Origin of the sequence: Faecalibacterium sp. HTF-F (assembly GCF_023347535.1) — a bacterium.
Classification (GTDB): Bacteria; Bacillota; Clostridia; order Oscillospirales; family Ruminococcaceae; genus Faecalibacterium; species Faecalibacterium wellingii.
Map to the genome: position 1 here is coordinate 2,178,718 of NZ_CP094473.1, position 57,671 is coordinate 2,236,388.

Here is a 57,671-nt window from a genome sequence, read left to right on the forward strand (position 1 = left end):
ATACTGGTTGGAGCCGGTCAGATTGTTGAACAGGGTCGTTTTACCGCAGTTCGGGTTGCCGGCAAGTGCAATTTTAATGCTCATTGCTTAATCCTTCCTCCCTTTGGGATCAGACTACTTCGATCATTTCAGCATCGGCCTTGCGCACGCTCAGCTCGTAGTTGCGCACGGTCAGCTCCATGGGGTCGCCCAGAGGTGCCACCTTGCGGACATAGATCTCGACACCCTTGGTGATGCCCATGTCCATGATGCGGCGCTTGACCGGGCCTTCACCGTGCAGCTTTGCCACAGTAGCGGTCTCGCCGACCTTTACGTCTTTCAGAGTTTTCATTCTTAACCATCCTCCTCTGCTTGTCTTTATAGAGAGACTATTCCAGTTTCGGAGCAGCTCCCAAACAGCGCCGGGGCACTGTTCAGCCAATCATGATACGGTTTGCCATCGTCTTGTCCAGCGCGATGCGGCTCTCCTTGACCTGCAGGATCAGGTTGCCTGCGATCTCGTTGACGACCGTTACCTCACTGTCCACCACAAAACCCAGCTCTGCCAGATGCAGCCGGATCTCGTCCTTGCCGGTGATCTTTTTGATGGTGACGGTCTCTCCTGCTTTTGCCATTGTCAAAGGCATCATACTTCCGCTTCCCTTCTTGTTTGAATCTGGGATATCGCTGCGGTTAGTCAGCCGCAACTACCAACGTGGATAGTTTACGCTTACTAACCTTTTATGTCAATAGTTTTTTCATATTTAAAAGTTAGTTCATATGAACAAACAATTTTTCTGCCCGAGTTTTTCCGTTTTTTCACCACAATCAACAATAACTAACTCAAATTATTGAATCAAAGTTAGCCATTGTTTACATTTTCTCGTTCTTTTTTGGCGGCATCTTGTAAACTATCACAAGGCTTTTCCCTACTCCTGCTGTGCTCTTTTGCAGCAAATGACACAGCCGCACGGTACAGTGGTCATTCTGCACCGCGCGGCCGCGTGTCAAAAGGAGGATTTCTTTCCTGCCGGTGCGTGGACACCGGCAGGCGCCAGGATAAAAAGAGAGTATTTGAAAAGAGAATGACAACATCAAGCCGCCACGGCAAGGCGGAGAATGGGCGTTCCGCTGTGGAACAGCCGCAGATAGACAGCTGTGCATTTGCTCAGCTGGTCAAAGTGCTTCTGCGCTGCATCCGGGTCGCCGTAGGACTTCCAGCAGCCGCAGCAGGTAAAGTTCTTGCCGCGGTTCTCGATAAAGCCCACCACATCCCCCAGCGGATAGCCAAGGAACACCCCGATCTCATGGGGAAAATCCTCCGAGCAGCACAGCCGGCGGGAGAGCTGGGTGAGCATGCCGCCCACATCCAGCGGTTCCCCCGCTTCCGGCAGACGGTATCCCTCCTGCCGCAGGAAGCTCTGCACCTTTTCGTCTGCCAGTACAGCAGACAGCCTGCTTTCGCGGTAGACGTACACAAGATACCGGTGGTTGCGCACGCAGCCCTTGAGCACCCGCACCCGCAGGCCCTTGGGCTGAAGCTGGACATTCCAGTTTTTCACGCGGCGTGCAAGGTCGGCGCAGTCGCGGGTCTCGTAGCGGAACAGGCCCGCCGGTTTCAGGCTGGCCAGCACCGGGGCACACTGTTCGATCATGACCGTTTCAAAATTGCGTTCCATGTCTGTGCCCTCCCGCCTTGTTTCTCCGGGCTATTGTTTCCCGGATGCACCGTGTTTATAAGTTAGATGTTTCTAACCCAGATTTCAAAAAAGAAGCGGCTTTGCGCGGAGCAATCAAGGCTTCGGCCTGCCGATTGGTTTCTTGCGGTTAGTTATTTCTAACGTGACTGTATCTTACCACAGCCCGGGGGCATTGTCAACACTTTTTTCCAAAAAAGTTATTTATAGCAAACCATTATTTGCTTCGGCCTGTTTTTTGCGCATCCTACCGTTTTGAGGTACGGTATGGTATAATGAAAAAAAACTTTTTTCAAAGGAGCATGTTTCCCATGGCGCAGAACATCACACCGGAAAGCCTGATCTCGATCCTCGCCGCCGCACTGGCCCAGAAGCCCACAAAGCCGTTGGTGCTGGCGCTGGATGGCCGCTGCGGCAGCGGCAAGACCACCCTTGCCGACGGGCTGACCCGGCAGTTTCCGGCCAGCATCGTCCTGCACACGGACGATTTCTATCTGCCGCCCGCCCAGCGTGTACGCGGCTGGGAAAAAACACCCTGCGCCAACATGGACCTTATCCGTCTGCGGGACGAAGCCCTGCGCCCGGCCTATGAAGGCCAGCCGGTGCTCTACCGCGCCTACTCCTGCCGGGCAGGCGCATACCAGCCTGTGCAGGAGCTTGCCGCACAGCCGCTGGTCATTCTGGAGGGCAGCTACAGCCACCACCCGCTGTTGGCCGGGTATGAGACCCTGCGGGTCTTTGTCACCTGCTCAAGAGAAGAGCAGACCCGCCGCCTGCAGGCACGGGAGGGTGAGCGGTACGCCAATTTTGCCGCCCGGTGGATCCCGCTGGAGGAGGGCTACTTTGCCCAGTACCGCATTGAGGAAACGGCAGATCTTGCGGTGGACACGACCGCAGCCAATGCCTGCGCAGGAATGATGTGCCGGTGAAAAAAGGCACAGTTGTGAACTGCGCCCCTGTGGCATCGCTATCCAGCAAATCAGCAAACAAAAAAGACGGATATTCCGCAACATCTCAGATGCTGTAAGAATATCCGTCATGGTCGGAGCAGCGGGATTTGAACCCACGGCCTCCTCGTCCCGAACGAGGCGCGCTACCAACTGCGCTATGCCCCGAAAATACCGCAGCCAGTTGAGACTGCGGTTTTCTGGTTGGGGATGAGAGAATCGAACTCCCACAAGTAGAGTCAGAGTCTACCGCACTACCACTATGCAAATCCCCATTATTCTGTTTGTCTGCCACGCTGTGCGCTGCTGACAGGGAATATTATACTCGAAAGGGTCTTGCTTGTCAACCATTTTTTTATTTTTTCCGTAAAACTTTTCTCCCATCTGCTCTGCCCGCAAAAACAGTCCGTGGGACCGTGTAAATTTTTTGCACTTCTCTTGACACGGTGCCCCATCCGGAATAATCTTATACTATAAATAAGCGGGTTCCCGGGCAGACTGACTTTCGGAGCCGGAATGCACGGTGCTGAACAGCAAATGAAAGAGGGCTTTTGAATGAAAAAACGTGTTGGAATCCTGACCTCCGGCGGTGATTGTCCGGGTCTGAACGCCACCATCCGCGGCGTAGCCAAAGCGCTGTATGCCCGCATGGGCGAGAATGTGGAGATCGTGGGCATTCTGAACGGCTACAGCGGTCTCATCAACGGCGATTACAAAGAGATGTGTGAGGACGACTTCCGCGGCATCCTGACGCTGGGCGGCACCATTCTGGGCACCAAACGCACCCCCTTTAAAATGATGCGTGTGGTGGAGGACGACAACATTGATAAAGTCGCCGCCATGAAAAAGACCTACAAGGAAGCCAAGCTGGACTGCCTGCTGTGTCTGGGCGGCAATGGCACCCACAAAACCGCAAACCTGCTCTCGCAGGAGGGCCTGAACATCATCGGCCTGCCCAAGACCATTGATAACGATATCTACGGCACCGACGTGACCTTCGGTTTCCACACCGCCGTGGACATTGCCACCGATGTCATCGACCGCATCCACACCACCGCCGGCAGCCACAGCCGCGTAATGTGCATCGAGATCATGGGCAACAAGGCCGGTTGGCTGACGCTGTACTCCGGCATTGCTGGCGGTGCAGACATCATCCTGCTGCCGGAACAGCCCTATGATATCGACCGTGTGTGCTCTGCCGTGGAGCGCCGCGCCAAAAAGGGTTCCAACTTCTCCATCATCGCTGTAGCCGAGGGTGCCATCAACTGCGAGGAAGCCGGCATGAAGCGCAAGGAGTGGATGGCAAAGCGCGCCGAGGCAGGCTTTGGCACCACCGCCACCAACCGCATTGCACAGGCCGTGCAGAAAAAGACCGGCATGGAGACCCGTGTGTGCATCCCGGGCCACATGCAGCGCGGCGGCAGCCCCAGCGCCTACGACCGTGTTCTGGCCACCCAGTTCGGCAGCTATGCGGCAAAGCTGGTAGAGATCGAGCGCTACGGCGTAACAGTCGCCATGGTGAACGGTCACGTCACCCAGAACCGTCTGGCCGACATTGCAGGCAAGACCCGTAACGTGCCGGAGGGCTGCGAGCTGCTCACCGTCGCCCGCCGCATGGGCATCAGTCTGGGTTGATCACCATTTGAATGCTCTCCGCTTTGCTCTGAGCATTTTTAGCGGAATAATTATTTTTTATTGGGGATTCCTGAAAATCTGCGGATTTTTCAGGAATCCCTTTTTCACCGGAAGGGTCCCAACCGGCAGATGCTTCAAACACACTGAATGCCGTTTTCCGCTGCGCCCTCTCCCGTGAAAATGCAGATCCCGGCAGGCCGCAGCCTGCCGGGATCTGCTCTATTTAGGAATCATATTTCCGCTGAATATGGCCAGAGTGCAACAGCGGCCATTCAAAATCGTCTGCCTGACAAATCAAAGATCCGTCACATCATGCCGGGTAGGCTGGTTCTGTTCAAAGGCCACGGCGCTTTCCAGCACACCGCGCACCATGCTCTCCACATCCTCGTGGGTGTAGAAAGCCGTGTGGTCGGTCAGGATCACATTGGGCATGCTGCGCAGAACCGCCAGCTCCGGGTTCGGGATCACATCGCCCATGCGATTATAATAATACAGGCCGTTCTCGTTTTCCAGCACGTCCAGGCCCGCCGCGCCGATCTTGCCGCTTTCCAGCCCGGCGATCAGTGCATCACTGTCGATCAGCTTGCCGCGTGCGGTGTTGATGATGGTCACGCCCGGCTTCATGGTCTCAATGGCCTTGGCGTCGATGAGATGGTGGTTCTCCTCGGTGGCATTGGTGTGCAGGGTGATGACATCGCTTTCGGCCAGCAGTGTCTCCAGCGGCACATACTCCGCGATCTTCTTCACCTCTGCATTGGGGTACAGATCGTAGGCCAGCAGACGGCAGCCAAAGCCAGACAGATGCTGCAATACCGTGCGGCCAATGCGGCCGGTACCGATCACGCCCACCGTGCAGGTGGAGATGTCACGGCCGATCTTTCCCTGCAGCGAGTAGTCCTGCGCTTCCCCGCGCTTGAGGATGTGTCCCGCCTTGCGCAGGCTCATCAGCATGAGCATAATGGCAAAGTTCGCAACGCCGTTTGGGGGATAATCCACATTGGCCACCTTCATCCCCAGCGTCCGGGCAGTCTCGCGGTCCACATGGTCGTAGCCGATGGAGCGGCAGCAGATGGACTTTACGCCCAGTTCATGGAAGCGCTTTACCATGGGCGCGCTCATATCGCAGGGCGTTACCGATACAGCGTCATAGCCCTTTGCCAGCTCTGCATTTTCCAGTGTGGGATATTCCTGCGTATAGCCGAACTCGATATCCAGCTGCGGTGCCAGCCGCTGTGCAATGCTCAGCTCATCGTACGGACGCAGCGTGTAAAAAAAGACTTTTGTTGCCATAGAACTTCCCTCCCGGCTGATTTTGTCTTTATTTTAACACGTTCTGCGCGGACTGACGCATTTTTAGTGGTGAATTATATTCATCTTTTGCATGAGGACGCATATTTCCATGCAGATGCTGCAAAAAGAGTTGTAAAAAATCGGAAAAGAGGGTATGATAGAAGGAGCAAGTCGTAGTATACATCACTGAAACATAAAAGGAGTGTGCCTTATGCGCGCTTATGAACGGCTTTTGAATTATGTCCGGGTGCACACCACCTCGGATGAGACCTCCGGCACTCACCCCTCCGCCGAGCGGGAGTTCGACCTTTCCCGCCAGCTGGTGGAGGAGATGAAGGCTCTTGGCATGGAGGATGCCCATGTGGACGAGCACTGCTACGTCTACGGCACCCTGCCCGCCACCCCGGGCTGCGAGGACAAGCACGCACTGGGGCTCATTGCCCACATGGACACCGCCGATGATGCCAGCGGCGAGAACGTGCAGCCCATCGTCTGGGAGAACTACAACGGCGGTGACGTGACCCTGCCTGCCACCGGCATGGTGATGAAGCCCTCCATGTTCCCCTTCCTCCCCTCCATGAAGGGGGAGACTCTTATCACCTCGGACGGCACCACTCTGCTGGGCGCCGACGACAAGGCCGGCATTGCGGAGATCCTCACCGCCGTGGAGACCCTGCAGCAAAAGGGCCTGCCCCACGGCAGACTGTGCGTAGCCTTTACGCCGGACGAGGAGATCGGCGAGGGCGCAGAGCTGTTTGACATCCCCGGCTTCGGCGCAGACTTTGCCTACACTGTGGACGGCGGCGATGCCGGTTCCATTGAGTACGAGAACTTCAACGCCGCTTCTGCCACCGTGACCATCCACGGTTTCTCTGTCCACCCGGGCACTGCCAAGGACACCATGATCAACGCTTCCAATGTAGCCATGGAGTTCCATCAGGCGCTGCCCATCACCGCCCGCCCCGAAACGACCGAGGGCCGGCAGGGCTTCTATCATCTGTGCCAGATGTACGGCGATGTGACCACCGCAAAACTGGGCTATATCCTGCGCGACCACAGCGCTGACAAGCTGCAGTTCAAAAAGGACAACATGCTGGACATTGCCGAGTTTTTGAACGGCAAGTACGGCGAAGGCACCGTTGAGGTGGAGATCAAGGACAGCTACCGCAACATGCTGGAAAAGATCAAGCCGCATTTCCATTTAGTAGAAACCGCACGCAAGGCCACCCGCATGGCCGGGCTGGAACCGGAAGAGATTCCGGTGCGCGGCGGCACCGATGGCGCTATGCTGAGCTGGAAGGGCCTGCCCTGCCCGAACCTTGGCACCGGCGGCTTCAACTTCCACGGCGTGTGTGAGTGCATCACCGCCGAACGCATGGACCGCTGCACCGAGATCCTGCTGAACATCATTTCTCTGTACGCAGAGTGATTTTTTATTCTTAATATACAAAAAGTGAGTGCTGTTTTGGGATAGCATCCACTTTTATTATACTCTGACGTTTGCCTTTACGACTCTTCACGTGAAAACGCAAATCAGGGCAGACCGCAGTCTGCCCTGATTTGCTCTATTCATGCCCAACACGCCAGCGGAGGGCATTCAAATCATTTAACCCACATTGATATGTCCCACCGGCATGATCTTCCGCTTGTTATCGTCGGGCTTTGCCGTCAGGCTCATGGCCAGCGACACCGGGCCCACACGGCCCATGAACATGACCGCCATATACAAAGCTTTCGCGCCCCGGTTCAGCTGGCTGGTAACGCCCACCGAAAGGCCCACCGTACCAAAGGCCGAGCAGGATTCAAAGATCGCGTCAATGATCGATACCGCCTCCGAAGTGTTGTAGTACACCACCACAGCCGAGCCAACCGCCGCCAGCCCGCCGAGCACGATAATGGTCAAAGCACGATAAACCGTCTTGGACTCGATGTGGTGCTCTGCGATCACACAGTCGTCGCGGCCCTGAGCCACGCTGCGGATGGTCAGGATGATGACGGCAAAGGTGGTCACCTTCACACCGCCGCCGGTGGAGCCGGGTGCCGCACCGATGAATTGCAGCACACTCATCAGCAGCTTGGTAATGGGCCCGCAGGCGGCAAGGTCGATGGTATTCATGCCCGCCGTACGGGTAGACACCGACTGGAACAGCGCCGCCATCAGCTTACCGGGCACAGAGAGCCCGCCCATGCTGGCAGGATTGTTCCACTCCATCAGCGCGATGAGCGCCGCACCGCCGAGCCACAGGATCACCGAGAAGCTCAGCACCACCTTAGCCTGCAGAGACAGGCGGTGTTTTTTGTGGTACTCGCCGATCTCCACCCAGACCATAAAGCCCAGACCGCCGGAAATGATCATGAACATCACAACGGCCTGTACATAGTAGTTGTTCACATAGGGCACCAGCGAGGAATACTGCCCGAACCGGCCAAACAGGTCAAAGCCCGCGTTGCAGAAGGCCGAAATTGCCGTAAACACACTGACCCAGATACCCTCCAGCCCAAACTGCGGCACAAAGACAAACAGCAGCAGCAGGATACCGATGCCCTCAAACAGCCCGGCCAGACCCACCACGATCTTCAGCACGTCCTTTGCCTGCGCGTATCCGTCTGCCGAGACGCTCTCGCCCAGCAGCCGCAGGTCACGGAAGCCCATGCGCCGCCGCATGGCCAGCGCAAAAAAGCTGGTGAGCGTGACCAGACCAAGTCCGCCTACCTGAATGAGCAGCAGGATCACGGCCTGCCCGAAGAAGGTGAACTGCGTCCAGGTGTCCCGCACGATCAGGCCGGTAACGCAGGTGGCACTGGTGGCCGTGAACATGGCATCCAGCACATCCAGCTGCCCATGCCTGCTGGCAATGGGCAGGCTGAGCAGGAAAGTCCCCAGCGCGATCACGATGACAAAGCTCCCGCAGATGATCTGCGTAGGCGTATACCCTCCCTTGCGCTTGCCCGCCGGGCGGTAAAACAGCTTTTTCCTCTTTATCTTTTCCATAAGATCCTCCGCACGCGGCAAGACCTGCCGCGGCTATTTCATTTCTCCTATAGCATACACCATTTTGCTTTACGGTTCAACTTGATTTTATCCGCAAAATGCTGTATTATAATAGGGTATCTGTCTCCGTAGCTCAGCTGGATAGAGCGTCCGCCTCCTAAGCGGAAGGCCGTGTGTTCGAATCACATCGGGGACGCCATTTCAAGAAAATGCGAAGGTCATTTTTCCATGGGAAAGACGATCTTCGCATTTTTCATTTTGAACCGATCGCCAAAATCAGCCAGCGAATGCCATTAGCAGAATTTTCGGTCCCTGCTAATAAAATCGGCTTTCCAGCTAATTGAGGCCAAAATCGCCGTTTTCTATGCTTTCTGCTAAAATTGGCAGACGCTCCCCTATAAACCGGTGTCAATCTATCTGGACGGGATGCTGTTCAAGTACACCCAGCCCCGGCATCAGCCGGGCCATTTCTGTTTTCAGGACATTGCCACCCGAAAGAAAAGCCGGCAGAGAAAGTTCCTGAACTCTCTGCAAACGAAAGGGGTCTGCTGCACAAAATAATGTACAGCGGCCCTTATTTTTATAAAATACCGCTGCAAATGAATTGAAATCCTACTAAATAAATGGTATATTGATAGTATAACAAACTGCAACAAATCCGCGTGGCACTTTTGTGACGATGCAGTGCCGCACATAGAAAGAAATAAGAAAGGCCGTGCAGGGATTATGACGATTCAGGAGTGTTATAAAGAAATGGGCGCAGACTATGAAGAGGTATTTCATCGGCTGCCCCGTGAGAGTATGGTCCGTAAATTTGCGCTGATGTTTTTGAACGACGACAGCTATCCAAAGCTGGAGCAGTCACTGAAGGAAGGAAACGCACAGGAAGCATTCCGTGCGGCACACACGCTCAAGGGTGTATGCCAGAACCTTGGCTTTACCAATCTCTATCAGCCCGCCTATGAGCTGACCGAGGTGCTGCGTGCGGGCACACTGGAAGGCTCCGGGGAATGGTTTGCCCGTGTGACGGAACAGTACAAGATCACGACGGATGCCATCCGTGGGGTGCAGTAACGCAGGCTGCCCCCCACAGTTTTCCGCCCGCCATGTACGCCGATGCAAAGAAATCGGACACGCGTATTTTTTATGTATAAATACGTGAAAATTCATTAAAAATCCTTCATGGCAGTAGTAAAATATTTTTATGTTTCTGTCATTCTCTGCCCTTTCGCGGTAGAGGGAGAGTACAAAACAGGACACACGCAAAATATTTGCGGCATCCTTTCCGTGGGCGGGTTTTACAGCGCACACTCTTGCGGGCAGTGATGTACGACAAGTAGGCCAAAGCAGCTTTGCCGGAAAATGGCTGCTGCCCAAGAGTTGTGAGGAGAACGATTTAGTGAACAAAAGAACATTGCACCGCCTTATTTTACTGCTTGCGGCATTGGTGATGGCGGTTTCCCTGCTGACCGGCTGCGGCACAAAAACCGCAGAACAGGTACAGCAGGAGGAGGACGCCCTAACCATTCAGGTGTACCGCCACCCGGCAGATCCGCGCACTGGATGACCCCGCACTGGCAAAGATTCCGATCCTTGCCATGACCGCCAACGCATTCGACGAAGACCGCCGCAATGCCTTGGAAAGTGGCATGAATGGCTTTTTGTCCAAACCCATCGTGATCGGCGACCTTGTGCAGGAGCTGCGCAAGATCCTGTGACCAACTGCCGTTCAGGCATAAAAATAAAGCACCCACAGCAATTTGCTCACCGGAGGTCAAACCTCTGTGGCGCTTGCTGTGGGTGCTTTTGCTTTTGGGCGCTGTTTATTTCAATACCTCTGCAAGGACCTGCAGCAGGTGCGGAATATCCAGCGGCTTTGCAATATGGCCGTTCATACCGGCTTTCAACGCATTCTGACGGTCTTCCTCAAAGGCATTTGCCGTCATTGCAAAGATGGGGATGCCCGCCTTTGCGGCATCCGGCAGGGCACGGATCTGCCGCGTTGCCTCGTAGCCGTCCATGTTGGGCATCTGGATGTCCATGAGGATCAGGTCATACTGTCCGTCTGCCGCCTGCTTCATCTTCCGGACGGCGATCTCACCATCCTCGGCCGATTCCACCTCAAAGCCTGCTTCCTTCAGGATCTCCTGCGCGATCTCGCGGTTCAGCTCGTTGTCCTCCACCAGCAGGATCTTTTTCCCTTTGAAGGCCTCCGCATTCAGCTGCACCGGCCTGCGGGCAGGCTCTGCACCGAACGGCTCTGCCAGCACCCTGCGCAGCTCCGAGAGGAACAGCGGCTTTTCGCAGAAGGCGGTAACACCGGCAGCGCGGGCTTCCTCTTCAATATCGGCCCAGTCGTAGGCCGTCAGGATGATGATGGGGCAACTTTTTCCGATCACCTTGCGGATCTGCCGCACGATCTCGATGCCGTTCATATCGGGGATCAGCCAGTCGATGATGTAAACGCTGAATTCATCTCCCTGTTCCATGGCGTACCGGGTGCGGATCACCGCTTCCCTGCCGGAGATCGTCCACTCCGGCCGCATCCCGATCTTGGAGAGCATGGTGCTGACGCTCAGGCAGGTGTCGGTATCGTCGTCCGCCACCAGTGCCCGCAGCCCTTCCAGCTGCGGGAGCTGCCTGAGCTCCACCTTTTGTCCGCTGAGCGCAAAGCAGAGGTTCACGATGAACTCGCTGCCCTTGCCCGGCTCGCTCTCAATGGCGATGGTGCCGCCCATCAGATCCACAATGTTCTTGGTGATGGACATGCCGAGGCCGGTGCCCTGAATGCCGCTGACGGTGGAGTTTTCCTCACGGGTGAACTCCTCAAAGATGTGCTTCTGGAACTCCTCGCTCATGCCGATGCCGTTGTCCTTGATGCGGAACTCATAGCAGGCCCGGCCCGCAGGCGCACCGTTTTTCTCGGCAATGCGGATGCTGATCATGCCGCCTGTGGGGGTAAACTTGATGGCATTGGACAAAATGTTCAGCAGGATCTGGTTCAGCCGCAGCGGGTCGGTGATGATATCCTCGTTCTCCACATCCATGGTATCGATGAAAAGCGACAGCCGCTTTGCCGAAATATTGGGCTGGATGATGGAGCGCACATCGTGGACGAGATCCGGCAGATGCACCGCTTTTTCCTCGATCTTTACCTTTCCGCTCTCGATGCGGCTCATATCCAGCACATCATTGATGAGGGAGAGCAGATGCTGGCTGGAAGTGGAGATCTTTTTCAGGTAGTCCAGCACCTGTTCCCTATTGTCGATATGGGTCGCAGCCAGCGAGGTGAAGCCGATGATGGCGTTCATGGGGGTGCGGATATCGTGGCTCATATTGAACAGGAACTCCCGCTTGGCGCGGTTTGCCGCCCCCTCGTGCTGGAGCGCGATCTCCAGCTTGCGGTTCTGCTCTTCCAGCTGGGTCTGATACTTCCTCTCCTGCTCTTTTTTCTGCTGTTCCATCTCCTGCACGGAGCGGCGGCGCAGCAGCTGAAGGACCATTACAAGCAGGCTGTAGCCGACCAGCGCAATCAGGACCAGCGAAAGCGACTCCCGGAAGATCATTTTTTCATCCGTGTACGCATAGAGATCGAAGGATCTGCCATGGCAGAACATCCCGAAATAGCAGCCGGAGCCGTTCCAATCCCGGGTATGGGTCAGCTTTTCTGCGGCACTGGCTTTGCGGATTCCCTGCACCAGCGGGCTGTCCGCAGTATCCTGCCCCATCAGCTCCGGGCGGTTTGCGGCAATGACCTGATTGTTCTGCACAATGAACAGCGTGCCGCTGGTTTCTGCCGGGTAGCCATCCAGTACGCTCTGGATGGACAGCGCCGTTTCCTCCACAAATTCCGCCGGGGTATACCGGTAGGCAAGCAGGAGCAGCTCTGTGCTTTCTGCCCGGTGTGCCGCAACATCCACAGCAGAGCCATCTTCCAGCAGGACGCGCTTCACATAGGTCTTTCGCGGGTAAGATAAAACATCCAGAATGGCGTCATTTTTCAGCTGGCCGCCAAACCGGGCATAGCCGATGCCATTGGTCGTGGACTCGCACCGGAGCGTGCCGTCCGGCCCCAGAACCGAAATGCCGGTGAGCCAGAGCTTTTCTGCCTGCCTGTTCAGGCACTGCGGGTCGGAGAGGTCGAGGGCAGGGTCCTCTGCCAGCTGATTGACCGCGACCGCCGTGCGGCGCAGTGCCTTTGCCGTGATGGTATCATTGTACTTTTCAAAGCTGGTGGACTGGGATTTGACAAACTCAAGGGTCTGGCAAAAGCGTTCCTCCGCTGTACGCATTGCCCGCCAGCCGGAAAGAAATGTCACACCGATCATCAGGAGCACGCCGACGATCAGATAGCCCGCCCATCTCCTTTTATCCGGGGTGGTTCTGTTTTTACGCGCCAATGGTGTCCACCTCCAGATACTGCGCAGCATTTTCAAGGTATCGGCCAATGATCCGCTCCAGCGTGCCGTCCGCGCGCATCTGCGCAAGGGTATCGGTCAGCTGGCTGTCCAGCCCGCGGGTGTCGTTTCTGGCAAAGGCGATGCCCAGCCCGGTGACCAGCAGCGGTTCCTCCAAAATGCGGAAGTCTACGGCATTGTCCTTCATATATTGCAGGATTCCTGTCTCGTGGGCGGCGATGCCGTCCACATAGCCGCAGGCCAGCATTGCGTACTGCACACTGCGGTTTTCGATGCTGAGCACCTCCACCGTCTGCGGGATGCGCGGGTCGGAGCCGCTGAGAAAGATCTCCTCCGGCTTGCCGGTGCTCTGCACGGCGATGGTCTTGCCGGCAAGGTCGCTGAGGGATCGGATGCTGCTGTCGGCATCCACCGCAACCACCTGACGGCTCACCATGTAAGGCCCCGCCCAGCGGTATACCTCTTCGCGGCCATCCATGGAAAAGCAGCCCCAGATGCAGTCGATGGCACCGCTTTCCACAAGATTTGTTTTCTGCTCCCAGTCGATCGTTTCAAACCGGGCAGCATACCCCATGCGGCGGAACGCCTCGGTGGCGATCTCCACATCGATCCCGGTGGGGACACCGTCATTGTTCAGATAAATATAAGGCGGGTAGGTGTCGCTTCCCACAACGAGTTGTGCAAGACCGCTGTCTTTTGCTTCCTTTCCTCCGCAGGAAGTCAGACTGCCTACGGCAGCAGCTGCCGCCAGCAGCGTGCATCCGTTCAAGAATGCACGGCGTGAGATTCTGTGTTTCATTCGGGCTTTTTTATACTCCTGTTTTGATCGCATCCGCAGCTCAGTTTGGATGCCCCTGTAGCTCTTCTTTCAGGTCGGTCTGGATATCCGTCAGGCATTGCAGCAGCAACGGATTGAACGCCCCGCACTCGCCGTTCAGGATCATCTGCACGGCTTTTTCGTGGGGGTAGGCTTTTTTGTAGCAGCGGTCGCTGGTCAGTGCATCGTACACATCGGCCAGCGAGACCAGCTGTGCGCTGATGGGGATCTCATCGCCCTTCAGCCCATCCGGGTAGCCGCGGCCATCCCAGCGTTCGTGGTGCCAGCGGGCGATCTCGTAGGCGGTCTGCAGCAGCGGCTGCTCGGCAAAATCTTCCAGACCGTGCAGCATTTCGGCGCCCCGCATACTGTGGGTCTTGACCAGCTCAAATTCCTCCGGTGTCAGCCTGCCGGGCTTGTTGAGGATCTTTTCGTCAATGGCGATCTTGCCGATGTCGTGCAGGGCAGAGGCCAGCGGGATATGATCCTGCTGCTCCGCCGTGAGCGGATATCTGCTGCTGATGTCCAGCAGATGGTGGAGCAGCAGTTCGGTGATGGTGCGGATGTGCCGCACATGGGGCCCGCTTTCGCCGTTGCGGAACTCCACGATGTGGCTCAGCACGCCCACCAGAATATCCGTATCGTTTTCGCGGGCGCGGATCTGATCCGACACCATCTGTACCAGCCGCCGCTGCTTGGCGTACAGCTTGATGATGTTGGTCACCCGGCGGTATACGATGCGTGCATCAAAAGGACGGTTGACATAGTCGCTCGCACCCAGCTCATAGGACCGCCGGATCGCATCTTCGGAGTCCTCGCTGGAGATCATGATGACCGGGGTGTCCTCGATGGTATGGTTGGCATTCATGGCCCTCAGCACCTCAAAACCGTCCATTCCCGGCATATTGATATCCAGCAGCACCAGTGCAATGTTTCCGGCTTCCTCCTGCAGTTTTTCCATGCATTCCTGTCCGTCCTTCGCTTCCAGAATGCGGTACTCCTGCCCCAGGATCTCCGACAGCATCACACGGTTCATTTCGGAGTCGTCCACCAGCAGGATCTGTGATTTTTCCTGCAAAAATCTTTCCAGCGCAGCCAGATCCTGCCCCGGGACCTCCACCGTGACGGTATTCTTGCGGCGCTTTGCCTGATACATCAGCCGGTCTGCACGGCGGACCACATTTTCCATCGGGTCGGTGATGGACTGCATGGTTCCGCCGATGCTCAGCGAGATGCGGAAATGCGAGTAGCCGGGTACGGATGCCATCTGCACGGCGGTGCAGATCTGTTCCAGCTTGGTGCGCAGAAAATCTCCCGGAATGCCGGGCAGCACCAGCAGAAACTCGTCCCCGCCGCAGCGGATGAGCAGGTCCGACTTCCGGATGCGGGATTGAATGGCGTTTGCCGCCGTTTTCAGCGCCATATCTCCGGCATGATGCCCATAGGTATCGTTGCAGATCTTGAAATCGTCCACATCCAGCAGTGCGACACCCGCCGGGCCGATGATCTTGCGGACGACCTCTTCGTAATAGCGGCGGTTGTAGGCTCCTGTCAGCGGGTCCCGATAAAGCTCTTCCTTGAGCTTCTGCTCCCGTGCAGCATGCTGCTCGGCGGTTTCGTCCACCGGTGCTCTCTGATTTTCGGTCAATTGTTTCAGCTTCTGATTCGCTGCGGCAAGGGCTGCTTCCTGTTTGTGGAGCTTTTCGATCAGCCGCCGCTCGCGCTTTTTGTAATAGACCTCGATCTCGGAAAGTGTATTCACGTTCTAACCTTCTCCTGCATCATTTACATCATTTGTGTGCTTTCTCTGCGGAAACGCGCTTGTCCGCTATTTATTTTCGGGGGGGGGTAACACGAAAGCGTTTTACCGTCTGTTCCAGCGCAGCGATATCCACGGGTTTGGACAGATGCTCGTCCATACCGGCTTCCCTGCTCTTCTGCATATCCTCAAGGAAGGCGTTGGCGGTCATGGCAAGGATGGGGATGATCCTGCCCAGCGGATTCTCGCCGCTGCGGATGCGGCGGGTGGCTTCCAAGCCGTCCATCACCGGCATCTGCACATCCATCAAAATCATGTCGTAATCGCCGGGCTTTACGCTGGCAAAGGCATCCACGATCTCCTGACCGTTGGAGCAGATGGTGCAGCTTGCACCCTTGGCTTCCAGCAGCATTTCCAGAATTTCGGCGTTGATAGCGTTATCCTCGGCGCAGAGGAACTTCATGCCGGACAGGGGCGAAGTTTCTTCCGCTTCCTCCGGCAGGGCCTGCACCTGTTGCGCATGGTCTGCCTCGGCATCAATGGGAAATTCCAGCACCACCTCAAAGCGGGTGCCCTTGCCGGTGGCGCTCTCCACACCGATGGAGCCGCCCATCAGGTCCACAATGCTCTTTGTGATGGCCATGCCAAGGCCGGTGCCCTGCACCTTGTTGGTGCCGGAGCGCTCCTCGCGGGTAAAGGGATCAAAAAGAGTCTTCTGGTAGGCCTCGCTCATGCCAATGCCGTCATCCTGCACCACAAAGCGGTATCGGGCGTAGTGCTCGTTCCGGGGCAGCTCGTCCACCTCAAACCGGATATGTCCGCCGGTGGGTGTGTATTTGACTGCGTTGGAGAGAATATTCATCAGCACCCGATTCAGACGGTTGGGGTCTGCCAGCACATTTTCGTGCTGCAGATGGGTGTTTACCGTAAAGGTCTGGCGGCGCTGACCTGCCTGCTGGCGGATGATGCTGTCCAGCTGGCTGATCTGCTGGGGCAGATTCATTTTTTCCTCATTCAGGGTGGTCTTGCCGCTCTCGATGCGGCTCATATCCAGAATATCGTTGATGATGCCCAGCAGCAGCTGGCCGGAGTTTTCCAGCTTGCCCAGATGTTCGGCCAGCTTTTCCGGCTGGTGCAGCTCGTTTTTCATCAGGGTGGTAATGCCGATGATGGCGTTCATGGGGGTGCGGATATCGTGGCTCATGTTGGCAAGGAAGTCCGTCTTAGCCTTGCTGGCGCGCTCGGCGGACTGCAGTGCCTCCGCGGCAATGTCCTGTGCCTGCCGCAGCTCATCGTTTGCCTGCGTCAGATGGATGTTGTATTGCTCAAGACGGAGGTTCGCTTCTTTTTCTGCCTGCAGCTCCTGCTGCTGCTTTTGCCGCAGGAGAGACCAGCCGACAAAAACTGTTATGACCGAGAACACCATCGCAATGACGATGATGATGACCATGACGATGTTGACCAGCTTTTGGGTATTCACGGCCACATATTCTGCCGGAACAAGGAATGCCAGCGTCCACCAGGCGTTTTCCATCTGCTTCAGGGCGTAGAAATACTCGGTGCCGTCCAGCACGGCGTTGGAATAACAGGAACCTGTGCAGTCAAGCCGCTCCTTTGCCTCCGCAAAGGAAGAGCCGTGCAGATAGGACATCCGGGAGAGCACAGTGTATACGTTGTGTCCCTTCAGCAGTTCGGTATCGTTGGCGTTGAACAGCTTGAAACCATCGTCATCCAGCACATAGACGCTGTTGTTATTTTCGTAGGCATCACAGCGGAAATAATCGTTCAGCTGGGTCATGCTCTGCGAAATGCCAAAGTAGCGCAGGGTGATTCCTTTTTCTCCGCTTTGCAGTGTGATGGGGGTGGAGAGCTGTTCCAGGAACACCATCCGGGAATCGTCCACGGTCAGCGAGTTGGAAACATAGCTGACCCACTGCGGAGAGTCTGCCAGATAGTTCATTCCTCGCAGCAGCCCCATGCGGCCATTCTGAGTATAGTAATGTCCGGCAGAGTCCACGGCAATCAGTTCGATCTGTCTTTCATGGTAATTGGAAAGCTCCGACAGCTTTTTCAGATAGCGATAGAACTCGGTATCGGTCTTTAACGGAGTGCAGTACAAATAATTGCATTGTACTTTCACCTCGCTCCAATGGTTGTCGATCACATCCTCCAGACTGCGGAACATCTGATGGGTGACCTCTTCCATCTGGTTCAGCCGCTCATGGTAGACAAGGTTCTGGATGTAGGTCCGGCTCACGATAAAAAGGGTCAGGATGACCGCAACGATGACAACGCCGATGCCCCAAAGCAGCTTTTTATATAGTTTGTTGTTCACATCTGGTATCTCCTGTCTGTTCTGTTTCAGATGCACCCTAGCTCCATGCGGTATCTGCCCGGCTGATGGTGGTGTATGCACCAAAGAAGGCTTTTGCAGCATCCATGCCCACCACGCCGCTGTCTGTGACCGTGGTCTCCGCAGCCAGCTGGTCGCTCACACCGCAGATGGCAACCTGATAGGTCTTGCCCGCATCCGGCTGCACCGGGCTTACCAGCACATAGGGATAGCCCTTGCCGTTGCCGTAGGCATCATAACCAGAAGCAAGCAGGTCGTTGATTTGCTGCCCGGTCAGGGCAACGGTCTGGATGGTGCGGTTCCAGCCGGTAGGTAAAATCACCGAAAGGTCGTAATCCGTAATGCCCTTGGCATACAGCTTGGCAGCTACGCCGTGATGGTTCTGTTCGGACGGGTTGCCGGGGATCCATGTGCTCAGCGACACCAGTGCAAGGTCGCTGCCGGTAGCCTGTGCAAAGCAACGGCCCACCAGCATGGCGCAGTCCTCCTGCGAAAGCTCCTCCGTAACGGTAGTGATGACATCCGGGGTGTTGTTCACCACACTATCCTGATCCTCGTCCAGCTGACGGATCACATCCTCCATGGTGGCGTTGCCCTTGATAAAGTCCAGCATTTTAAGGCCGGTGGTCACGATGGTGTTTTCCCAGCCGGAGTAGATAAAGGGCGCGGTGTTGCCTGCATTCAGGGCATCGGCGATGTCGGCATAGTAGGTGCCGTCCGCTTTTGCGTCCTTAAAGGGCAGCAGGCTGCTTTTCAGCGCCGTTGCGGGCTGCAGAGCGCTGGTGCCTGCAACGGTGGATAGCACACGCATCACCTTGAGCGCATCTTCCAGCTTCTGGGGGTCCTGCTCCAGCTTTTTATTCAGACCGTAGAAGCGGTTCACATTCAGCACAAAAACGTTCTGGGTGCCGTCCTCCGAGAGAAACGGCATCAGCCCGTATTTATCGGCGTTGCCGTCTGCCTCCACGATGCCGTTGGTGCCGCCCATCAGAAACAGGGTGTTGCCCTCGGTCATCCTCTGCCGGGTCACATTGTCGTCAAGAGCGTCGCCGGTGTCGTTCAGCATCCCGATGTCCTTCCACTTCTGGACATAGGCCATCGCCTGCATCATGCCGGGGGTATTGCTGACATTCGCCTTACCGGACAGATAATCCCGCTGCCACAGCCTGCCGTCCAGTGTGCCGAGGAAATCGGCGTCCGCAATGTTGCACAGGTACTGGAAACCGTAGCCCGGATACTGGATCTGCGGCAGACAGAGATCAACCCCTGCTTCCTTTGCCTTTGCCGCCAGTTCTTCCAGCTCCGCGAAAGAATTGGGCAGCTCCCAGCCGTATTTCTTCAGCAGGGTCTTGTTGTAGGTGATGCCGTAGCAGTTGTAGGTCGAGGGCAGCAGGTAGATGGCACCGTTATCGAACACGTCCTGAAGACGGGACTCCACATAGTTATCCGTAAAATCGTAGCCGGAAAGGTCCAGCAGTTTGTCGGAGACCAGATCGATCCGGGGGTCGTAGTAGGTCAAGGTGCAGACGTCCGGCAGGTCGCCCGCCGCAAACATATTCTGCAAACAGGTGGTGGTGTTATCGCCGCTGTAGGGAACGACCTCGATGTTCACTTCCGGGTAAACGCTGTGTACCTGCTCAATAAAGGCTTCTATCTCCTTATAAGGTGCCATAAAGGTGATGGCTTCGTGCGCATCGTCTTTTTTCGTCGTTTCGGTCTTACCGCCGCCGCAGGCGGTCAGCGCTGCCGTTGCCGCCGTAATGCCGCAAACCTGCAAAAACGAGCGGCGGGAGATCTTCTTCATCATACGAATATTTTCCTCACATTTTCGGAGGCAGTACCACGCAAGTGCAGTAGCGCAGTGCTGCTTTAGCGATTCTTACACATCCCACAGGAACCCCGACGCTTGCGAGCAGACCGCACTGAGTTTTGCATCGATTACCCCATAAAAGCAGTGTTATTATTTTAACACTGCAACAAAAGCGTTTCAAGCTATTTGGGAATTTTTCGCACTTAAAAAGGTAAATTCCGGGCTTTTTATCGTTATTTTCCTTCCGGTGCGGCAAAAAAACGCAAAAAGCTGAGCACCTGTTCTTTCACAGATGCTCAGCTTTGCACGACTCTTCTGTTATTTACCGCTGCGTTTTCAGCATTCTTCCCGATGGTAACGGTTGCTTACATAGCGATCCAGCCAAGGGCATTTGCCACCGAGCTGACCAGAATGATGGCCGCAAAGATGGGGCACAGATACTGGATCATGAAGTTGAAGATCTTTTTACGGCGGAAGGGCTTGCCGCCCAGCGTCACCTCTTCTTCGATCTTCTGCACGCCGATCACGCGGGACACCAGCAGGCAGATAGCAATGGCTGCAATGGGCATCATGACAGAGTTGGTAAGGAAATCGAAGAAATCCAGAAACTGCATCCCGAACACCGTCACGCCCGCCAGCGGGCCGTAGCCCAGTGCGGACAGGCTGCCCAGCGCCACCATGATCAGGCCGATCAGTGCCGTTGCGCGCTCGCGGCTCCAGCCCAGCTCGTCCTCAAAGGTGGAGACCGCGCTCTCGGTCAGGGCAATGGAGCTGGTGACGGCTGCAAACAGCACCAGCAAAAAGAACAGGATGCCCACCACGTGGCCAAAGCCCATGCTCTCGAACACCTTGGGGATAGTAATGAACATCAGCGCCGGACCGGCCTGCAGGGTATCCGGGTCGCCGCCGGAGAAGGAGAACACCGCCGGAATGATCATCAGGCCCGCCATGATGGCAATGGCCGTGTCGAACAGTTCCACGTTCTCGGTGGATTCCTCAATGGAGACATCCTTTTTCATATAGGAGCCAAAAGTGACCAGAATGCCCATGGCGATGGACAGCGAATAGAACATCTGACCCATGGCTGTGACCACCGTCATCCAGGAGAAGTTTGCCACATTCGGCACCAGAAAATATCTGACGCCGGCCAGTGCGCCCGGGCGCGTGACCGAATAGCCCGCAATGACCACCGAAAGCACCACCAGCACCGGCATCATCACCTTGGAAACACGCTCCACGCCGTTGCGCACACCGGCAAAGATGATGGCCAGCGTAAAGGCCGTGAAGATCAGAAAGCACACCTCTGCCGACAGTCCGCTGGAAATGAAATTGGAAAAATAACCGTCCTGCGAAAGCTCACTGCCATGGCCGCTGATATACTCCGACAGATAGCGGATGACCCAGCCGCCGATGACCGAATAGTACGGCACGATCAGAATGGGGATGACCGCATTGATCCAGCCGCCGAACCGCAGGCCGCCCTTTTTGCCAAAGGCGCCAAAGGCACCCACCGGGCTTTTGTGGGTCATGCGGCCCAGTGCCGTTTCGGCCACGATCATCGTGTAGCCAAAGGTGACGGCCAGCACGATGTACACCAGCAGAAAAATGCCGCCGCCGTATTTCGCGGCGAGGTACGGAAACCGCCAGATATTGCCAAGGCCCACCGAAGCGCCTGCGGCCGACAGCACAAAGCCGATCTTGCCGGAAAAAGCGCTGCGCTTTTGTTTTTGTGTATCCATGTTGCAGATCCTCTTTTCCTATATTCCTATACACAAGTGGTTTTAGTGTACCATATCTGTCGGCCAAATACAACGGTTCCGCCTGTTTGCGTACAGAAAAACAAACAGCGCCCCGCAAGGGAGCGCTGCCTGTCTTTATAAGAGGTATACGCGTTGAGCTCAGAAGATGCTGTAGCCCAGCAGCTGCGGCAGGGCGGTGGTAAGCGGGCCCCACAGGCTGATGGAGATCAGAACGATCACATTGCAGATCACGTAGGGCGCTGCGCCCTTGAAGATCTCAATGATGGGCATGCGGTTGATCTTGTTGCAGGCGTTCAGGCACATGCCGACCGGCGGGGTGACCAGACCAATGGCCAGACCGGTGATCATCATGGCACCGAACTGCAGCGGCGAGAATCCGTACTGCACCATGACCGGCAGCAGGATGGGGGTGAGTAGCAGGATGGCCGGGCTGACGTCGATGAAGGTGCCGATCATCAGAATCAGCACATCAAAGATCAGCGCAATGGCCCACGCGGGCATGTTCAGGGACATGAAGAAGGCACCCACCGTCTGCGGCACCTTCTGCATGGTCAGCACCCATGTAAAGATGGTGGTAAAGCCGATGATGAGCATGATGGAGGAAGAAGAGATCAGGGTCTTTTTCAAAGCCTCCCAGACGCCCTTCCATGTCAGCTCCCTGTAGACGAAGAAGCCCACCAGCATGGAATACAGCACGGCCACACCGGCACTTTCGGATGCAGTGCACACGCCGAAGGAAACGCAGACGATGATGAACAGCGGCATGATGAGGGCAGGAATGCCGGAAAGCAGGCTCTTGGCGGCGCGCTTGCCGTCAAACTTGACCTTTTCCGGGTGCCAGCCCTTCTTGGCACTGATGATGTACACCAGCACCAGCTGGGTCAGGCCGATCAGGATGCCGGGCACGGCACCTGCCACGAACAGTGCACCCACCGATGCGCCGGAGATCATGGAGTAAACGATCATGGGCGTAGAGGGCGGGATGATCATGCCCATGGTGGAGGATGCCACCGTGATGCCCGCAGAAGCTTCCGGCGGGTAGCCTTCCTTCTCCATGGCGGGGATCAGGATGGAACCCAGCGCCGATGTGTCGGCCACGGAGGAGCCGGAAATGCCGCCGAAGATCATGGAAGCCACGATGTTCACTTCGCCCAGACCGCCGCGGACGGGGCGCAGCAGCTCCATGCAGAAGTTGATGATGCGCTGGGTGATGCCGCCGGTGTTCATCAGCTCACCAGCCAGCATGAACAGCGGCATGGCGATCATCAGCTCACTGTAGGCACCGTTCCACACGCGCTGCGGCAGCATAGTAATAAAGGTAGGTGCATAGATCAGAATATAGGTCACGCAGGAAGCGCCGATGGCGAAGGCCAGCGGGATGCCCAGCGCGGCAAAGAAGATCAGCAGCACCAGAAGGATGAGCATTGCCATAGTTGTGTATTCTCCCCTTTCCGCTTATGCGTCGTCACGGCTCAGCGCCTGATTCTTGGGCGCAAAGTAGGAAATGTCGGCCTTGTACAGGGTGATGATCTTGATCACGACACAGATGGCACAGATGATGCCGCACACCGGCATGATGCCGTACATGTACATCATGGGGATCTCCATGCCCTGACTGATCTGCTTACCGGCAACACCCACATACTTGAAGCCCTGATAGGTGAACACCAGCACCACAGCCAGCACGATGAGGTAGTTGATGATGGCAAGCCAGCGCTTGCGGGCAGGCTTCACGCCGTCGTAAAGGATGTCGATCATGACGTGCTCGTCCTTGATCACGTTGATACCCATGCCCCAGAAGGTGGTAAAGGCAAACAGGGTGGTGTTGAACTCTGCCAGCTGCTTCCAGCTCAGGGAGAAGCAGTAGCGCGCAATAACGGTAAAGATCACAAGAGCCGCCAGCAGTGCCATGGCGATCACGCCGATGGTAAAGTATATGTCAAACAGCTTCTTGCCGATTTTTTTCAGCTTTTCGATGGTGCTCAGCCCCTTTCGGTTATTTTACAACTTTTTCCATTGGCCTGTTACAGCAGAGGGCAGCCCGCAGGCTGCCCTCTCGCCTTTACCGTAACATGGCCGTTCTTGCCTTTGGTCGTTTCTGCTTATGCCTTTGCAACGATATCCTGCATCTCCTTGATCTCGTCGGCGGTGCAGATTCCCTCGGTGACACACTGGTCGTACACGGACTGCACAGCGGCCTGGAAGGCCTTCAGCTCATCGGCAGAGGGCTCGTAGACTTCGCAGCCGTAGTCCACGATGGTCTGCTTTGCGGCGCTGGAGTTCTTGTCGATCAGCTCGTCGTTGTACTCGCCCATCTTGGTGGCGCACTCGGTAATGATATCGCGGTACTCCTCGGGCAGGCCGTTCCACCATGCTGCGTTCACATAGAAGGGGTCCGGATGGAACTGGTAGTTGACCTCGGTGAAGTACTTCTGCACTTCATAGAACTTCATGCCTTCCACGTTGACCCAGGGGTTCTCCTGACCGTCTGCAACGCCGGTCTTCAGGCCCATGTACAGGTCGGAGTACGGGATGGTAGTGGTGGTAGCACCCATTGCCTGGAAGGTCATGTCAATGGTCTTCATGCCGTTGGTACGCATCTTCAGGCCCTTCAGGTCTGCAGGAGCCTTGATGGCATGCTTGGAGTTGGAGAACTGGCGGTAGCCGCCTGCATCGCACAGGTTGATGATGACGGTGCCGGTCTCGCCCTCGGCCTCAGCGCACACCTTCTGTGCCAGGTCGCTCTGCAGCAGAGCCGTGACCTGTGCACGGGTATTGGTCAGGAAGGGCAGGGTAAACATCAGCAGGCGGGGGCTGAAGTCGAACTGACCGCCGCGCATGCCCTGCACGGTACCGGCCACGACCTGCTCCAGCATCTCCTTCTCGGTGCCCAGCTGGCCGTTGCCGTAAACTTCGATCTTCACATGGCCGTTGGTGGCCTCTGCCACATCGGCGGCAAACTGCTCCATGGAAACAAAGCGGGGGTTGCCCTCGGGCTGTGCATGACCCACGGTCATGGTGAAATCGCCCAGAGATGCAAACTTGTCCTCACCGGCTGCTGCGGCACTTGCTGCAGTGCTGGTGGATGCTGCACCGGAAGCAGCCGGAGTGGATGCACCGGAACCGCCGCAGGCTGCCAGAGCACCTGCAGCTGCCATTGCACCAGATACCTTCAGGAAATTGCGACGAGAGATCTTTTTCATAATCTTCCTCCTTGTTTCAGGGGTGCCGTTTTGCCTCATACGCCAGCAAAGTTTTTGGTATGCCCCTGTATACAGCATTTTCATTGCACGCTAATCGTAACAGAAAATTCACATCCGCACAAGAGCCAAACTTCACCAACTTCGTAAAGTTTCTTTGTGCATAACTAACAATCTTATCCGTTTCTCGTGGAAACTGTTACAATTTGATGACACAATTCCGTCCATTTTCATCTGATATATCAATCTTTTGTCAAAAATGATAAATTTCGGAGCTTTTCCTATGCTTGTATACAGGCTATTGTATACTTCATTCCCATGCGTTGACAATCTCTTTTGGGCAGGCTAAAATAGAAATATCTTATCATCAACTGTATAAATGGAGTGTGAGCACATGGCTGAACAGCTGCATCCGGAGGACATCTACCAGACGTTGGAACATGATATCGTTACGCTGAAGATCAAGCCCGGAGAGACCATCAGCGAAAATCAGCTGTGCAAACGGTTCGGCATTTCGCGCACACCGGTGCGTGCTGCCCTGCAGCGGCTGGAACAGAACGGCTTTGTGCAGATCATTCCCTGCAAGGGCACCATCGTCACCCCCATCAATCTGGATATCGTGGATCAGATCGCATACCAGCGCACAGCCGTTGAAAGCATGGTGCTGCGCGATTTCATTCAGGTCTGTTCGCCCAAAGAGTACATCGAGATCAAACACAAATATGACCTGCTGGAGGAAATGGCCCAGACCATGACCGACCCGGAGAATGTGGATATCAACGCCTTCCTCATGCTGGATCTGGAAATGCACGCCATCTGGTTTTGCAGCATGAACAAGTGGTACATCTGGCAGAGCCTGACCAAGCCGCAGCCGGACTACTCCCGCTTCACCCGTCTGGATGTGGTGCGGGCCAACAATGTGCCGGATGTGCTCAGCGAGCACCGGGAGATCCTGCGCGTGATCCGGGAAAAGGATGTGGACGCCATTGAACCGCTGATCCGGCATCACCTGTACGGCGGCCTGCGCCGCATGGGCACCCAGCTGTACGCAGAAAAGTACAAATCCTATTTTACCGGTATCTGAACCAATGAAAAACAGGCGCATCCGCCAGCCTTTCGGCCTTTGGATGCGCCTGTTTTGTTTTTTGTATGATTTACTGCTTGTGGTACTTGCGGTCCTCTTCCTCGTAAACGGGGTCACAGGTCAGGTACATTCCCAGCCGGTTCAGGGTGCTGGTATCCACACTCGAGAGCAGCACAGTGGAGTGCACATCGCAGCCCTTGAGGTTCGGCAGCTGGTGCATGGCCGCTGCGGCCTGCTCATTGTTGGCTGCAGAGCTGGACAGGGCAATGAGGATCTCATCGGTGTGCAGGCGGGGATTCTTGCCGCCCAGATAGTTGGTCTTGAGGGTCTGGATGGGCTCAATGGAAGCCGCACTCACAAGGTCGGTCTCCTGCGGGATGCCGGCCAGCACCTTGAGGGCGTTCATCAGGGCAGATGCAGCCGCACCCAGCAGGGGGCCGGTCTTGCCGGTAACAACGGTACCGTCCGGCAGCTCAATGGCGGCAGCGGGGGCCCCGCCGGTGCTCTCGCTGCGGGCATGAGCCTGCTTTTCCACTTCGCGCTGGCCCACGGTCAGGTCGGCCTGATTCAGCAGCAGCTCCAGCTTGTAGCGCTCGGTCTCCTTGACCGTGCCGGTGATCTTCTGCTCACACAGGCACTTGAAGTAACGGCGCAGGATCTCCTTGCGGGATGCTTCGCGGCAGACCGCATCGTCCACGATGCAGTTGCCTGCCATGTTGACGCCCATATCCGTGGGGCTCTTGTAGGGGCTCTTGCCCGCGATGAGCTCGAACATGGCGTTCACCACCGGGAAGATCTCAATGTCGCGGTTGTAGTTGACGGTGGTCACGCCGTAGGCTTCCAGATGGAACGGGTCGATCATGTTCACATCGTTCAGGTCGGCCGTGGCGGCCTCGTAGGCCAGATTCACCGGGTGCTTGAGGGGAATGTTCCAGATGGGGAAGGTCTCGAACTTGGCGTAACCGGCCTTGACGCCGCGCTTGTACTCGTGGTACAGCTGGGAAAGGCAGGTCGCCATTTTTCCGCTGCCGGGGCCGGGGGCCGTGATGACCACCAGCGGGCGCTGAGTCTCGATGTAATCGTTCTTGCCGTAGCCTTCATCGCTGACGATGCGGGCCACATCGTTGGGGTAGCCGGGAATTTTGTAGTGGCGGAAGGTGCGGATGCCCAGACCGTTCAGCCGCTTTTCAAAGGCCTCCACCTCCGGTGCGGCGGCGTACTTGGTCACGCACACGCTGCCCACATACAGGCCCACCTCCTGAAACGCGTCGATCAGGCGCAGCACGTCCAGATCGTAGGTGATGCCGTAGTCGCCGCGGATCTTGTTGCTGATGATGTCCTCGGCGCTGATAACGATGACCACCTCGGCTTGATCCTTCAGCTGAAGCAGCATCTGCAGTTTGGAATCGGGCTGAAAACCCGGCAGCACACGGGATGCATGGTAATCATCGAACAGCTTGCCGCCGAATTCCAGATAGAGCTTGTTGTCGAACTTCTTGATGCGCTCACGGATGTGCTCCGACTGCATCGAAAGATATTTATCGTTGTCAAATCCAATTTTCATCGTTCGTTTCCTTTTCCTCTTTGCTGTGCCCGGCACACCGCACCGGAACTTTTCCATAACAGAAACAGTATACCACACTCAAAAACCGGGTGCAATCCAAAAGGAGGCCCGAGAGGCTTTTTCCAGCAAATGCGGCGTTTCGCCTTATTCTTTGCCCTGTTTTTTGTGAAAATGGTTCTTGCCGCCTTTTTGACAACGGGTGTATAATGGAGCTGTTCGGCAAACGTCTTTGAAAACAGAGAGGAAGTCTATCATGAACTCTGTCGAGGATTATACATACCGTTATCTCGAGACCGACGATCTCGATCAGTATAACGCCCTGCTGCGCTATACCTTTCAGGTGACCGAGGAAGAGCTTACCGCCACCGGCTGGAAGGACGACGAGATCAAGCAGTCCAAGTTTCCTGTGCTGGAACGCGCCGATGTGCTGGGCTGCTTTGACGGCAAAAACCTCGTCTCACAGTTCGCGGTCTACCCGCTGAAAATGAACATCTACGACACGGTATATCACGTAGGCTTTGTGACCAGCGTGTGTACCTACCCGGAGTACACCGGCAACGGCATCATGAAGCGGCTGATGATCCAGGGACTGACCCAGATGCACAAGGAGGGCAAGAGCTTCGCCCTGCTCTACCCCTACTCCATCCCGCTGTACCATCACCTTGGGTGGGAGATCATCTCCAACAAGATCTCCTTCAACATCAAGGACCGGCAGATCCCCACAAAGGTCTCCGCGCCCGGCTATGTGCGGCGCGTCGCATGGGACAACACCGAATTCCACGAGCTGCACTCGCACTTTGCTTCCATCACGCACGGGTGCCTGTTCCGCAACGCGCTGGCATGGGAAGAATACTGGCGCTGGGATGAGGACGACACCAACGTTGCCGTCTATTATAATGTAAAAGACAAGCCCTGCGGCTACATGGTGTACCTCATCAAGAACGACATCATGCACATCAAGGAAATGATCTACCTGAACCGCGAGGCCCAGAAGGGCCTGTGGGAGTACATCCATGCCCACGATTCCATGATCGATGAGGTGCACGGCAATACTTATTTCAGTGAGCCCATCGCCTTTGAAATGGACGACGGCGACATCAAAGAGGCCATCCGCCCCTATGCCATGGGCCGTATCGTGGATGTGGCCGGCTTTCTGGAGGATTACCCCTGCGACCCGGACGGCGGCGAGCTGTGCATCGAGTTGGAGATTGCGGACACTCTTCTGCCCTGGAACAACCGCACCTTCCGCATCCGATTTGCAGACGGCGGCTGCAAGCTGACCAATGCCCCCGCCGAATACCACCTGAAAATGGGCATCGGCACCCTTTCCACCCTGCTGCTGGGCTACAAGACCGCAGAACGCCTGTTTGAGCTGGAACGCATCGAGGGCCGGGAGGAAGCCGTGGAACGGCTGGACGATGTGCTGTTCCATAAGATCCCGTACATTTCGGATTATATCTGATTCTAAAATTATCTGTAGTTTTGCAGGACAGCAGGAAGTTTCTCCAGCGAATGACCGGGAAGTGGGGCCCTGCCACCGCAGGTGGTGGGGCGGAACCGTGGGTTCCGGGCTGTTCGCGGAGAAAACTTCCTGCCGTCCTGCCGGGTAACTGGATACAGCAAGCCCCCGGGGAGACCCGGGGGCTTGCTGCGGCTTTATGAAGTATCTCGAATATGGAGGGAATAGCGTTTATTCTGCGTCGGTACGGTTTTTCTTGAGCAGGCTCAGGATCACGGCACCCAGCACGCTGCCCACGGCCAGTGCCACACAGTACAGCACCGCGTGGTCAACCACAGGGAACACGAAGATGCCGCCGTGCGGTGCACGCAGAGCGCAGCCGAAGGTCATGGAGAGCGCACCGGCCACCGCTGCACCGGCCACGCAGCTGGGCAGGACGCGCAGGGGATCTGCTGCTGCATAAGGGATCGCGCCCTCGGTAACGAAGCACAGGCCCATGACGTAGTTCACGATGCCGTTGCGGCGCTCGTCGGCCGTCCACTTCTTGGGGCAGAAGGTGGTGGACAGGGCGATGGCGATGGGAGGGACCATGCCGCCCACCATGACAGCGGCCATCACCTCATAGTTGCCGGAGGCAAGGGCTGCCGTGCCAAAGACGTAAGCTGCCTTGTTGAAGGGGCCGCCCATATCAATGCTCATCATACCGGCTACGATGGCACCCAGCAGCACCTTGGAGGTGCCGCCCATGGCGTTCAGGCAATCGGTCATGGCCGTGTTGATCATGCCCATGACCGGGTTGATGCCGCACATCACCGCGCCGAGGATGAGCATACCGCCCAGCGGATAGATGAGCATGGGGCGGATGCCGTTCAGGCTGGCAGGCAGCTTTTCGGTGATCTTTTTCAGCAGCTCAACGATGTAGCCTGCAGCAAAACCGGCCAGCAGCGCCGCAAGGAAGCCGCCGGAAACACCGGTGGTCTCACCCGCTGCAATGCCTGCAAAGTTGGTGCCGTTCATGGCCAGCACACCGCCCGCAAAGCCGACTGCCAGACCCGGACGGTCTGCAATGGACATGGCAATGAAGGCCGACAGAATGGGCAGCATGTAACCGAAGGCTGCGCTGCCCACCGTCTTAAAGAAGGCAGCGACCGGGGTGTTCATGCCAAAGTTGGAGGGATCGATGGTGTAATCGTCCAGCAGGAACGCCAGTGCGATCATGATGCCGCCGCCCACCACGAAGGGCAGCATGTGGGAGACACCGTTCATCAGGTTCTTGTACAGGGTGCGGCCAAAGCTGTCCTTGCTGGAAGCATCCTCGGCAGCCTGTGCGCCGCCCTCGGCGTGGTAAACAGGCACCTCGCCGTGCACGATCTTCTTGATGAGCTCCTCCGGCTTGTGGATGCCATCGTCCACCCGGGTGAACAGCACCGGCTTGCCGTCGAAGCGTGCGGTCTCCACCTTCTTTTCTGCCGCCACGATGATGCCATCGCAGTTTGCGATCTCTTCTCTGGTGAGGATGTTCTTGGCACCGTCCGAGCCATTGGTCTCCACCTTGGTGGGCAGGCCCAGCTTGTCGCCGGCCTTGGTCAGGGCTTCCGCTGCCATATAGGTGTGGGCAATGCCGTTGACGCAGGCGGTCACGGCCAGAATACGGTAGCCGTTCTGGGGGATCTCCTGCTGGGTGAAGCTCTCCGCACCGAACTGAGCCTCCTCCTGTGCATCGATGCAGTCAAGGAACTCTGCCGGGGTCTTTGCGGCCTTCAGCTTTTCTACAAAGTCCTCGTTCATCAGCATCTGCATCATACGGGCCAGCATGTCCACATGCAGGCTTCCGTTTTCCGGAGCTGCAATGGCAAACAGCAGGTCGGTGGTGCCGTCGTCCTCGGCATTGTACTGCACCGGGCTGCTCAACCGCAGCGCCGCCAGACTGGGCCGGGTGACTACATTGGTCTTGGCGTGGGGCACCGTGATGCCGTTGTCCACATAGGTGGAGCCCTCCGCCTCACGGGCATAAAGGGCCTTTTTGTAGGCTTCCTTGTCCGTGATGTTGCCATGGGTGGCCTGCAGCTCCACCAGACGGCTGATGATCTGCTCCTGATCGGTCAGAGCCTCATCCAGTGCGATGGACTGCGCGGTGAATAATTCCGTAATACGCATGATTTTTCTCCCTTCCTGTATAACTGCAACCCTCTCCGTCACAGAGGGTCAGATTTTCTTCATCAGTTCGTCGATTTTTTCTTTGGTGGCAAGACCCAGACTGAACGCGGTGGCGCTGCCGCAGGCGGTGCCCAGACGCAGTGCAAAGGAATAGCTCCGGGTCTGCATCCAGCCAGCCACAAAGCCGGCCACCATGCTGTCGCCTGCGCCCACGCTGTTTACAACCTTTCCCTTGGGGCAGCCGATGCGGTGTACCTGTCCCTGCTCGTCCACCAGCAGAGCACCGTCCCCCGCCATGCTCACCAGCACGTTGCGGGCGCCCTTTTCCTGCAGGGTGCGGGCCGCAGCAATGATCTCTTCCTCTGTTTTCAGCACCTTGCCCACGATCTCGCCCAGCTCGTGATTGTTGGGTTTGATGAGGAAGGGGTGATACTGCAGAACATTCACCAGCAGGTCGCGGGTGGCATCCACCACCGCGCGCACGCCCCTGCCCTGCAGCCGGGCCAGCAGCCGCTCGTAGGTATCCTGCGGCAGGCTCTTGGGAATGCTGCCCGCCAGAATGAGGATATCATCCTCGTTCAGGCTGTCCAGTTTCTTTTCCAGCTCCTGCATGGCGCTCTCCGGGATGTCGGGGCCCGCCCCGTTCAGCTCGGTCTCCTGCCCGGCTTTGATCTTTACATTGATGCGGGTCATGCCCTGCTCCAGATGCACAAAGTCGGTCTTCATGCCCTGTGCCGCAAGGCCCCGCTCCAGCCATGCACCGGTCTCGCCCGCCACAAAGCCCAGTGCCACGCTCCCGCAGCCCAGCTGTGCCAGCACGCCGGACACGTTGATGCCCTTGCCGCCCAGCACGCAGTCCTCACCGGCTGCGCGGTTCACCTCGCCTACTTCCAGCGGTGCTTCCAAGCGCACCACATAATCGATGGCCGGATTGAATGTAACTGTGTAGATCATACTTCTGTCTCCTTTACCAGTGTGAACTGTTTGTATTTCGGATTGGGGCAGCGGTTGGTGAGGATGGCACCGCCCTGCAGGTCGGCGATGACCGCCGGGTAAATGCGGGCAAACTTGGCGTCATCCACAAGGAACCATGTTTCCCGTGCCCGGTGCACCGCTGCCGCCTTGACGGCGGCTTCTTCCGGGTCCGGGGTGGTAAAGCCTGCTTCCAGCGCCACACCGTTGGCGCCCATGAAGGCCTTGGTGAAATTGTATTGCTGGATAATGCTCACGGTAGGCGCACCCACAATGGCCTCGGTCTGGGGCCGCAGCAGTCCTCCGGGCAGATACACCCGGCAGCCCTTCTGGGCCAGCGCCCGGGCGTGGGCCACGCCGTTGGTCAGATAGCTGGCCTTGAGGGCATCTCCGGTCAGGACCCGCACCAGCTCCAGCGTGGTGGAACCGGCATCGATGAACACAAAATCGTTCGCGTTGATGAGCTGCGCCGCAGCCTGTGCGATGCTGCGCTTCTGCTCCACTGCCAGCGTTTCCTTTGCTTCCATGGTGGGTTCGTCTGCCAGAAAGCGGCTGTCCGGCAGCGTGGCACCGCCATGCACCTTGTTCAGCTTGCCCTGCCGATCCAGCTCGGTCAGGTCGCGGCGGATGGTGGATTCGCTGGTGTTCAGCGCCTCACACAGCTCCTGCACCGTGACGGTGCGTTTGCGGTCCAGCTGTTCCATGATCAGGCTGAAGCGTTCTTCTGCCAGCATCTGCACCCTCTCCTTTGGCTTTATTTTTGTTTGACGGTTTGTGACCGTTTGTGCGTTGTTTTGGTTGATTGCATCTTTATTATAGCAAATACAGTGCCGAAATCAATCACTTTCAGTCACTTTCGTTCATTTTCGTTCACAAAAAATTGTCTTGAAATTTGTGCAGGGAGCACAAAAGCTGGGATACAAGCATTTTGTGCAAACAAAAAAGCCGCCGTGCGTACCAATCGCACAGCGGCCGGAGAGAAGGTCTGGTTCAGGAAAGGCTTACTCGGCAGCCCAGTAGAAATCGTCGCCGGGCATTGCGCCGCCCACCGCCTTGGGGTCGGCGTCAAACAGCACCTGCAGATAAGCGGATGCGTTGGTCTTGAGCTCGTCGCCGGTCAGGCATACGATGTTGCACTCGGGCAGAGCCTTCTTTGCGATCGCAGCCTTGGCCACAACGCCCTGCTCCTCGCACAGAGCAGCGGTGCCGTCCAGATCGGTATTGGCAGCTTCCACGCTCTTGGCGTAGTCGGTCAGGAATGCAGCCACCACGTCCGGGTGTTCCTCGGCATACTCCTTGCGCACCACGGTCACGCCCGTGATGAGCTGGGTATCGGCCACCTTGTTCCACTCCTCGGTCAGGTCCAGAGCCACACGCAGGGTGTCGTCCTGCAGGCCTGCAGCGGTCACATAAGGCTGGGGCAGGACGGCAATGGCATCCTCGGTATTGGCCATCTGAGCCGTGACCTCGGTGGCCTCGCTGTAGTATTCAATGGTCACGTCCTTGTCCGGGTCAATGCCGTTCTGGGTCAGCAGGTAGCGCAGCACGTACTCGGGCGTGGTGCCCTTGCCGGTGGACAGGATGGTTCGGCCCTTCAGATCTGCCATGGACTGGACCGTATCGCCGCCTTTTTCCACTACGTACAGCACGCCCAGCGTGTTGACGGCAACAGCCTGAATGCCGCCCTCCGTCTTCTGATACAGAGTCGCAGCCAGATTTGCCGGGATGGCAGCCATGTCCAGCTCGCCCTTCATCAGCAGGGGCACGATCTCATCGGCAGCACCGTAGAGCTGCAGGTCGTAGTCCATGGAAGCAGTTCCGTCCTCTTCCATGCTCAGCAGGTTCACCAGACCCATGGTGGTGGGGCCCTTCAGGCCGGCGATGCGCAGCGCATCGTTGGTGGACAGCTCCTTGGCTTCCTCGCTGGAAGCAGCTTCGGAGACGGCTTCGCCAGAGGCAGCGCTGGAAGCAGTTGTGCCGGATGCTGCGCCGCCGCAGGCGGCAAGGCTCAGCGCAAGGGCCAGAGCCAGCAGCACAGATGTCAGTTTTTTCATGCGGGGTTCCCTCTTTTCCTCATCAGACAGCGCGATTCCTGTGCCGCAAAACTTTGCACAGAATCATCGGACTGTCTTTTTATATTTTTTACAAAGCAAATTTGCAAAATCATTTGCTTTGCGGGTCTAAGTTTACTATAATAGAATCAAAAATACCGTTGCGTGTGCAACGGAATTGCAGGAGGGCTGTGGAGACCCCAGGTCTTTCCCACAAATTTGCGATGAAAAACTATCTTTCGCTGTTATGCTCCACCTCATTATTCAATGGTCTGACCGCCGAAGAGCTGCAGACCCTGCTAAGCCAGCTGGGCGCCGTGGTGCGCAGCTACGGCAAGGGCGAGGCCCTTGTGCTGGCGGGCGAACCCAGCCGCCGGGTAGGCATCGTGCTGAACGGCGAGCTGGAAGCCTACCGTCCCGGGCCGCAGGGCACCCGCATTCCCATCACCCACATGGAGCCTGGCGGGGTATTCGGTGATGTGCTGGGCGGTTCCAGCCGGACCAGCCCGGTCACGGTGGTGGCATCGGCCCCCTGCGAGGTGCTGCTCATCCCCTACGAGCAGCTTCTGCTGTCGGACGGCAGCCCGGCGCATCAGCTGGCGCTGCGCAATCTGGTGCGCACCATCAGCGATAAATATTTTTCCCTCTCCCGCCGGGTAGACCTGCTGGTGCTCAAAAGTCTGCGGGCCAAGGTGTGCGCCTATCTTCTGAGCGAGAGCGAACGGGCCGGAAGCCTGACCTTCAGCATCCCGTTCTCCCGCATCCAGCTGGCAGATTACCTGAACTGTGACCGCAGCGCCCTCAGCCGTGAGCTGAGCCAGATGCAGCGGGACGGCCTGCTGGATACCTACAAGAGCAGCTTCAAACTGCTGAAACCCGAGGTGTTGAAGCAGATGGTGCAGTGACCATTTGAATAGCCGCCGCGTGCGCTTTGGCTGTATTCAGCGGAAATTTTATTTTTATATTTGAGTTTTAGAAAAATCTGCGGATTTTTCTAAAACTCTTTTTCACTGGAAGGCCGTAACCGTCAGCGGCATTATCTTGTTATTTTTAAGGAGTATTTTTAAATATGTCAAAACCGATTTTATGGATCGTGATCCCCTGCTACAACGAAGAGCAGGTGCTGCCCATCACAGCACCCATGTTTCTGGAAAAGATCCATTCTCTGGCCGCACAGGGCCTTGTGAGTGAAAAGAGCCGGGTGCTGTTCGTGAACGACGGCTCCAAAGACAAGACATGGGAGCTGATCCAGAATTTTGCCGCGCAGGATGAGCACTATATCGGCATCGCCCAGAGCCGCAACCGCGGCCACCAGAACGCCGTGCTGGCCGGTCTGATGGAGGCGCTGCACAGCGGCACCTGCGACATTACCATTTCCATCGACTGTGATGGTCAGGATGACATCAACGCCATGGACGAGATGGTAAAAAAGTATCTGGACGGTGCCGAGGTGGTCTACGGTGTGCGCAGCCGCCGCGATACGGACACCTTCTTCAAGCGGTTCACCGCCGAGGGCTTTTATCACGTGATGAACGCTCTGGGTGCGGACATCGTGTTCAACCATGCAGACTACCGCCTCATTAGCACCCGTGTGCTGGAAAGCTTTGCCGACTACAGGGAAGTGAACATTTTCCTGCGCGGCATGGTGCCTCTGGTGGGCTTCCGGAGCGATGTTGTCACCTACGAGCGCCATGAGCGCCTTGCCGGTGAGAGCCACTACCCCCTGAGCAAGATGCTGGCACTGGCCTTTGACGGCATCACCAGCCTTTCCAACAAGCCCATCCGCATCATTACCGGGGCAGGCATCGCCGTGAGCCTGGTCGGCTTTATCGGAGTCATCTGGGCCATCGTGTGTGCCGCCATGGGCAGCAGCGTGGCCGGCTGGGCCTCCATCGTGTGCATCGTCTGCTTCATGAGCGGCGTGCAGCTGGTGTGTCTGGGCGTCATCGGTGAATATATCGGTAAGATCTATATGGAGACCAAGGCCCGTCCGCGCTACATCATCAGTGAGCGCACCTGGGCCCCCTACGAAAGGAAGTATCACGGATGAGCAAACAGAGCTGGCGCGGCAGCACCCTGCTGAACCCGGAACCGCCGGTACTGGTGTCCTGCGGCGGGCTGGAAAAGCCCAATCTCATCACCATCGGCTGGACGGGCACCATCTGCACCCAGCCCAGCATGGTATCCATCAGCGTTCGGCCGGAACGCTACAGCCACCACCTCATTCAGGAAAGCGGACAGTTTGCCATCAATCTGCCCACCGAAGCGCTGGTGCGTTCGGTGGACTGGTGTGGCGTGAAAAGCGGCCGTGACGTGGACAAGTTTGCCGCCTGCGGCCTGCACGCCGCCCCCGGCACCGTGCTGACCGACTGCCCCATTCTGGAAGAAAGCCCGGTGAACCTTGAGTGCAGGGTGACCCAGGTGATCCCGCTGGGCAGCCACGATTTGTTCCTTGCCGAAGTGGTGGCCTGTGATGTGGACGAAAGCCTGCTGGACGAAAACGGCAAGCTGTGTCTCGAAAAGGCAAAGCTCATCGTCTACAGCCACGGTGACTATCTGGCTCTGGGCCGGAAGCTGGGCACCTTTGGCTACAGCGTGCGCAAGAAAAAGCCGGTAAGGCGTAAAAAATAATTTGCATTTCATCGCTTGACTTTTGCCCAAAACTGCATATACTAAAGATAGGCAATGAGATGAAGGCCTGTTCCGTGGTTACCACGAAAAAACCAAAAGCCCCCCGGTACTGATACTACCGGGGGGCTTCTTGGGTTAGTGCTTACTGCCCTTGAAGAACAGGCTGTCAAGCCACTTGCACAGATAGTAGGCAACTACCTCTGCTCCGACAGTCTGTATAAATGAGATGAAGGCTTCCATTGGTTACCACCTCCTTTCCGCGGTTAGGGGAATGGAGAAGGGCCGCAGGAACAGTATAGCACAAAAACCGGTATCGCGCAATTTTGACGCAATACCGGTTTTCTTTTGCATTTATTCGTGCTTTACGCGCTGGATCTCGCCCAGATCATAGGGGGTGTTCTGGTAGACATAGTAGTTCAGCCAGTTCTCATACAGCAGGTGGGCGTGGGCACGCCAGCGGAACAGCGGCGGTTTGGACGGGTCATCATCCGGGTAGTAATTCACCGGCACATGGATGGGCAGGCCCTTGTCCACATCGCGGCGGTATTCCGAATCCAGCGTGTACTTGTCGTACTCCGGGTGGCCGGTGACAAAGATCTGCCGTCCGTTCTCGGTGCTCATGAGGAAAGGCCCGGCCACATCGCTCTCGGCAAGGATGCGCAGAGCCTTGCAGTTGTCCACATCCTCGCGGCTGATGCCGGTATGGCGGCTGTGGGGCGCATAGAACACCTCGTCAAAGCCGCGCACCAGAGGGTTCGACGGGCGGACGACCCGGTGCTCGAACACGCCGAACATCTTTTCCGGCAGCAACTGCTTGTGCACGCCGTAGTGATAGTACAGGCCCGCCTGTGCGCCCCAGCACACATGCAGGGTGGAGTAGACATTCGTCTCGCTGAAGTCCATGATCTCGCACAGTTCCTGCCAGTAATCCACCTGCTCAAAGTCCATGGTCTCCACCGGTGCACCGGTGATGATCATGCCATCGTAGCGGTTGTTTTTTACCTCGCCAAAGTTCTTATAGAACGATTCGAGGTGTGCCGCCGAAACGTGGGTCGCCGCATGGCTGGCCGTCTGCAGCAGGGTCATGTGCACCTGCAGCGGGGTATTTGCCAGCAGACGGGCGATCTGGGTCTCGGTGGTGATCTTGGTGGGCATCAGGTTCAGGATCAGGATCTCCAGCGGCCGGATGTGCTGGGCGAGGGCGCGCTCGCGATGCATGACAAAGACGTTCTCCTTGTACAGGGCATCGTAAGCAGGCAGAGTCTTGGGAATGATCAGCGGCATAGTGTCGTACTCCTTTGGTGCGGATATTGATAGCGGCCTCGCCCTCTCCGTCACGGCTTACGCCGTGCCACCTCCCCCAAAGTGGGAGGCCTTGGCAAAACCACAAAGTTTACTTTTTCGCCAGCGGCTCCCCCCTTGGGGGAGCTGCTGAACGAAGTGAAGCTGAGAGGGCGAACCCGTTTGCCTTTTAGATCTTATCCAGCGCCTGTGCGATATCCGCAATGAGATCCTCGCTGCTTTCCAGACCGCAGCTCATGCGCACCAGCTCTGCGGGCACACCAGCAGCCTTCAGCTGCTCATCGTTCATCTGGCGGTGGGTGCTGGATGCAGGGTTCAGGCAGCAGGTGCGGGCATCGGCCACATGGGTCTCGATGGCTGCCAGCTTCAGATTCTTCATAAAGATGCTTGCAGCCTCACGACCGCCGGCCAGACCAAAGCTGACCACGCCGCAGCTGCCATTCGGCAGATACTTCTCCGCCAGTGCATGGTACGGGCTGGACTCCAGACCGCAGTAGTTCACGTAGGCCACCTTGGGATGGCTCTCAAGGAACTCTGCCACGGCCATACCGTTGGCGCAGTGGCGCTGCATCCGGACATGCAGGCTTTCCAGACCGAGGTTCAGCATGTAGGCGTTCATGGGCGACTGCATGGAGCCAAAATCACGCATCAGCTGCGCGGTCGCCTTGGTGATAAAGGCACCCTCTTTGCCGAAGCGCTCAGCATAGGTGATGCCGTGGTAGCTGTCGTCCGGGGTGCACAGGCCGGGGAACTTGTCGGCGTGGGCCATCCAATCGAACTTGCCGCCGTCCACGATGGCACCGCCCAGCACTGCGCCGTGGCCGTCCATGTACTTGGTGGTGGAGTGGGTCACGATATCCGCGCCCCACTCAAAGGGGCGGCAGTTGACCGGCGTGGGGAAGGTGTTGTCCACGATCAGCGGCACGCCGTGGGCGTGAGCAGCCTTGGCAAACTTCTCGATGTCCAGCACGGTCAGGGCCGGGTTTGCGATGGTCTCGCCGAACACTACCTTGGTATTGGGCCGGAATGCGGCGTTCAGCTCTTCCTCGGTGCACAGCGGGTCCACGAAGGTGGCTTCAATGCCCATCTTCTTCATGGTGACAGAGATCAGGTTGAAGGTACCGCCGTAAATGGTGCTGGATGCCACGATGTGGTCGCCTGCTTCGCAGAGGTTGAACAGAGCAAAGAAGTTTGCAGCCTGACCGCTGCTGGTCAGCATTGCGGCCGTGCCGCCTTCCAGCTCACAGATCTTTTTGGCCACAAGGTCGCAGGTGGGGTTCTGCAAACGGGAATAGAAATAGCCGTCGGCTTCCAGATCGAACAGCTTGCCCATGTCCTCGCTGGTGGCGTACTTGAAGGTGGTGGACTGGATAATGGGGATCTGGCGGGGTTCGCCATTGCCGGGGGTATAACCGCCCTGCACACAGATGGTATCACGATTCATACTACATACTCCTTTACTGGGTTTGTCTGTATAACACAATTCCCCGCAGGAGTGCAGCAGCCTCCGGCGGGGAATTGAAACGTTAAATTTTACTTCCCATCGGGGGCTTAGAGAGCAAGCAGGCCATCAAGGAGCTTTCTCCGCGAAATTTCGGGGCTTCCAGCTCCCGCCCTACTTCCTTCGGAAGCAGGGTCCCACCCCAGCGGACGGTCCTCGGAGAAACTCCCGGCCCGCCGCCCGGTCAGATGCAGACTTACTTCCGCAGCCTCTTATCGCTTCTGGTGGCCCATGCGGTGCCCACCGTCTGGAACACCTGAACCATCAGCACCAGCAACACAACGCAGACGATCATGATGTTGGTCTGATAGCGGTAATAGCCGTAGGACAAAGCGATCTTGCCCAGACCGCCGCCGCCGATGACACCGGACATGGCCGAGTAGCCCAGAATGGTGGTCAGGGCGGTGGTCATGCTGGAGATCAGGCCCGGCAGGCACTCCGGGATCATCACCTTGGTAATGATCTGGAAGGGGGTCGCGCCCATGCTCTGGGCGGCTTCCACCACGCCCTCGTCCAGCTCGCGCAGGCTGGTCTCCACCAGACGCGCCACGAACGGGAAGGCTGCCACCACCAGCGGAACGATGGTGGCCGTGGTGCCCACCGTGGTGCCCACAATGGCACGGGTGAGCGGGAACACGCAGATCATCAAGATCAGGAACGGCACACTGCGCAGGATGTTGATGATGATGTTCAGGGTATGCATCAGCCAGCCGGGCAGCGGCAGGACGCCGTCCTTATCACCCGCTACCAGCAGCACACCCAGCGGCAGGCCCAGCACCAGCGCAAACGCAGTGGAAAGGACCGTCACGTAAAAGGTCTCCCAGATGGCAAAGCCGTAATCTGCAATACTCATTCGCCGGTCACCTCCTCTACCGTAATGCCGGGCTGGGCGCGCATATAGGCCGCAGCCTGCTTTGCCTGCTCCACATCAGCGGGCAGCTTGAGCAGCATGGAGCCATAGCACTGACCGCTCAGGTCGCGGGTATCGGCGCTGAGCACCGACACCAGAATGCCTTTTTCTGCAGCAAGGCTTGCCACCAGCGGCTTTGCTGTGGACGAACCGTTGAAGGTGACGCGCACCACATGGTCGTCCGGGGCAAAGCTGGAAAGGTCCCGCGCAGCGCTGCCGCCGTTGGGGGCCACCAGACGCCTTGCTGCGGGCGTTTTGGGGTTCGAGAAGATCTCCTGTACGGAGCCCTCCTCCACCACGACGCCGCCATCCAGAATGGCAACGTGATCGCAGATCTCCTCCACAACGCTCATCTGATGGGTGATGACCACCACCGTGATGCCCAGCTTCTTGTTGATGTCCTTGATCAGGGTCAGGATGGCATGAGTGGTGTTGGGGTCCAGCGCACTGGTAGCCTCGTCGCACAGCAGGACCTTGGGGTCCGTTGCCAGTGCGCGGGCAATGGCGATGCGCTGCTTCTGACCGCCGGACAGCTGTGCCGGGTAGGCATTGGCCTTATCCGGCAGGCCCACCACCTCCAGCAGCTCTCTGGCGCGCTTTTCGGCATCTGCCTTCTTTACACCGGCCAGCTCCATGGGGAAGCAGATGTTCTTCAGGCAGCTGCGCTGCATCAGCAGGTTGAACTGCTGGAAGATCATGGTGATCTCACGGCGGCGCTCACGCAGCTGGGCCGGGTTCAGGGTCTCCATCGCGGTGCCGTCAATGACAACGCTGCCCTCGGTGGGGCGCTCCAGCAGATTGATGCAGCGCACCAGCGTGGATTTGCCCGCACCGGACATGCCAATGATGCCGTAAATCGAACCATCCGGAATGGTGAGGTTGATGTCCTTCAGCGCATTCACTGCGCCGTCCTTCATCTGGAAGGTCTTGGAAAGATGTTTGATCTCGATCACAGAAATTGCTCCTTGCTGTTGAATAAGCTCCTTCAGTCAAACCCTTGCGGTGACTGTGGAGTTTGCTTAGCCCTGGATCGGTGCCAGGCTGTCCTGCTTGCCGCCGTAGATGCCCATGGGCTCCACATGGATGCCGGCAACGGTCACCAGATGGGTGCCCTTTTCCTCGTTGAAGTTGTCCAGATACGGCTGATGCTGGAAGTAGTTGGTGTCGCACTGGCCGTCCTCAACGATGGTGTTGGGGATCACATAGTCATCGTACTCCTGAATGTCCAGAGTGATGCCCTTGGCAGCCAGAATGTCCTTGCAGACCTCCAGCACCTCGCAGTGGGGAGCCGGGGTAGCAGCGCAGCTGACGGTCTCGCCGTTCAGTGCATCGTAGTCGATGGAAGAGTCGTAGCCGTCGGTGGGGTTCTCCACAACAGAGACCACAGCGCCCTTGTAGTTTTCATCCATGAAGTCCTTGACCTGCTGGCTCTGCAGAGCAGCCACCAGCGCCTTGATCTTGGGCTCGTTCTCGTTGCCCTCCTTGCAGACCAGCACGTTGACGTAATCAGAGGAGCCGTCCTCCATTGCCAGAGCGTCGGTCATGGGGTCCAGACCAGCAGGAATTGCGTAGTTGGAGTTGATAACGGCGTAGTCCTCATCCTGCAGGACGTTGGGCACCTGAGCGGCCTCCACCTCATCAACGGTGACATTCAGGGGGTTCTCCTCGATGTCGTTCTTGGTAGCGGTCAGGCCGGCGTCTGCCTTCAGCTTAAAGAAGCCGTTCTTCTCCAGCAGGGTCAGAGCACGTGCCTCGTTGGTGGTATCGTTGGGCACAGCCACCTTCACCTTATCCAGCTTTGCTGCAGTGGAAGCAGCTGCAGAAGAAGCAGTGCCGGAAGCAGCGGAAGATGCGGTGGAAGAAGATCCGCCGCATGCGGTCAGGGCAGCTGCAGCAGCTGCGACGCCAGAAACCTTCAGAAAATCACGACGAGTAATCATAGTTTTGTTCCCTCTCTATTGCTTAATAAAATGTACTGCGGCCCGCACGGCACAGTTCCGCACGCGGCCTGTGAACGCAAGCATGAAAAAAGCTCCCGTCCTTGACTTTGCGCCATAACGCTCAGCAAGGACGGGAGCATAACATACTTCCGTGGTACCACCTTGGTTTACCGTACCCTCACGGGCACAGCCTCGATGCTGCGGCAGCAATGCTGCTTACAGCCGGACGCTGTAACGGGCGCTCCCGTTGCAGACTTAGCACTCATGCGCCTCGCCCGCACGGCTCCGAGACCATTTTCAGCTTCCTGTTTCCCGCCCTTTTCCATCGCCCGGGCTTTCTGGTAAGGATCAATGCGAAGGCCTACTCTTCTCTTCACAGCCATTTTTGTGATATTGCATTTATAATAACCCCATCTGCCGGATTTGTCAACAGGCAAAACGAAGTTTTTCGGTAGGAAATTGTGATTTTTATCCCCTGATTGCGAAGTCTGACGATCTATGTTATACTGGTCTTGCCGCTTCGGCGGTGTTAAGGTGTTATCTGCAAGTGCAGGTGGTCTAGCTTCCTCCGGCAAGCGTCGGGGGACGTAAAAAGCTTGTTGTTTTTGATTCCCCCGTCCGCAAACGCGAAAGGGGGGATGCCTCATGGGATGGAATGACGTACTGACACTGCTCACCGCCATTGGCGGTGCGGTCTACATGACGTTTCAGATCACATGGACGATCTTCAAAGAGATCCATAACAATAAGAAATGACCGCCCCAGAGTCCCAATCCTGAGCGGTCATTCTTATTGACTAGCCAGAGGGAGCTGACCATTGCGGACAGCACCTTTTCTATGTACAGTATAGCCTGTTTTCCACGCATTGTCAAGGAAAACTGAGGGTTGCCATGGACATCCGCTTTTGCAGCCTGATCCTAGACAAATGCCTTTATTCGGGAAATCAGTTTCCGTGGACTGTCTGATGCTTTTGCTTGACAATACGCTCAAAAAAAGCTATACTATGATTACAAAAGGCACTGCGACAAGCGGTCAGCCCTTTTGGTTTTGGTTTAGCTTTTGTTCAAAGAAAACCGTCACCTGCCGGGGTGGCGGTTTTTACTTTCTTACCTTGATCGTAAATGTAAATCCAAATAGATGGAATGTCAAAGTAATAGGCATCCTCTCACCTCCTTCCGGAAGTGAGGGCCAACCGCCTGCCGTATGTGCAGTGCCTTTCAGCCGCTTTTCTGCGGCAAAATGATTATAACATATCATGATCGTTTCCGCAAGAAAGCTCTGGTATTCCCAGAGCTTTTTATTATATCCCCTTGTATGCGGCTGGCGGACATGGTAGAATAAGACGACATTCATCACAAGGGAGGTGCAGCAATGACCGGCAGAGAGGTCTTTCCGGACGAGGAGCTGCGCCGCCGCATCATGGATTTTATCATGGCGGCGGGGCAGACACTGCTGGAAAACGGTGCCGAGGTGTTCCGGGTGGAGCAGACCATGGAGATCATGGCCCGGTCGTTCCATCTGCGGGAGTTCCACGTTTATGTGCTGACCAACGGCATCTTTGCCAGTGCGGGCACCGCCGAGATCAGCGAGGTGCGCAATGTGCCCAGCCGCACCACCCATCTGAGCCGGGTGGCGGCGGTGAACGCCCTCTCCCGCGAGATCGCCGAGGGCAATATGACTCTGGACGAGGCCGAGAGCCGCCTTGTGCTGGCACGGCGCATCCCCTTCCCCAAGGACTGGGTGCAGCTGGTCTCCGGCATGTGCGGCGCGTTCTGCTTTGCACTGATCTTCGGCGGCACGCTGCGCAGCGCATTGGCGGCGGCACTGGCAGGCTTTCTTGCCAGCGGGTATCTGCTGCTGTGCGGCCGGCACGACCTGCCCGGCGGCTTTTGCAAAATCAGCTGTGCGGCGCTCATCACGCTGGCGTGCATTCTGGGCTGCAACCTGCTGGGCACGTCCGCCAGCCACGCCATCATCGGTTCGCTGATGATCCTGACGCCGGGCATCGCGTTCACCATGGGCATCCGGGATTTCGTGCAAGGCGACTACCTTTCCGGCACCATCCGTATGATCGATGCACTGCTCATTGCGGCCAGCATTGCCATTGGCACCGGCCTTGTGCTGAGCCTTTATACATTCTTTACGGGGGTGGTGGTCGCATGATGCTCACCAGTACACAGATCGGAGAGCTGGCGGCGCAGTTCTTCATTGCAGGGGTCGGCACCCTGTGCTTTGCCGTCCTGTTTGCGTGCCCCCGCAAAAGCCTGTTCTTCTGCGGGTTAGTAGGGGCCGTAGGCTGGTTCGTCTACGAGCTGGCCGTAATGCTGGGGGCAGACAGTGCCGCAGCCTCCCTGCTGGCGGTGATCCCCCTTACCCTGCTCACCCGGGTGTTCGCCATCACCCTCAAAATGCCGGTGACGGTGTTCCTGCTGTCCGGCATCTTCCCGCTGGTGCCCGGCGCGGGCATCTACTACACCGCCTACTATTTTATACAGGGCAACAATGCGCTGGCCCTTTCCAACGGCATCAGCACCTTTAAGGTAGCGGTTGCGCTGGCCATCGGCATCAGTCTGGTGCTCAGCGTGCCCATCCCAAAGCGGCACCGGAATAAAGCGTGAGATTTACGGATACAGCGTAGCTGCCGCAAACGAAAAACACTTCGGCATCCTGCGCAAAAAAACATACAAAAGCAGAAACCCGGAGCCCTTCCGAGCCATTCAGGCCCTGAAAAGGTTCCGGGTTTTATGCATGATCGATTCAGAGAGCCGTTTTACGGCAATTCCCTTTTTTCTTACAGCTTAATCTTCACTTTAACGCGGATGGTGTTATTGGTGATAACAAAATAAGCACTGTCATCATCAATTACGTATGTAACCAGTCCGTCCTTGATTTCCTTAGGCAGCAGTTTCTTCTCCACAACCGTTTTGCTCTGCAGAACATTCACCGTACCAGTGGCAACGTCAACGTCTATGTTACCAATCCGTGTCTTTCTATTCTTTTGCTGCGCTTAATGTTAGTGCTCAGGAGCGCTTAAGCAGCTTGACCTGAGCGACCGGAGTCTCGCCCGTCCAGTCGATTTCAATTTCCTCCGGTGCCTTATCAGCGCTGTAGCCCTCGTCCTGGCACACAGAACCCAGATTCTTCAGCTGCTCTTTCTTGATGGTTTTCTGACCCTTCACAACGCTGATGGTCTCGTCATACTCACCATCCTCGCCAAGCGGAACATATTGGTAGGTTTTAAACCCGAAATACTTTACAGTAACATCCACCATTTCCGGAGCACTGGAACCACAGCCAGTCAGCATACCGGCAGCAGCCACAGCCAGAGCAGCCACACCTGCGCCCTTGAGGAACTTACGACGAGAAATGTTAGACATAAGAATCAACCTCACAATCTTTTCTGCATGCTCCGATCACTTTTTTGTGGAGCCTGCTTTTCCTATATAATACCCCCCCTCGGTAACTATTTGTCAAGTAGTTTTGGCATCTTTGGCCGCCGGATGCAGAAAAAGGGCAGCAGTCCTGTGACTACCGCCCTTTTGTGCATTTTGATTTTTCTTATTTTATTAGAGGGACAGAATGACCTTTGCAGTAGCGGTTTCCCAATCAACATCGATTTCATCGGGAACATCCTTCGCGCTGTAGGCCGTAGAGCCGTTGCATGCAGCCTGAAGATTTTTCAAATCGCTCTTTTTCACCTTGCTGCCCTTTACGACAGAAACAACCTCTGCATACTTGTCAGCATCCTGAATAGGCTTAACATCGCCAAAGAAGTCCTTATAATAATAGCCCACATGGACCTCCACCATTTCCGGAGCACTGGAACCACAGCCAGCCAGCATACCGGCAGCAGCCACAACCAGAGCAGCCACGCCTGCGCCCTTGATGAAATTGCGGCGAGAAATCTTAGACATCGTTCTATCCTCCTGATTTTCCTGCTATTTGTACTTTTCCATAGCGAAACAGACTAACCAAGAATGTCACGGTTAGTTTGCTTTAACTAACAGCAAGATACCATACTGTTTTTTGATTGTCAAGATTTTCACGGCAAGTTAATCCATCACAACTTTTCAAGCGCATCTGTGTTGTTTTTCATTCATCCTCAGCATGTCCCGTTTTCATCTCTCGTTTGCTCATGTTCCCCTCTTGCCGCATGCATCAGGCCTGCCGTCACAAAGCCCACATTGATCCCCACCAAAAAAAGCACAAGCCCAACCACCAGTTTCATGGTTTCTTCCTCCTTCTTTGTTTTTCACAGGTTACCATGTTCCCTTTGTCAGATGGGGTCAAAGCCGGTCGTGCGCCGCAAATTTTTCTGCCCGGGCGCGCGGTTTTTCTGCTGCAGTGTTGCAGAGCCCTGCCGCATCTGCTATACTGCTGTCAGTATACCACCGATTTTACGAGATTTTCAGCGAAACGAGGGATTTTTTATGTCTGTCATGGAGCTTCTTGCTTCCCGCCGCACCTACCGCCGCTTTGAGCAGAAGGCGGTGCCGCAGGACGTGGTGGAGGATATCATCGAGGCCCTCCGGCTTTCCTCCTGCGGGGCCAACCGTCAGGCCGTGCGTCTGGTGGTGGTGAACAGGCCCGAGGACGTGGCCAGGGTACAGCCGCTGGTCAAGTGGGCCGCCTATCTGCCGCCGGAGCAGGGCACCCCCAAGGCGGACGAGCTGCCCACCCTGTACGTGGCAGTGGTGCAGGACACCTCCATCCCCGGCGACCTTGCCACCGATACCGGCATCGCACTGGCCAACATGACCCTTGCCGCATGGGCCAAGGGCGTGGGCAGCTGCATCATGGGTGCCATCAACAAGCCCGCGCTCACCCAGCTGCTGGGCATTGAAGAGCCGCAGAAGCTGGCGTTCATGGTGGCCTTCGGCTACCCGGCCCACAAGGCCGGCATCGTGCCGCTGACCGAACAGACCGGCGTGAAGTATTATCTGGACGAAAACCGGGATTACTGCGTGCCCAAGCGGAGCAGGGAGGAGATCGCAAGGTATCTGTAACGGGAAACGGCATCCGCCGTGGCGGAAGGAGTTTTTGCATATATGCAGCTTTTCTTTCTCCGCAATGCATAATTGTTATCAATTCGGTTTCAAATCGTCAGATTTTTTGCACAAGTATTGACTTTTCAATTTGTACAATCTATACTAAATCCGTTCACCGGTTGTTCGATGAATCGCATCGTTCCGGTGGGCCGGAAACTATACAGTACATTTGAGGAGTGTTTGAATATGAAAAAGATCTCTCGTCGCAGCTTTCTGGCTGCTGCCGGTCTGTCCGTTGCTGCTCTGGCTCTGACCGCCTGCGGCGGTTCCGCTTCCAGCGTGGCTTCCTCCGTGGCAAGCTCTGCTTCTTCCGCAGCTGCTTCCACCAGCGCTGCCGCTGGCGAGCTGACCACCGTTGAGGCCGGCAAGCTGACCATGGCCACCAACGCTGCCTTCCCTCCGTACGAGATGACCACCGATGCAGGCGATTTTGAGGGTATCGACATCGAGACCGCTCAGGCCATCGCTGATAAGCTGGGTCTGGAGCTGCAGATCGATGATATGGACTTTGACGCCGCTCTGCTGAGCGTGCAGCAGGGTAAGGCCGACATCGTTATGGCCGGCGTTACCGTTACCGACGAGCGCAAGGCTGTGATGGACTTCTCCGACAGCTACGCTACCGGCATCCAGTCCATCATCGTTCCCGAGGGCTCTGACATTGCTTCCCCGGATGATCTGGCAGGCAAGAAAATCGGCACCCAGCGCGGCACCACTGGCTACATCTACTGCTCCGATGATTTCGGTGATGAAAACGTCGTGGCTTACGACGACGGTCTGACCGCTGTGCAGGCTCTGAACAACGGTCAGGTGGATGCCGTTGTCATCGACAACGCTCCCGCCCAGGAGTTCGTTGCTGCCAACCCCGGCCTGAAGATCCTGGATACCAGCTACGCCGAGGAAGATTACGCCATCGGCATGGCAAAGAACTCTCCGCTGGAGGACGCCGTTAACTCCGCTCTGGAAGAGCTGAAGGCTGACGGCACCCTGCAGGCCATCGTGGACAAGTACATCACCGCCGAATAATCCGGCGGCTGACATCTGAGCCACGGGGAGGCAGCCCCCAACTGGGGCACCTCCCCTTTTTTGGAAATAAGTGGTTACAAAAGATTAACAAAATCAGAACAGGAAAGTGAGGATGCGAATGGCTGCACAGTACGAACTGCTCAAAGAGCTGCTCAACAGCGGCACTACGCTCAACTTCGAGCAGGAATTCTTTTTCAAGTTTTATCAGGCGTTCATCCTGAAAGACCGCTGGCTCCAGTACATCAACGGCGTGGGCACCACCCTGCTGGTCACTGCCATTGCGCTGGCACTGGGCATCGTGCTGGGCAGCGTGGTGGCACTGGTGCGTGTGGCACACGACCAGCAGCGCCCCGGCCGCAGAAACCCGGTGCTGGGCTTCTTCAATGCGGTGTGTCAGGTGTACACCACCATCATCCGCGGCACGCCCATGATGGTGCAGCTGCTCATCATGAGCATGGTCATCTTTGCCAACAGCCGCAACTTTACCATGGTGGGTGCGCTGGCACTGGGCATCAACTCGGGTGCCTATGTGTCCGAGATCATCCGCGGCGGCCTGATGGCCGTTGACCCCGGCCAGATGGAGGCCGGACGCAGCCTTGGCCTGAACTACATGACCACCATGGTGGTCATCATCATCCCGCAGGCCATCCGTGCGGTGCTGCCTGCTCTGGGCAACGAGTTCATCGTCCTGCTGAAGGATACCTCCCTGATCACGGTCATCGGCGGCAAGGAGCTGCTGTACGCCGCGCAGGGCATCATGAACCGCACCTACGAGGCCATGTTCCCGCTGCTGGGCGTTGCACTGGTCTACCTTGTGCTGGTCATGCTGTTCACCCGTCTGCTGGCAAAGTTTGAGAGGAGGCTTGCTCAAAGTGACCGATAAGATTCTGGAAGTCCGCGGCCTGACAAAGACCTACGGCGGCGAAAAAAAGCAGGGCGCAAAGCAGCCCACCCCCACTCTGGACGTGCTGAAGGGCATTGATATCGATATCTACCGCGGCGACGTGGTCTGCCTGATCGGCCCCTCCGGCTGCGGCAAATCCACCTTTCTGCGCTGCCTGAACCGGCTGGAGATCCCCTCCTCCGGCAGCATCAAATTTGAGGGCACCGAGGTGGACGAGGCCCACATCGACGCTGTGCGCCAGAAGATGGGCATGGTGTTCCAGCACTTCAACCTCTTCCCTCACCTGACCGTGAAGAAAAACCTTGAGCTGGCCCCCACCCTGCTCAAGCTCAAGGATAAGCAGGCCATTTCCGACAAGGCCGATGAGCTGCTGGCCCGCGTGGGCCTGTCCGACAAGGCCGACGCCTACCCCAAGAGCCTTTCCGGCGGCCAGCAGCAGCGCATTGCCATTGCCCGTGCCCTTGCCATGGACCCGGACGTGATCCTGTTCGACGAGCCCACCAGCGCCCTCGACCCCGAAATGGTGGGCGAGGTTCTGGAGCTGATGAAGGAGCTGGCCCACACCGGCATCACCATGCTGGTGGTCACCCACGAAATGGGCTTTGCCCGTGAGGTGTCCAACCGCGTCATCTTCATCGACGACGGCAAGATCCAGGAGGACGAGCCGCCGCAGGAACTGTTCACCAACCCGAAGCATCCCAGACTGAAAGCGTTCCTTTCCAAGATGCTGTAAGGCTTTTTCCAACAACAAAAACGCTCCGCTGTGCAAAATGCAGCGGAGCGTTTTTGTTGCAATAGTTGCTTTTTTGACATCTTATGATATTATAAATATGATATTATAAATATGATATTATAAATCTGTATCTGTTCTTTCCAAAAATCGTCAAATCATATATTCCATTGAAAAGAGGGAACTTCGTGCACAATCTGCTTTCCAAAACTGTAAAAGAAAAATACTCTGTTCTGAAAGTATTTTTTCTTGTTCTCTTATTTTTCGGTGCAAATGTTTTTTTGTCTTTTTCCACTGACTCCTATTCTACCCTTTCTGCTGGTTTCCATACTGCGGCGCAGGATATGCTGGAACGGAATGGCCGCCCCATCATTGCACTGATCTACAAGCTGCATTCCCTCAGCGGTTTGCCCGGCATCTCATTTTACTATATCTCATCCGGCCTTGCCTTGCTGTTTCTGGGCATTGCCGTCTGGCTCTATCAGAAGCTGCTTGCCCGTTACAGTCTACCGGAAAACATCCGCATTCTGCTGGCCTTTGCATCCATTGCCAACATCTATATTATTGAATATTTCATGTTCATTGAAAAATGCGGCTTTATGCTTGCCATTCTTTTCAATGTAATTGCCGTCCAGTGTATCTGTGGTTTTTTTGAGAGGAAAAACACCCACCCCTGTAACGTTTTTCTTCTTTGTGCTGTACTGGCTATGACACTTGCGGTATTCACCTATCAGGGCACCGTTGCGCTGTTTGTGGTCTTGAGCATTCCGTTCGCTTTCTATCATGCAAAAAACTTCAGGGAGTACGTCTGCAACATCATTTCCATCGGGGTGTGCTATGCCGTCCCGGTCCTTCTGGCTTTTGCTGCATTCAAATGGGTGTTCAACGGTACGAGACTCCAGACAGATTTTAACCTTCTCGCCAACCTAAAGGAGTTCTTCGGCGGGCTTTGGATGTGCAATATGGAAACATTTGACATTTTTCCGCACTACATTTTTCTACTGGCTGTTCTGCTTATTCTGGCGGCGGCGGTCATTTCTGCACGCGGTACCGATAAACCCGCCTTCCTCGAAAAGCTGCACATCCTTGTTCTTTTTGCAGCCGCCTGTGTCTTCCCCGCCGCGACCATCCTGCAGGGATCCGGCTGGTGGACACCACGGACTGTTTACCCTCTGGCAAGCATCGCAGGGGTACTGGCCATCAATTCCTTTATCAATCATCCCATCCAGCCTGATAGCACAGCTTCCGTCTGCATAGCAAAACGCGTTTCCATCGCCGTTATCGCAGTGCTGCTTGTTGTGCAGTACTTCGGGTTCACCAGACTGTATATTGACAAATACAAGCTGAATGCGCTGGATGAAAGCCGCTGCTGTTATGTCGGCCAGGCCATCTCCGAGTATGAGGAAACCAGCGGTATTGAAATCAGAAAAATTGCGTTTTACACCGACGCCGAAAGCGCAATTCCCACCTATCCGCATCTGTACAGTCACACAGGCGATTTGATTTGCAGTTCCTTTAACCAGAGCTGGAGCGACCTCAGCGCCCTGAATTATTATCTCGGGACTAATTATGAAAAGGTTGACCCAGTGGAAAAATACGACATTTATTTTTCTGAAAAAAACTGGGATCATCTATCGCAAGGACAGCTGATCTTTGACGGCGACACGTTGCACCTTTGCATATATTGATCGCTTGATACTATCTGAAATCAGTGAGGTGTTTTGTTCCATGGACATTTCGATCATTGTTCCATGCTATAATGAGGAAGCTTCGATTCCTCTGTTTTATAAGGATTCCTTTGTGAACATCCGCTGATCTTCGCTGTACCATAAAAAAAGCCATGGGCCTGTCCGTTCATCAGACCCATGGCTTTCGATTTTTATTTACGTGTTACAGATTATTTTCTCCGTTATCGCTGCCGTCCTGCTCACTGGTATAAAGCACCATCAGATGGTTTGCGCTCTCTTCCAGCTGGGTCTTGGCCTGACGCAGGGCAGCTTCCTCGTTTTCGTTCATTTTTTCGGGCTTATCCTTGCGCAGGCAGCGGCGGAGGTTGGCAAGATCCGTTTTGATGCGGTTCTTCTCGTCCTTGTCCAGCTCCTTTTTGCATTTGGAAAGAGCCTCGTCCACCTTGTAGGCCAGCACCTCGGCCTGATTGTGCAGGTCTAAGCGCTCTTTGCGGCGGCTGTCCTCGGCCTCGTAGGCGGCAGCGTCCGCCATGGCGCGCTGGATCTCGTTCTCAGAAAGGTTCGTGCTGCCGGTGATGGTGATGTTCTGCTCCCGGCCGGTGCCAAGGTCCTTGGCAGATACCTTCACCACGCCGTTCACGTCGATATCAAAGGTAACTTCGATCTGCGGCTTGGAAGAAAAGCTTGCCCGGATGCCGGTGAGCTTGAATTTGCCCAGACTCTTGTTGTCGCGGGCAAAATGGCGCTCGCCCTGCAGCACGTTGATCTCCACGCTGGTCTGCATGGGCCGTGCGGTGGTAAAGATCTGGCTCTTGCGGGTGGGGATCATGCTGTTGCGGGTAATCAAAGGGGTTGCCACGCCGCCCAGCGTCTCAATGGAGAGGGTCAGCGGGGTCACATCCATCAGCACAAGGCCCTGCGCGGCTGCGCCGGTGGCACCGGCCAGCTTGCCGCCGCCCTGCAGCAGACCGCCCTGCACGGCAGCGCCCATGGCAACGCACTCGTCGGGGTTCAGGTTGTGGCTGGGTTCGCAGCCCAGCAGCTCCTTCACCTGACGCTCCACCGCAGGCATCCGGGTGCTGCCGCCCACCAGCAGCACCTTACCCAGCTGGCTGGCGGAAATGCCTGCATCCCGCAGGGCATTCTGCACGGGAGCCACTGTGCGGGCCAGCAGGTCGCCGGTCATCATCTCAAACTGCGGGCGAGACAGCGAAAGGTCCAGATGGTGCGGGCCATCCTTGCCCACCGCAATGAACGGCAGGTTCAGCTGTGCGGACGGCGCGGCGGAAAGCTCCTTCTTGGCCTTTTCGGCCTCTTCCTTCAGGCGGCCCATGGCAGCGGGGTCGCGGCTGAGGTCGATGCGGTCAGACTTCTTGAACTCTGCCACGGCATACTCCACGATGCGCTGGTCGAAGTCGTCGCCGCCCAGATGGGTGTCGCCGCCGGTGGCAAGCACCGTAAAAGTCCCGTCCTCGATCTCGATGATGGACACATCAAAGGTGCCGCCGCCCAGATCATAAACAAGGATCTTCTGCGCTGCTTCGTTGTCCAGACCGTAGGCCACAGCAGCGGCAGTAGGCTCGTTGATGATGCGCAGCACGTTCAGGCCCGCGATGCGGCCCGCGTCCTGCGTGGCCTTGCGCTGGCTGTCGTCAAAGTAGGCGGGCACCGTGATGACCGCCTCGGTCACCGGCTCACCCAGATAGCTCTCGGCATCGCGGCGGATCTTGGCTAAGATCATGGCGCTGATCTCCTGCGGGGTCAGGTCCTTGCCGTCGATGTGCACCCGGTAATCGGAGCCCATGTGTCGCTTGATGCTGGAAATGGTGCGCCCGGAGTTGGTGGCGATCTGGCGCTTGGCTGCGCCGCCCACCAGACGCTCCCCGTCTTTGGTAAAGGCCACAACGCTGGGGGTGGTGCGCTCGCCCTCCGCATTGGTGATGACCACGGGCTTGCCGCCCTCCACCACTGCCACACAGGAATTGGTCGTGCCCAGATCAATGCCGATCACTTTGCTCATATCGTCTGTTTCCTCTCCGGTGCCGTTTCTGCACAGAATTTTTATCATTTTCTGATTATTGTAGCGTATCTGTATGACGCTTTTTTAGTCCAATTGTAAAGAATCCATGTCATAGGCTGCAGGCTGTGCAGGCGGCTCAGCGGTCAACTCCCGGATGAGCTGTTCCGCCTCGGCCAGCCACTGGGCCGCGTCCGGCTCCTGTTCCCGGGCCAGAAGGGCAAAACCCTGCCTTGCTTCTGCCGCAAGCGCCAGCGCCTTTTTGCGGCTGGTATAGCGGGTCTCGGTCTGCGCCATGCGCAGGCACACCTGCGGGGTGTACTCGATATCCGGCATGCGGGCAGCGGCTTCCCGCGCTTTTCGGTACCAGATCAGCGCTCTGCCCGTCTCACCCCGGGCGGCGCAGTCATCGCCCAAAGCGATCATAGAGAGTACCTCGCCGCTCTCTGCGGCTTCCTTCCACATGCGGCGGGCCTGTGTGCGGCCGGGCCGGGTGCCGCGGCCCTTATAAATGCAGTCTGCCAGCCGGGAAAGTCCCATGGCGCTGCCAAGCTCGGCGGCTTTTTCAAAGCATTCCACCGCCTGTTCCCAGCAGCCCTTGCGGGCGGCTTCCTTTCCGGCGTCTGCCTCCGCGTCTCCGGGTTCCTCGGGGGTGTGGCCCGCGTGCAGCAGACCGTTGAGCAGTGCCCCATCCAGCGTAGCCGAGTGGCTCCACGGGTCCAGCACAACGCCATCGATGCCCGGGGTGCTGAGGGCCAGCTCCATGGCATCCTGCAGCGTGTAGTCCGCCATAGGCCGGGCGGCGGTGCTGCGGTCGCCGCAGGCCGCAGCGCCGGAGGTGAACAGCGGCAGCCATGTGCGGCCCTTGTCATTGCGCAGGGTCCACAGCTGCAGGCCCTTTGCCTTTTCGGCGGGGACCGGGTGCTCCGTCCATGGAGCGGGCATGTTGTGCACGGTCAGAGCCGTCTGCAGCGGCACCAGAACATGGGTCTCCATTTCCAGCGCATAGTTCAGTGCGCCCATCAGCGTCCAGAACGCTTCCTCGTTCTGGCCCTTGTAAAGATTTTCCACTGCCTGCTCAAAGGCCGGGCAGCCGGTCCCCGCCGGGCTGTAGGTCGGGGCGGTCTGCCGGCGCTTGTGGGTGCCCACCGGGCGCAGCCGGATGCCGCCATCTGCTCTTCTTGCCATCTGCTCACCATTCTTCCAGTTTCTGTAATCTATTTCAGTATAACAGGTTTTGCGCAATTTCTCAATCAACAGTTGAAACCCTCTCAGTCAAACCCTACGGGTTTGCCAGCTCTCCCGAAGGGCAAGTGTTAAATTTTTCGCTCCACCTTGACTTTTGCCCTGAAGCGCATATAATAAGGGTAGGCAATGAGATGAGCGTTCTCAAGGGATTCATGCCAAAAGCGAAGCCCCCCGGTATTCGGAGTACCGGGGGGCTTCTTTTAGTGTTTGCTGCCCTTGCCTATCTTGCCGTCGATCCAGCTGCAAAGGTAGTAGGCAACTACCTGCGCTGCAACGGTTTGAATAAATGAAATGAGCGTATGCAAGGAACTCACCTCCTTTCCGCGACTGGGGGATCGGAGAAGGGCCGCAGAGACAGTATAGCACAAGGTCCGACAACATTCAATTTTGTGCTTTCACTATGGCATTTTGCCTTTTTCTGCGCTATAATAAGATGGTTTTATTTAATAATGTACAGAAAGAAGGAGAACCGCCTTGAACAAGATGCTGAGCTACCTGAAGGGCTACAGGCGCGTGGCTGCGCTTGCTCCCCTTTTCAAGATGCTGGAAGCTACGTTCGACCTGTTCGTGCCGCTGGTGATGGCGGACATCGTGAACATCGGCATTGCCGCCCACGATTTCCACTACATCCTTGTGCGGTGTGGACTTTTGCTGCTGCTGGCTTTCATCGGCCTTGTCTGCAGCCTGACGGCGCAGTATTTTTCCGCAAAGGCAGCGGTGGGCTATTCCACAGCCCTGCGCCATGCCCTGTTTGCGCATATCCAGACCCTGAGCTTTACCGAGATGGACACGCTGGGCACCAGCACCCTCATCACTCGCATGACCAGCGACATGAATCAGGTGCAGAACGGCCTGAACCTGTTTTTGCGCCTGTTCCTGCGCAGCCCGTTCGTGGTCATCGGTGCCATGGTCATGGCCGTTACGGTCAACTCCCGGGCCGCGCTGATCTTTGTTGTCACCATCCCGCTGCTGAGCGTGGTGGTGTTCAGCATCATGGCAGCCACGCGGCCCCTGTATAAAACGGTGCAGAACCGTCTGGACCGCGTGCTGGGCCTGACCCGCGAAAACCTGACCGGTGTGCGTGTCGTGCGCGCCTTTGATAAGGAAGCCAGCGAGGTGGAGCGCTTTGAGAACGCCAACGACCTGCTGACCCGGATGCAGCTGCATGTGGGCCACATTTCCGCCCTGATGAACCCGCTGACCTATGTGCTCATCAACATTGCCATCGTGGCGCTGCTGTACGTGGGCAGCATCGAGATCAATGTGGGCGGCATGGCCTCCGGCGACGTCATTGCTCTGGTAAACTACATGAATCAGATCCTGGTGGAGCTGGTCAAGCTGGCCAACCTCATCGTGCAGGTGAGCAAGGGCCTTGCCTGCGCAGGCCGCGTACAGGCTGTACTGGACACGCAGCCCGGCATGGCCTTCCCGAAAAAGCTTCTGGGCGAGGTGCCAACCGGAAAAACCGGCGATGCCGTTCGCTTTGACCACGTAAGCCTGACCTACGCGGGCGCAGGCGCACCCAGTCTTTCCGACATCAGCTTTACCGCAAAGCAGGGCCAGACCATCGGCGTCATCGGCGGCACCGGCAGCGGCAAGTCCAGTCTGGTGAACCTTATCCCCCGCTTCTACGATGCCACCGAGGGCAGGGTCGAAATCATGGGCCGCGACGTCCGCAGCTACCCCCGCGAAGCACTGCGCGGCAAGGTGGCCGTGGTGATGCAGAAGGCCCAGCTGTTCGGCGGCACCATCCGCTCCAACCTGCTGTGGGGCCGCAAAAATGCATCGGATGAAGAGCTGTGGCAGGCCCTTGAGACCGCACAGGCGGCAGAATTTGTCCGGGCGAAGCCCCTTGGGCTGGACGAGCCCGTGGAGCAGGGCGGCCGCAACCTGTCCGGCGGCCAGAAGCAGCGCCTGACCATTGCCCGCGCCCTTGTGGGCAGGCCGGACATCCTCATTCTGGACGACAGCTCCAGCGCACTGGACTACGCCACCGACGCCGCTCTGCGCAAGGCACTGGCGGCTCTGCCCGGCAGCCTGACCGTGTTCATCGTGAGCCAGCGTGCCGCCAGCCTGCAGCACGCGGATCAAATTCTGGTGCTGGACGACGGCCATCTGGTGGGCATCGGCACCCACGACCAGCTGCGCCAGACCTGCCCCGTCTACGAGGAGATCTACGAGAGCCAGTTCAAGAAAGGGGATGCGCAGAAATGAGTGCAAAAGCAAAAAATAGGCTGACTCCGCAGCAGCGCAAGGCCACCCTGACCCGTGTTCTGGGCAAGATCAGACCTTATTCCCTGTTTGTGGTGTGCAGCCTTGTGGTGGCCGCCGTGAGTGTGGGTGCACAGCTGTATATCCCCATCCTGTGCGGCAGCGCCATCGATCTGATGCTGGGCAAAGGTGCCGTGGATTTTGGCGGTGTGATGCGCATTATGATCGAAGTGCTGGTGGTAGCCGCAGCGGCTGCACTGGCCCAGTGGCTGCTGAGCGTGTGCAACAACCGCATCACCTTCCTTGTCAGCCGGGACCTGCGCAACGAAGCCCTGCGCAAGATCCAGACCCTGCCGCTGTCCTATCTGGACAGCCACCCCTCCGGCGACATTGTGAGCCGCATGGTGGCAGATGTGGACACCTTTGCGGACGGCCTGCTGGTGGGCTTCACCCAGCTGTTCAGCGGCATCCTGACCATTCTGGGCACATTGCTCTTCATGCTCAGCGAGAACGTGCCCATCACGCTGGTGGTGGTGTGCATCACCCCGCTCAGCCTTGTGGTGGCAAGCTTCCT

Annotated in this window: 51 protein-coding genes and 3 tRNA genes (2 of these 54 only partly in view); 21 read left to right on the forward strand and 33 right to left on the reverse strand. The window is 56.8% G+C overall.

Annotation, left to right across the window (positions count from 1 at the left end):
• The 4 genes from feoB to MTP37_RS10365 form a co-directional block, all read right to left on the reverse strand.
• A protein-coding gene (gene feoB / locus MTP37_RS10350; RefSeq protein WP_249237205.1) for a ferrous iron transport protein B crosses the window boundary here: on the reverse strand, positions 1-84 show its beginning. The gene continues 2,115 nt to the left of window position 1, outside the view; only the first 84 of its 2,199 coding nucleotides appear in the window; its start codon is at positions 82-84; its stop codon lies off the left edge, out of view.
• A 25-nt stretch (positions 85-109) separates the two neighbouring features.
• Positions 110-331, reverse strand: a complete 222-nt coding sequence (locus MTP37_RS10355; RefSeq protein ID WP_005944554.1) for a FeoA family protein — start codon at positions 329-331, stop codon at positions 110-112.
• An 82-nt stretch (positions 332-413) separates the two neighbouring features.
• A complete protein-coding gene (locus tag MTP37_RS10360; protein ID WP_249237206.1) occupies positions 414-629 on the reverse strand; it encodes a FeoA family protein in 216 nt (71 codons plus the stop codon).
• Positions 630-1,073: 444 nt separating this feature from the next.
• Positions 1,074-1,658, reverse strand: coding sequence for a DUF3793 family protein (locus MTP37_RS10365; protein WP_249237207.1), 585 nt, complete (start codon positions 1,656-1,658; stop codon positions 1,074-1,076).
• A gap of 329 nt (positions 1,659-1,987) precedes the next feature.
• On the opposite strand from MTP37_RS10365, the gene MTP37_RS10370 reads away from it, so the two are divergent.
• Positions 1,988-2,605 (forward strand): uridine kinase family protein, encoded by a 618-nt coding sequence (locus tag MTP37_RS10370; protein ID WP_249237208.1) that lies wholly within the window; start codon positions 1,988-1,990, stop codon positions 2,603-2,605.
• Positions 2,606-2,715: 110 nt separating this feature from the next.
• Here the strand turns inward: MTP37_RS10370 and MTP37_RS10375 are convergent.
• Both MTP37_RS10375 and MTP37_RS10380 read right to left on the reverse strand, forming a co-directional pair.
• Positions 2,716-2,791: transfer RNA gene (locus MTP37_RS10375), tRNA-Pro, on the reverse strand.
• Positions 2,792-2,824: 33 nt separating this feature from the next.
• A tRNA-Gln gene (locus MTP37_RS10380) sits at positions 2,825-2,898 on the reverse strand.
• Positions 2,899-3,178: 280 nt separating this feature from the next.
• Here MTP37_RS10380 and MTP37_RS10385 point away from each other — a divergent pair.
• Entirely contained in the window at positions 3,179-4,258 is a 1,080-nt protein-coding gene (locus MTP37_RS10385; protein ID WP_249237209.1) for a 6-phosphofructokinase, read from the forward strand.
• Here the strand turns inward: MTP37_RS10385 and MTP37_RS10390 are convergent.
• Both MTP37_RS10390 and MTP37_RS10395 read right to left on the reverse strand, forming a co-directional pair.
• On the reverse strand, positions 4,245-4,400 hold the full coding sequence (locus tag MTP37_RS10390; protein WP_249237210.1) for a hypothetical protein: 156 nt from the start codon (positions 4,398-4,400) through the stop codon (positions 4,245-4,247). The two genes, MTP37_RS10385 and MTP37_RS10390, sit on opposite strands and share 14 nt — an antisense overlap.
• 152 nt (positions 4,401-4,552) lie before the next feature.
• A complete protein-coding gene (locus MTP37_RS10395; protein ID WP_249237211.1) occupies positions 4,553-5,548 on the reverse strand; it encodes a D-isomer specific 2-hydroxyacid dehydrogenase family protein in 996 nt (331 codons plus the stop codon).
• A 211-nt stretch (positions 5,549-5,759) separates the two neighbouring features.
• Between MTP37_RS10395 and pepT the strand changes: the two genes are divergently transcribed.
• A complete protein-coding gene (gene pepT / locus MTP37_RS10400; protein ID WP_249237212.1) occupies positions 5,760-6,977 on the forward strand; it encodes a peptidase T in 1,218 nt (405 codons plus the stop codon).
• A 177-nt stretch (positions 6,978-7,154) separates the two neighbouring features.
• Here pepT and MTP37_RS10405 read toward each other — a convergent pair whose 3' ends face one another.
• On the reverse strand, positions 7,155-8,540 hold the full coding sequence (locus MTP37_RS10405) for a TrkH family potassium uptake protein (protein WP_249237213.1): 1,386 nt from the start codon (positions 8,538-8,540) through the stop codon (positions 7,155-7,157).
• A 122-nt stretch (positions 8,541-8,662) separates the two neighbouring features.
• Between MTP37_RS10405 and MTP37_RS10410 the strand changes: the two genes are divergently transcribed.
• The 4 genes from MTP37_RS10410 to MTP37_RS10425 all read left to right on the forward strand — a co-directional run bounded on the left by MTP37_RS10410 (position 8,663) and on the right by MTP37_RS10425 (position 10,258).
• Positions 8,663-8,739 (forward strand) — tRNA-Arg (locus MTP37_RS10410).
• Between the two features lie 554 nt (positions 8,740-9,293).
• Positions 9,294-9,614, forward strand: coding sequence for an Hpt domain-containing protein (locus MTP37_RS10415; protein ID WP_249237214.1), 321 nt, complete (start codon positions 9,294-9,296; stop codon positions 9,612-9,614).
• Between the two features lie 325 nt (positions 9,615-9,939).
• Positions 9,940-10,107, forward strand: coding sequence for a hypothetical protein (locus MTP37_RS10420; RefSeq protein WP_249237215.1), 168 nt, complete (start codon positions 9,940-9,942; stop codon positions 10,105-10,107).
• A gap of 31 nt (positions 10,108-10,138) precedes the next feature.
• The gene (locus MTP37_RS10425) at positions 10,139-10,258 is read left to right on the forward strand and encodes a hypothetical protein (RefSeq protein WP_396344126.1); all 120 of its coding nucleotides are present in this window, start codon (positions 10,139-10,141) and stop codon (positions 10,256-10,258) included.
• A gap of 105 nt (positions 10,259-10,363) precedes the next feature.
• Here MTP37_RS10425 and MTP37_RS10430 read toward each other — a convergent pair whose 3' ends face one another.
• The 9 genes from MTP37_RS10430 to MTP37_RS10470 form a co-directional block, all read right to left on the reverse strand.
• Entirely contained in the window at positions 10,364-12,940 is a 2,577-nt protein-coding gene (locus MTP37_RS10430) for a hybrid sensor histidine kinase/response regulator (RefSeq protein ID WP_249237216.1), read from the reverse strand.
• Positions 12,930-13,757, reverse strand: a complete 828-nt coding sequence (locus MTP37_RS10435) for a substrate-binding periplasmic protein (RefSeq protein ID WP_249237217.1) — start codon at positions 13,755-13,757, stop codon at positions 12,930-12,932. Before MTP37_RS10435 ends, MTP37_RS10430 begins: the two co-directional genes overlap by 11 nt.
• Positions 13,758-13,797: 40 nt before the next feature.
• Positions 13,798-15,537 (reverse strand): diguanylate cyclase, encoded by a 1,740-nt coding sequence (locus tag MTP37_RS10440; RefSeq protein ID WP_249237218.1) that lies wholly within the window; start codon positions 15,535-15,537, stop codon positions 13,798-13,800.
• Between the two features lie 70 nt (positions 15,538-15,607).
• On the reverse strand, positions 15,608-17,869 hold the full coding sequence (locus MTP37_RS10445) for a hybrid sensor histidine kinase/response regulator (RefSeq protein WP_249237219.1): 2,262 nt from the start codon (positions 17,867-17,869) through the stop codon (positions 15,608-15,610).
• A 37-nt stretch (positions 17,870-17,906) separates the two neighbouring features.
• A complete protein-coding gene (locus MTP37_RS10450; RefSeq protein ID WP_249237220.1) occupies positions 17,907-19,694 on the reverse strand; it encodes an extracellular solute-binding protein in 1,788 nt (595 codons plus the stop codon).
• A 368-nt stretch (positions 19,695-20,062) separates the two neighbouring features.
• Positions 20,063-21,436 (reverse strand): sodium-dependent transporter, encoded by a 1,374-nt coding sequence (locus MTP37_RS10455; protein ID WP_249237221.1) that lies wholly within the window; start codon positions 21,434-21,436, stop codon positions 20,063-20,065.
• Between the two features lie 159 nt (positions 21,437-21,595).
• A complete protein-coding gene (locus MTP37_RS10460) occupies positions 21,596-22,888 on the reverse strand; it encodes a TRAP transporter large permease (protein ID WP_249237222.1) in 1,293 nt (430 codons plus the stop codon).
• A 24-nt stretch (positions 22,889-22,912) separates the two neighbouring features.
• Positions 22,913-23,368, reverse strand: a complete 456-nt coding sequence (locus MTP37_RS10465; protein ID WP_097780928.1) for a TRAP transporter small permease — start codon at positions 23,366-23,368, stop codon at positions 22,913-22,915.
• Between the two features lie 191 nt (positions 23,369-23,559).
• Positions 23,560-24,660, reverse strand: coding sequence for a TRAP transporter substrate-binding protein (locus MTP37_RS10470; RefSeq protein WP_249237223.1), 1,101 nt, complete (start codon positions 24,658-24,660; stop codon positions 23,560-23,562).
• 391 nt (positions 24,661-25,051) lie between these two features.
• On the opposite strand from MTP37_RS10470, the gene MTP37_RS10475 reads away from it, so the two are divergent.
• Positions 25,052-25,741, forward strand: coding sequence for a GntR family transcriptional regulator (locus MTP37_RS10475; RefSeq protein ID WP_249237224.1), 690 nt, complete (start codon positions 25,052-25,054; stop codon positions 25,739-25,741).
• Between the two features lie 70 nt (positions 25,742-25,811).
• Here MTP37_RS10475 and MTP37_RS10480 read toward each other — a convergent pair whose 3' ends face one another.
• Complete coding sequence (locus MTP37_RS10480; RefSeq protein WP_249237225.1) at positions 25,812-27,305, reverse strand: DUF1846 domain-containing protein; 1,494 nt, start codon at positions 27,303-27,305, stop codon at positions 25,812-25,814.
• A gap of 253 nt (positions 27,306-27,558) precedes the next feature.
• On the opposite strand from MTP37_RS10480, the gene MTP37_RS10485 reads away from it, so the two are divergent.
• A complete protein-coding gene (locus tag MTP37_RS10485) occupies positions 27,559-28,767 on the forward strand; it encodes a GNAT family N-acetyltransferase (protein ID WP_249237226.1) in 1,209 nt (402 codons plus the stop codon).
• Positions 28,768-28,995: 228 nt separating this feature from the next.
• Here the strand turns inward: MTP37_RS10485 and MTP37_RS10490 are convergent, their stop codons facing one another.
• The 4 genes from MTP37_RS10490 to MTP37_RS10505 form a co-directional block, all read right to left on the reverse strand.
• Positions 28,996-30,921, reverse strand: a complete 1,926-nt coding sequence (locus MTP37_RS10490) for a PTS fructose transporter subunit IIABC (RefSeq protein WP_249237227.1) — start codon at positions 30,919-30,921, stop codon at positions 28,996-28,998.
• 48 nt (positions 30,922-30,969) lie between these two features.
• The gene (gene pfkB / locus MTP37_RS10495; RefSeq protein WP_249237228.1) at positions 30,970-31,875 is read right to left on the reverse strand and encodes a 1-phosphofructokinase; all 906 of its coding nucleotides are present in this window, start codon (positions 31,873-31,875) and stop codon (positions 30,970-30,972) included.
• The gene (locus MTP37_RS10500) at positions 31,872-32,627 is read right to left on the reverse strand and encodes a DeoR/GlpR family DNA-binding transcription regulator (protein ID WP_249237229.1); all 756 of its coding nucleotides are present in this window, start codon (positions 32,625-32,627) and stop codon (positions 31,872-31,874) included. The genes pfkB and MTP37_RS10500 overlap by 4 nt, the downstream gene beginning before the upstream one ends.
• Positions 32,628-32,894: 267 nt before the next feature.
• Complete coding sequence (locus MTP37_RS10505) at positions 32,895-33,947, reverse strand: ABC transporter substrate-binding protein (RefSeq protein WP_249237230.1); 1,053 nt, start codon at positions 33,945-33,947, stop codon at positions 32,895-32,897.
• A gap of 188 nt (positions 33,948-34,135) precedes the next feature.
• Between MTP37_RS10505 and MTP37_RS10510 the strand changes: the two genes are divergently transcribed.
• The 3 genes from MTP37_RS10510 (at position 34,136) to MTP37_RS10520 (ending at position 36,575) form a co-directional block, all read left to right on the forward strand.
• Entirely contained in the window at positions 34,136-34,849 is a 714-nt protein-coding gene (locus MTP37_RS10510; RefSeq protein WP_249237231.1) for a Crp/Fnr family transcriptional regulator, read from the forward strand.
• Between the two features lie 164 nt (positions 34,850-35,013).
• Positions 35,014-35,994 carry a glycosyltransferase family 2 protein gene (locus MTP37_RS10515; RefSeq protein WP_249237232.1) on the forward strand — a complete coding sequence of 327 codons (981 nt, stop codon included), beginning with the start codon at positions 35,014-35,016 and terminating at the stop codon, positions 35,992-35,994.
• On the forward strand, positions 35,991-36,575 hold the full coding sequence (locus MTP37_RS10520; RefSeq protein ID WP_249237233.1) for a flavin reductase family protein: 585 nt from the start codon (positions 35,991-35,993) through the stop codon (positions 36,573-36,575). The genes MTP37_RS10515 and MTP37_RS10520 overlap by 4 nt, the downstream gene beginning before the upstream one ends.
• 351 nt (positions 36,576-36,926) lie before the next feature.
• On the opposite strand, the gene metA is transcribed toward MTP37_RS10520, so the two are convergent.
• The 5 genes from metA to MTP37_RS10545 all read right to left on the reverse strand — a co-directional run bounded on the left by metA (position 36,927) and on the right by MTP37_RS10545 (position 42,228).
• Entirely contained in the window at positions 36,927-37,859 is a 933-nt protein-coding gene (gene metA, locus MTP37_RS10525; RefSeq protein WP_249237234.1) for a homoserine O-acetyltransferase MetA, read from the reverse strand.
• A gap of 187 nt (positions 37,860-38,046) precedes the next feature.
• Positions 38,047-39,321, reverse strand: coding sequence for an O-acetylhomoserine aminocarboxypropyltransferase/cysteine synthase family protein (locus MTP37_RS10530; protein WP_249237235.1), 1,275 nt, complete (start codon positions 39,319-39,321; stop codon positions 38,047-38,049).
• Between the two features lie 253 nt (positions 39,322-39,574).
• On the reverse strand, positions 39,575-40,231 hold the full coding sequence (locus MTP37_RS10535; RefSeq protein ID WP_249237236.1) for a methionine ABC transporter permease: 657 nt from the start codon (positions 40,229-40,231) through the stop codon (positions 39,575-39,577).
• Entirely contained in the window at positions 40,228-41,241 is a 1,014-nt protein-coding gene (locus MTP37_RS10540) for a methionine ABC transporter ATP-binding protein (protein ID WP_249237237.1), read from the reverse strand. The genes MTP37_RS10535 and MTP37_RS10540 overlap by 4 nt, the downstream gene beginning before the upstream one ends.
• Positions 41,242-41,307: 66 nt before the next feature.
• A complete protein-coding gene (locus MTP37_RS10545; protein WP_249237238.1) occupies positions 41,308-42,228 on the reverse strand; it encodes a MetQ/NlpA family ABC transporter substrate-binding protein in 921 nt (306 codons plus the stop codon).
• 1,371 nt (positions 42,229-43,599) lie between these two features.
• Between MTP37_RS10545 and MTP37_RS10550 the strand changes: the two genes are divergently transcribed.
• Positions 43,600-44,391 (forward strand): threonine/serine exporter family protein, encoded by a 792-nt coding sequence (locus tag MTP37_RS10550; RefSeq protein WP_249237239.1) that lies wholly within the window; start codon positions 43,600-43,602, stop codon positions 44,389-44,391.
• Positions 44,388-44,846, forward strand: coding sequence for a threonine/serine exporter family protein (locus MTP37_RS10555; RefSeq protein ID WP_249237240.1), 459 nt, complete (start codon positions 44,388-44,390; stop codon positions 44,844-44,846). The genes MTP37_RS10550 and MTP37_RS10555 overlap by 4 nt, the downstream gene beginning before the upstream one ends.
• A gap of 402 nt (positions 44,847-45,248) precedes the next feature.
• Here MTP37_RS10555 and MTP37_RS10560 read toward each other — a convergent pair whose 3' ends face one another.
• The 3 genes from MTP37_RS10560 to MTP37_RS13135 form a co-directional block, all read right to left on the reverse strand.
• Positions 45,249-45,605 carry a twin-arginine translocation signal domain-containing protein gene (locus MTP37_RS10560; protein ID WP_249237241.1) on the reverse strand — a complete coding sequence of 119 codons (357 nt, stop codon included), beginning with the start codon at positions 45,603-45,605 and terminating at the stop codon, positions 45,249-45,251.
• A gap of 189 nt (positions 45,606-45,794) precedes the next feature.
• On the reverse strand, positions 45,795-46,142 hold the full coding sequence (locus tag MTP37_RS10565; RefSeq protein WP_249237242.1) for a twin-arginine translocation signal domain-containing protein: 348 nt from the start codon (positions 46,140-46,142) through the stop codon (positions 45,795-45,797).
• A gap of 188 nt (positions 46,143-46,330) precedes the next feature.
• The gene (locus MTP37_RS13135; protein ID WP_256469103.1) at positions 46,331-46,456 is read right to left on the reverse strand and encodes a hypothetical protein; all 126 of its coding nucleotides are present in this window, start codon (positions 46,454-46,456) and stop codon (positions 46,331-46,333) included.
• Positions 46,457-46,658: 202 nt separating this feature from the next.
• Here MTP37_RS13135 and MTP37_RS10570 point away from each other — a divergent pair, with 202 nt between their 5' ends.
• From MTP37_RS10570 to MTP37_RS10590, 5 genes are all read left to right on the forward strand, one after another.
• A complete protein-coding gene (locus tag MTP37_RS10570; RefSeq protein ID WP_249237243.1) occupies positions 46,659-47,234 on the forward strand; it encodes a nitroreductase family protein in 576 nt (191 codons plus the stop codon).
• A 228-nt stretch (positions 47,235-47,462) separates the two neighbouring features.
• Complete coding sequence (locus MTP37_RS10575; RefSeq protein ID WP_249237244.1) at positions 47,463-48,299, forward strand: amino acid ABC transporter substrate-binding protein; 837 nt, start codon at positions 47,463-47,465, stop codon at positions 48,297-48,299.
• A 118-nt stretch (positions 48,300-48,417) separates the two neighbouring features.
• A complete protein-coding gene (locus MTP37_RS10580; protein WP_249237245.1) occupies positions 48,418-49,182 on the forward strand; it encodes an amino acid ABC transporter permease in 765 nt (254 codons plus the stop codon).
• The gene (locus tag MTP37_RS10585; RefSeq protein WP_316543517.1) at positions 49,172-49,936 is read left to right on the forward strand and encodes an amino acid ABC transporter ATP-binding protein; all 765 of its coding nucleotides are present in this window, start codon (positions 49,172-49,174) and stop codon (positions 49,934-49,936) included. The genes MTP37_RS10580 and MTP37_RS10585 overlap by 11 nt, the downstream gene beginning before the upstream one ends.
• 185 nt (positions 49,937-50,121) lie before the next feature.
• Positions 50,122-51,621 carry a glucosyltransferase domain-containing protein gene (locus MTP37_RS10590; protein WP_249237246.1) on the forward strand — a complete coding sequence of 500 codons (1,500 nt, stop codon included), beginning with the start codon at positions 50,122-50,124 and terminating at the stop codon, positions 51,619-51,621.
• A gap of 202 nt (positions 51,622-51,823) precedes the next feature.
• Here the strand turns inward: MTP37_RS10590 and dnaK are convergent, their stop codons facing one another.
• Together dnaK and MTP37_RS10600 are read right to left on the reverse strand one after the other, a co-directional pair.
• Positions 51,824-53,641, reverse strand: coding sequence for a molecular chaperone DnaK (gene dnaK, locus MTP37_RS10595; protein WP_249237247.1), 1,818 nt, complete (start codon positions 53,639-53,641; stop codon positions 51,824-51,826).
• An 84-nt stretch (positions 53,642-53,725) separates the two neighbouring features.
• Positions 53,726-54,826, reverse strand: a complete 1,101-nt coding sequence (locus tag MTP37_RS10600; protein ID WP_249237248.1) for an SseB family protein — start codon at positions 54,824-54,826, stop codon at positions 53,726-53,728.
• A 534-nt stretch (positions 54,827-55,360) separates the two neighbouring features.
• Here MTP37_RS10600 and MTP37_RS10605 point away from each other — a divergent pair.
• Together MTP37_RS10605 and MTP37_RS10610 are read left to right on the forward strand one after the other, a co-directional pair.
• Complete coding sequence (locus MTP37_RS10605; protein WP_316543515.1) at positions 55,361-57,100, forward strand: ABC transporter ATP-binding protein; 1,740 nt, start codon at positions 55,361-55,363, stop codon at positions 57,098-57,100.
• A protein-coding gene (locus MTP37_RS10610; protein WP_249237249.1) for an ABC transporter ATP-binding protein crosses the window boundary here: on the forward strand, positions 57,097-57,671 show its start. 1,201 nt of this gene lie beyond the right edge of the window; 575 of the gene's 1,776 nt are visible here — the first part of the coding sequence; it begins with the start codon at positions 57,097-57,099; the stop codon falls past the right edge of the window. The genes MTP37_RS10605 and MTP37_RS10610 overlap by 4 nt, the downstream gene beginning before the upstream one ends.

Excerpts from the sequence above, each read along its gene's own strand:
- MTP37_RS10550 (WP_249237239.1), top strand. The coding sequence starts at position 43,600 with ATGACCGGCAGAGAGGTCTTTCCGGACGAGGAGCTGCGCCGCCGCATC.
- MTP37_RS10450 (WP_249237220.1), bottom strand. The coding sequence starts at position 19,694 with ATGATGAAGAAGATCTCCCGCCGCTCGTTTTTGCAGGTTTGCGGCATT.
- MTP37_RS10385 (WP_249237209.1), top strand. The coding sequence starts at position 3,179 with ATGAAAAAACGTGTTGGAATCCTGACCTCCGGCGGTGATTGTCCGGGT.
- MTP37_RS10455 (WP_249237221.1), bottom strand. The coding sequence starts at position 21,436 with ATGGATACACAAAAACAAAAGCGCAGCGCTTTTTCCGGCAAGATCGGC.
- MTP37_RS10600 (WP_249237248.1), bottom strand. The coding sequence starts at position 54,826 with ATGGCAAGAAGAGCAGATGGCGGCATCCGGCTGCGCCCGGTGGGCACC.
- MTP37_RS10580 (WP_249237245.1), top strand. The coding sequence starts at position 48,418 with ATGGCTGCACAGTACGAACTGCTCAAAGAGCTGCTCAACAGCGGCACT.
- metA (WP_249237234.1), bottom strand. The coding sequence starts at position 37,859 with ATGCCGCTGATCATTCCCAAGACTCTGCCTGCTTACGATGCCCTGTAC.
- MTP37_RS10560 (WP_249237241.1), bottom strand. The coding sequence starts at position 45,605 with ATGTCTAACATTTCTCGTCGTAAGTTCCTCAAGGGCGCAGGTGTGGCT.
- MTP37_RS10415 (WP_249237214.1), top strand. The coding sequence starts at position 9,294 with ATGGGCGCAGACTATGAAGAGGTATTTCATCGGCTGCCCCGTGAGAGT.
- MTP37_RS10555 (WP_249237240.1), top strand. The coding sequence starts at position 44,388 with ATGATGCTCACCAGTACACAGATCGGAGAGCTGGCGGCGCAGTTCTTC.
- MTP37_RS10545 (WP_249237238.1), bottom strand. The coding sequence starts at position 42,228 with ATGATTACTCGTCGTGATTTTCTGAAGGTTTCTGGCGTCGCAGCTGCT.
- MTP37_RS10470 (WP_249237223.1), bottom strand. The coding sequence starts at position 24,660 with ATGAAAAAGATCTCTCGTCGCAATTTCCTGAAGGTATCTGGTGCAATG.
- MTP37_RS10485 (WP_249237226.1), top strand. The coding sequence starts at position 27,559 with ATGAACTCTGTCGAGGATTATACATACCGTTATCTCGAGACCGACGAT.
- MTP37_RS10435 (WP_249237217.1), bottom strand. The coding sequence starts at position 13,757 with ATGAAACACAGAATCTCACGCCGTGCATTCTTGAACGGATGCACGCTG.
- pepT (WP_249237212.1), top strand. The coding sequence starts at position 5,760 with ATGCGCGCTTATGAACGGCTTTTGAATTATGTCCGGGTGCACACCACC.
- MTP37_RS10355 (WP_005944554.1), bottom strand. The coding sequence starts at position 331 with ATGAAAACTCTGAAAGACGTAAAGGTCGGCGAGACCGCTACTGTGGCA.
- MTP37_RS10575 (WP_249237244.1), top strand. The coding sequence starts at position 47,463 with ATGAAAAAGATCTCTCGTCGCAGCTTTCTGGCTGCTGCCGGTCTGTCC.
- MTP37_RS10520 (WP_249237233.1), top strand. The coding sequence starts at position 35,991 with ATGAGCAAACAGAGCTGGCGCGGCAGCACCCTGCTGAACCCGGAACCG.
- MTP37_RS10460 (WP_249237222.1), bottom strand. The coding sequence starts at position 22,888 with ATGGCAATGCTCATCCTTCTGGTGCTGCTGATCTTCTTTGCCGCGCTG.
- MTP37_RS10515 (WP_249237232.1), top strand. The coding sequence starts at position 35,014 with ATGTCAAAACCGATTTTATGGATCGTGATCCCCTGCTACAACGAAGAG.
- MTP37_RS10370 (WP_249237208.1), top strand. The coding sequence starts at position 1,988 with ATGGCGCAGAACATCACACCGGAAAGCCTGATCTCGATCCTCGCCGCC.
- MTP37_RS10475 (WP_249237224.1), top strand. The coding sequence starts at position 25,052 with ATGGCTGAACAGCTGCATCCGGAGGACATCTACCAGACGTTGGAACAT.
- MTP37_RS10500 (WP_249237229.1), bottom strand. The coding sequence starts at position 32,627 with ATGCTGGCAGAAGAACGCTTCAGCCTGATCATGGAACAGCTGGACCGC.
- MTP37_RS13135 (WP_256469103.1), bottom strand. The coding sequence starts at position 46,456 with ATGAAACTGGTGGTTGGGCTTGTGCTTTTTTTGGTGGGGATCAATGTG.
- MTP37_RS10395 (WP_249237211.1), bottom strand. The coding sequence starts at position 5,548 with ATGGCAACAAAAGTCTTTTTTTACACGCTGCGTCCGTACGATGAGCTG.
- MTP37_RS10570 (WP_249237243.1), top strand. The coding sequence starts at position 46,659 with ATGTCTGTCATGGAGCTTCTTGCTTCCCGCCGCACCTACCGCCGCTTT.
- MTP37_RS10490 (WP_249237227.1), bottom strand. The coding sequence starts at position 30,921 with ATGCGTATTACGGAATTATTCACCGCGCAGTCCATCGCACTGGATGAG.
- MTP37_RS10465 (WP_097780928.1), bottom strand. The coding sequence starts at position 23,368 with ATGGCACTGCTGGCGGCTCTTGTGATCTTTACCGTTATTGCGCGCTAC.
- MTP37_RS10365 (WP_249237207.1), bottom strand. The coding sequence starts at position 1,658 with ATGGAACGCAATTTTGAAACGGTCATGATCGAACAGTGTGCCCCGGTG.
- MTP37_RS10360 (WP_249237206.1), bottom strand. The coding sequence starts at position 629 with ATGATGCCTTTGACAATGGCAAAAGCAGGAGAGACCGTCACCATCAAA.
- MTP37_RS10530 (WP_249237235.1), bottom strand. The coding sequence starts at position 39,321 with ATGAATCGTGATACCATCTGTGTGCAGGGCGGTTATACCCCCGGCAAT.
- MTP37_RS10535 (WP_249237236.1), bottom strand. The coding sequence starts at position 40,231 with ATGAGTATTGCAGATTACGGCTTTGCCATCTGGGAGACCTTTTACGTG.
- MTP37_RS10405 (WP_249237213.1), bottom strand. The coding sequence starts at position 8,540 with ATGGAAAAGATAAAGAGGAAAAAGCTGTTTTACCGCCCGGCGGGCAAG.
- pfkB (WP_249237228.1), bottom strand. The coding sequence starts at position 31,875 with ATGATCTACACAGTTACATTCAATCCGGCCATCGATTATGTGGTGCGC.
- MTP37_RS10565 (WP_249237242.1), bottom strand. The coding sequence starts at position 46,142 with ATGTCTAAGATTTCTCGCCGCAATTTCATCAAGGGCGCAGGCGTGGCT.
- MTP37_RS10505 (WP_249237230.1), bottom strand. The coding sequence starts at position 33,947 with ATGAAAAAACTGACATCTGTGCTGCTGGCTCTGGCCCTTGCGCTGAGC.
- MTP37_RS10480 (WP_249237225.1), bottom strand. The coding sequence starts at position 27,305 with ATGAAAATTGGATTTGACAACGATAAATATCTTTCGATGCAGTCGGAG.
- dnaK (WP_249237247.1), bottom strand. The coding sequence starts at position 53,641 with ATGAGCAAAGTGATCGGCATTGATCTGGGCACGACCAATTCCTGTGTG.
- MTP37_RS10425 (WP_396344126.1), top strand. The coding sequence starts at position 10,139 with ATGACCGCCAACGCATTCGACGAAGACCGCCGCAATGCCTTGGAAAGT.